This is a genomic window from Streptomyces sp. Ag109_O5-10, from assembly GCF_900105755.1.
Taxonomy (GTDB): domain Bacteria; phylum Actinomycetota; class Actinomycetes; order Streptomycetales; family Streptomycetaceae; genus Streptomyces.
This window is the reverse complement of sequence record NZ_FNTQ01000001.1, coordinates 5,764,050-5,819,417: the sequence shown is the minus strand read 5'-3', so window position 1 is coordinate 5,819,417 and position 55,368 is coordinate 5,764,050. Positions and strand designations below refer to the sequence as shown.

General features: G+C 70.6%; 55 protein-coding genes, 1 tRNA gene and 1 pseudogene (2 of these 57 running past the window's edge). 10 read left to right on the top strand and 47 right to left on the bottom strand.

The annotated features are described in order from the left end of the window. From BLW82_RS26630 to clpS, 3 genes are all read right to left on the bottom strand, one after another. A protein-coding gene (locus BLW82_RS26630; protein WP_093502446.1) for an amino acid permease crosses the window boundary here: on the bottom strand, positions 1-1,078 show its 5' portion. Its footprint begins 362 nt before the window's first position; the window shows 1,078 of its 1,440 coding nt (coding positions 1-1,078); the start codon lies at positions 1,076-1,078; its stop codon lies beyond the left edge, outside the window. A gap of 342 nt (positions 1,079-1,420) precedes the next feature. Further along, positions 1,421-2,026, bottom strand: coding sequence for a DUF2017 domain-containing protein (locus tag BLW82_RS26625; RefSeq protein ID WP_093502444.1), 606 nt, complete (start codon positions 2,024-2,026; stop codon positions 1,421-1,423). A 52-nt stretch (positions 2,027-2,078) separates the two neighbouring features. Next, positions 2,079-2,396 carry an ATP-dependent Clp protease adapter ClpS gene (gene clpS, locus BLW82_RS26620; protein WP_093502442.1) on the bottom strand — a complete coding sequence of 106 codons (318 nt, stop codon included), beginning with the start codon at positions 2,394-2,396 and terminating at the stop codon, positions 2,079-2,081. Positions 2,397-2,454: 58 nt separating this feature from the next. On the opposite strand from clpS, the gene BLW82_RS26615 reads away from it, so the two are divergent. Both BLW82_RS26615 and BLW82_RS26610 read left to right on the top strand, forming a co-directional pair. Next, positions 2,455-3,801, top strand: a complete 1,347-nt coding sequence (locus BLW82_RS26615; protein WP_093502440.1) for a nicotinate phosphoribosyltransferase — start codon at positions 2,455-2,457, stop codon at positions 3,799-3,801. A 148-nt stretch (positions 3,802-3,949) separates the two neighbouring features. After that, positions 3,950-4,534 (top strand): isochorismatase family protein, encoded by a 585-nt coding sequence (locus BLW82_RS26610; protein ID WP_093502438.1) that lies wholly within the window; start codon positions 3,950-3,952, stop codon positions 4,532-4,534. Positions 4,535-4,980: 446 nt separating this feature from the next. On the opposite strand, the gene BLW82_RS26605 is transcribed toward BLW82_RS26610, so the two are convergent. Together BLW82_RS26605 and BLW82_RS26600 are read right to left on the bottom strand one after the other, a co-directional pair. Further along, the gene (locus BLW82_RS26605; protein WP_093502436.1) at positions 4,981-5,310 is read right to left on the bottom strand and encodes a hypothetical protein; all 330 of its coding nucleotides are present in this window, start codon (positions 5,308-5,310) and stop codon (positions 4,981-4,983) included. A 121-nt stretch (positions 5,311-5,431) separates the two neighbouring features. Continuing rightward, positions 5,432-7,783: an immune inhibitor A domain-containing protein gene (locus BLW82_RS26600; protein ID WP_093502434.1), complete on the bottom strand. Its 2,352-nt coding sequence runs from the start codon at positions 7,781-7,783 to the stop codon at positions 5,432-5,434. A gap of 424 nt (positions 7,784-8,207) precedes the next feature. Between BLW82_RS26600 and BLW82_RS26595 the strand changes: the two genes are divergently transcribed. Next, positions 8,208-8,495 (top strand): hypothetical protein, encoded by a 288-nt coding sequence (locus BLW82_RS26595; RefSeq protein WP_093502433.1) that lies wholly within the window; start codon positions 8,208-8,210, stop codon positions 8,493-8,495. Between the two features lie 80 nt (positions 8,496-8,575). On the opposite strand, the gene BLW82_RS26590 is transcribed toward BLW82_RS26595, so the two are convergent. Then, on the bottom strand, positions 8,576-9,193 hold the full coding sequence (locus tag BLW82_RS26590) for an RDD family protein (protein WP_093502431.1): 618 nt from the start codon (positions 9,191-9,193) through the stop codon (positions 8,576-8,578). A gap of 294 nt (positions 9,194-9,487) precedes the next feature. Then, complete coding sequence (locus BLW82_RS26585; protein ID WP_093508283.1) at positions 9,488-10,924, bottom strand: RDD family protein; 1,437 nt, start codon at positions 10,922-10,924, stop codon at positions 9,488-9,490. Positions 10,925-11,166: 242 nt separating this feature from the next. On the opposite strand from BLW82_RS26585, the gene BLW82_RS26580 reads away from it, so the two are divergent. Next, positions 11,167-11,580: an SsgA family sporulation/cell division regulator gene (locus tag BLW82_RS26580; RefSeq protein ID WP_093502429.1), complete on the top strand. Its 414-nt coding sequence runs from the start codon at positions 11,167-11,169 to the stop codon at positions 11,578-11,580. Between the two features lie 33 nt (positions 11,581-11,613). Here the strand turns inward: BLW82_RS26580 and BLW82_RS43480 are convergent, their stop codons facing one another. Beyond that, entirely contained in the window at positions 11,614-11,712 is a 99-nt protein-coding gene (locus BLW82_RS43480; RefSeq protein ID WP_107408578.1) for an FAD-linked oxidase C-terminal domain-containing protein, read from the bottom strand. Further along, the gene (locus tag BLW82_RS26575; RefSeq protein WP_093502427.1) at positions 11,712-13,118 is read right to left on the bottom strand and encodes an FAD-binding oxidoreductase; all 1,407 of its coding nucleotides are present in this window, start codon (positions 13,116-13,118) and stop codon (positions 11,712-11,714) included. Before BLW82_RS26575 ends, BLW82_RS43480 begins: the two co-directional genes overlap by 1 nt. Before the next feature lie 92 nt (positions 13,119-13,210). Here BLW82_RS26575 and BLW82_RS26570 point away from each other — a divergent pair, with 92 nt between their 5' ends. Beyond that, positions 13,211-14,704 (top strand): tetratricopeptide repeat protein, encoded by a 1,494-nt coding sequence (locus BLW82_RS26570; RefSeq protein WP_093508282.1) that lies wholly within the window; start codon positions 13,211-13,213, stop codon positions 14,702-14,704. 232 nt (positions 14,705-14,936) lie between these two features. On the opposite strand, the gene hppD is transcribed toward BLW82_RS26570, so the two are convergent. Next, the gene (gene hppD, locus BLW82_RS26565) at positions 14,937-16,085 is read right to left on the bottom strand and encodes a 4-hydroxyphenylpyruvate dioxygenase (RefSeq protein ID WP_093502425.1); all 1,149 of its coding nucleotides are present in this window, start codon (positions 16,083-16,085) and stop codon (positions 14,937-14,939) included. A gap of 123 nt (positions 16,086-16,208) precedes the next feature. Here hppD and BLW82_RS26560 point away from each other — a divergent pair, with 123 nt between their 5' ends. After that, positions 16,209-16,685, top strand: a complete 477-nt coding sequence (locus tag BLW82_RS26560; protein WP_093502423.1) for an Lrp/AsnC family transcriptional regulator — start codon at positions 16,209-16,211, stop codon at positions 16,683-16,685. A 3-nt stretch (positions 16,686-16,688) separates the two neighbouring features. Here the strand turns inward: BLW82_RS26560 and BLW82_RS26555 are convergent, their stop codons facing one another. The 4 genes from BLW82_RS26555 to BLW82_RS26540 all read right to left on the bottom strand — a co-directional run bounded on the left by BLW82_RS26555 (position 16,689) and on the right by BLW82_RS26540 (position 21,933). After that, the gene (locus tag BLW82_RS26555) at positions 16,689-17,477 is read right to left on the bottom strand and encodes a S16 family serine protease (RefSeq protein WP_093502421.1); all 789 of its coding nucleotides are present in this window, start codon (positions 17,475-17,477) and stop codon (positions 16,689-16,691) included. A gap of 91 nt (positions 17,478-17,568) precedes the next feature. Beyond that, positions 17,569-18,210: an IclR family transcriptional regulator gene (locus tag BLW82_RS26550; protein WP_093502420.1), complete on the bottom strand. Its 642-nt coding sequence runs from the start codon at positions 18,208-18,210 to the stop codon at positions 17,569-17,571. 366 nt (positions 18,211-18,576) lie between these two features. Next, positions 18,577-20,382 (bottom strand): DEAD/DEAH box helicase, encoded by a 1,806-nt coding sequence (locus tag BLW82_RS26545; RefSeq protein WP_093502418.1) that lies wholly within the window; start codon positions 20,380-20,382, stop codon positions 18,577-18,579. Between the two features lie 117 nt (positions 20,383-20,499). Beyond that, on the bottom strand, positions 20,500-21,933 hold the full coding sequence (locus BLW82_RS26540) for an MFS transporter (protein ID WP_093502416.1): 1,434 nt from the start codon (positions 21,931-21,933) through the stop codon (positions 20,500-20,502). A gap of 180 nt (positions 21,934-22,113) precedes the next feature. On the opposite strand from BLW82_RS26540, the gene BLW82_RS26535 reads away from it, so the two are divergent. Beyond that, positions 22,114-22,185 (top strand) — tRNA-Cys (locus BLW82_RS26535). 82 nt (positions 22,186-22,267) lie between these two features. Here the strand turns inward: BLW82_RS26535 and BLW82_RS26530 are convergent. From BLW82_RS26530 to BLW82_RS26450, 17 genes are all read right to left on the bottom strand, one after another. Next, positions 22,268-23,551 carry a tyrosine-type recombinase/integrase gene (locus BLW82_RS26530; protein WP_093502414.1) on the bottom strand — a complete coding sequence of 428 codons (1,284 nt, stop codon included), beginning with the start codon at positions 23,549-23,551 and terminating at the stop codon, positions 22,268-22,270. A gap of 84 nt (positions 23,552-23,635) precedes the next feature. Then, complete coding sequence (locus BLW82_RS26525) at positions 23,636-23,857, bottom strand: MerR family transcriptional regulator (RefSeq protein ID WP_093502412.1); 222 nt, start codon at positions 23,855-23,857, stop codon at positions 23,636-23,638. A 340-nt stretch (positions 23,858-24,197) separates the two neighbouring features. Then, positions 24,198-25,760, bottom strand: coding sequence for a YfjI family protein (locus BLW82_RS26520; protein WP_371131410.1), 1,563 nt, complete (start codon positions 25,758-25,760; stop codon positions 24,198-24,200). Beyond that, positions 25,757-26,080: a hypothetical protein gene (locus tag BLW82_RS26515; protein WP_256215964.1), complete on the bottom strand. Its 324-nt coding sequence runs from the start codon at positions 26,078-26,080 to the stop codon at positions 25,757-25,759. The genes BLW82_RS26520 and BLW82_RS26515 overlap by 4 nt, the downstream gene beginning before the upstream one ends. Then, complete coding sequence (locus BLW82_RS26510) at positions 26,077-26,955, bottom strand: bifunctional DNA primase/polymerase (protein WP_093502408.1); 879 nt, start codon at positions 26,953-26,955, stop codon at positions 26,077-26,079. Before BLW82_RS26510 ends, BLW82_RS26515 begins: the two co-directional genes overlap by 4 nt. Continuing rightward, a complete protein-coding gene (locus BLW82_RS26505; protein ID WP_177233076.1) occupies positions 26,952-27,581 on the bottom strand; it encodes a DNA cytosine methyltransferase in 630 nt (209 codons plus the stop codon). Before BLW82_RS26505 ends, BLW82_RS26510 begins: the two co-directional genes overlap by 4 nt. Beyond that, entirely contained in the window at positions 27,578-28,300 is a 723-nt protein-coding gene (locus tag BLW82_RS26500; protein ID WP_256215962.1) for a class I SAM-dependent methyltransferase, read from the bottom strand. Before BLW82_RS26500 ends, BLW82_RS26505 begins: the two co-directional genes overlap by 4 nt. Positions 28,301-28,390: 90 nt before the next feature. After that, positions 28,391-28,681: a hypothetical protein gene (locus BLW82_RS26495; protein ID WP_093502404.1), complete on the bottom strand. Its 291-nt coding sequence runs from the start codon at positions 28,679-28,681 to the stop codon at positions 28,391-28,393. 16 nt (positions 28,682-28,697) lie between these two features. Beyond that, on the bottom strand, positions 28,698-29,174 hold the full coding sequence (locus tag BLW82_RS26490; RefSeq protein ID WP_093502402.1) for a hypothetical protein: 477 nt from the start codon (positions 29,172-29,174) through the stop codon (positions 28,698-28,700). Between the two features lie 14 nt (positions 29,175-29,188). Next, complete coding sequence (locus BLW82_RS26485; RefSeq protein WP_093502400.1) at positions 29,189-29,383, bottom strand: hypothetical protein; 195 nt, start codon at positions 29,381-29,383, stop codon at positions 29,189-29,191. A 14-nt stretch (positions 29,384-29,397) separates the two neighbouring features. Next, positions 29,398-29,655: a hypothetical protein gene (locus tag BLW82_RS26480; protein WP_093502398.1), complete on the bottom strand. Its 258-nt coding sequence runs from the start codon at positions 29,653-29,655 to the stop codon at positions 29,398-29,400. 141 nt (positions 29,656-29,796) lie between these two features. Further along, positions 29,797-31,983 (bottom strand): cell division protein FtsK, encoded by a 2,187-nt coding sequence (locus BLW82_RS26475; protein ID WP_177233075.1) that lies wholly within the window; start codon positions 31,981-31,983, stop codon positions 29,797-29,799. Positions 31,984-32,183: 200 nt separating this feature from the next. Further along, entirely contained in the window at positions 32,184-32,570 is a 387-nt protein-coding gene (locus tag BLW82_RS26470) for an RRQRL motif-containing zinc-binding protein (protein WP_093502397.1), read from the bottom strand. Then, entirely contained in the window at positions 32,567-33,709 is a 1,143-nt protein-coding gene (locus BLW82_RS26465; RefSeq protein ID WP_093502395.1) for a conjugal transfer protein, read from the bottom strand. Before BLW82_RS26465 ends, BLW82_RS26470 begins: the two co-directional genes overlap by 4 nt. After that, positions 33,706-34,374: a GGDEF domain-containing protein gene (locus tag BLW82_RS26460; RefSeq protein ID WP_256215961.1), complete on the bottom strand. Its 669-nt coding sequence runs from the start codon at positions 34,372-34,374 to the stop codon at positions 33,706-33,708. Before BLW82_RS26460 ends, BLW82_RS26465 begins: the two co-directional genes overlap by 4 nt. Further along, a complete protein-coding gene (locus BLW82_RS26455) occupies positions 34,371-34,661 on the bottom strand; it encodes a hypothetical protein (protein ID WP_093502393.1) in 291 nt (96 codons plus the stop codon). The genes BLW82_RS26460 and BLW82_RS26455 overlap by 4 nt, the downstream gene beginning before the upstream one ends. Positions 34,662-34,761: 100 nt before the next feature. Continuing rightward, positions 34,762-35,574, bottom strand: a complete 813-nt coding sequence (locus tag BLW82_RS26450; protein ID WP_093502391.1) for a DUF4097 family beta strand repeat-containing protein — start codon at positions 35,572-35,574, stop codon at positions 34,762-34,764. 553 nt (positions 35,575-36,127) lie between these two features. Here BLW82_RS26450 and BLW82_RS26445 point away from each other — a divergent pair. Together BLW82_RS26445 and BLW82_RS26440 are read left to right on the top strand one after the other, a co-directional pair. After that, the gene (locus tag BLW82_RS26445) at positions 36,128-36,895 is read left to right on the top strand and encodes a helix-turn-helix domain-containing protein (protein WP_093508277.1); all 768 of its coding nucleotides are present in this window, start codon (positions 36,128-36,130) and stop codon (positions 36,893-36,895) included. Next, a complete protein-coding gene (locus BLW82_RS26440; RefSeq protein WP_093502389.1) occupies positions 36,895-37,368 on the top strand; it encodes an NUDIX domain-containing protein in 474 nt (157 codons plus the stop codon). The genes BLW82_RS26445 and BLW82_RS26440 overlap by 1 nt, the downstream gene beginning before the upstream one ends. On the opposite strand, the gene BLW82_RS26435 is transcribed toward BLW82_RS26440, so the two are convergent. The 14 genes and pseudogenes from BLW82_RS26435 to BLW82_RS26365 all read right to left on the bottom strand — a co-directional run bounded on the left by BLW82_RS26435 (position 37,356) and on the right by BLW82_RS26365 (position 52,639). Beyond that, complete coding sequence (locus tag BLW82_RS26435; RefSeq protein ID WP_177233074.1) at positions 37,356-37,925, bottom strand: HD domain-containing protein; 570 nt, start codon at positions 37,923-37,925, stop codon at positions 37,356-37,358. The genes BLW82_RS26440 and BLW82_RS26435 overlap by 13 nt on opposite strands. Positions 37,926-37,936: 11 nt before the next feature. Further along, positions 37,937-38,383 (bottom strand): GntR family transcriptional regulator, encoded by a 447-nt coding sequence (locus tag BLW82_RS26430; protein WP_093508276.1) that lies wholly within the window; start codon positions 38,381-38,383, stop codon positions 37,937-37,939. A 150-nt stretch (positions 38,384-38,533) separates the two neighbouring features. Next, a complete protein-coding gene (locus BLW82_RS26425; protein WP_093502386.1) occupies positions 38,534-40,231 on the bottom strand; it encodes a DUF6119 family protein in 1,698 nt (565 codons plus the stop codon). A 490-nt stretch (positions 40,232-40,721) separates the two neighbouring features. Beyond that, positions 40,722-41,288 carry a DUF3566 domain-containing protein gene (locus tag BLW82_RS43475; RefSeq protein ID WP_107408577.1) on the bottom strand — a complete coding sequence of 189 codons (567 nt, stop codon included), beginning with the start codon at positions 41,286-41,288 and terminating at the stop codon, positions 40,722-40,724. Positions 41,289-41,535: 247 nt separating this feature from the next. Continuing rightward, positions 41,536-42,705 (bottom strand): SUKH-4 family immunity protein, encoded by a 1,170-nt coding sequence (locus tag BLW82_RS26410; protein ID WP_177233073.1) that lies wholly within the window; start codon positions 42,703-42,705, stop codon positions 41,536-41,538. 250 nt (positions 42,706-42,955) lie between these two features. Then, complete coding sequence (locus tag BLW82_RS46345) at positions 42,956-43,294, bottom strand: hypothetical protein (protein WP_371131409.1); 339 nt, start codon at positions 43,292-43,294, stop codon at positions 42,956-42,958. A gap of 118 nt (positions 43,295-43,412) precedes the next feature. Further along, positions 43,413-45,725, bottom strand: coding sequence for a xanthine dehydrogenase family protein molybdopterin-binding subunit (locus BLW82_RS26400; RefSeq protein ID WP_093502381.1), 2,313 nt, complete (start codon positions 45,723-45,725; stop codon positions 43,413-43,415). Then, positions 45,722-47,500: a 2Fe-2S iron-sulfur cluster-binding protein gene (locus tag BLW82_RS26395; protein ID WP_093502379.1), complete on the bottom strand. Its 1,779-nt coding sequence runs from the start codon at positions 47,498-47,500 to the stop codon at positions 45,722-45,724. The genes BLW82_RS26400 and BLW82_RS26395 overlap by 4 nt, the downstream gene beginning before the upstream one ends. After that, positions 47,497-48,390: an FAD binding domain-containing protein gene (locus tag BLW82_RS26390; RefSeq protein ID WP_093502377.1), complete on the bottom strand. Its 894-nt coding sequence runs from the start codon at positions 48,388-48,390 to the stop codon at positions 47,497-47,499. Before BLW82_RS26390 ends, BLW82_RS26395 begins: the two co-directional genes overlap by 4 nt. Before the next feature lie 369 nt (positions 48,391-48,759). Continuing rightward, positions 48,760-50,391, bottom strand: coding sequence for a beta-N-acetylhexosaminidase (locus BLW82_RS26385; RefSeq protein ID WP_093502375.1), 1,632 nt, complete (start codon positions 50,389-50,391; stop codon positions 48,760-48,762). Position 50,392: 1 nt separating this feature from the next. Beyond that, a complete protein-coding gene (locus BLW82_RS26380; protein ID WP_093508274.1) occupies positions 50,393-51,238 on the bottom strand; it encodes a carbohydrate ABC transporter permease in 846 nt (281 codons plus the stop codon). A 5-nt stretch (positions 51,239-51,243) separates the two neighbouring features. After that, a pseudogene (locus BLW82_RS26375) lies at positions 51,244-51,384 on the bottom strand (sugar ABC transporter permease); the annotation flags it as partial. A gap of 351 nt (positions 51,385-51,735) precedes the next feature. Then, positions 51,736-52,014, bottom strand: coding sequence for a DUF3039 domain-containing protein (locus BLW82_RS26370; RefSeq protein ID WP_093502368.1), 279 nt, complete (start codon positions 52,012-52,014; stop codon positions 51,736-51,738). A 52-nt stretch (positions 52,015-52,066) separates the two neighbouring features. Then, positions 52,067-52,639, bottom strand: coding sequence for a YqgE/AlgH family protein (locus BLW82_RS26365; protein WP_177233072.1), 573 nt, complete (start codon positions 52,637-52,639; stop codon positions 52,067-52,069). Positions 52,640-52,890: 251 nt separating this feature from the next. Between BLW82_RS26365 and murA the strand changes: the two genes are divergently transcribed. Beyond that, positions 52,891-54,231 (top strand): UDP-N-acetylglucosamine 1-carboxyvinyltransferase, encoded by a 1,341-nt coding sequence (gene murA / locus BLW82_RS26360; protein ID WP_093502364.1) that lies wholly within the window; start codon positions 52,891-52,893, stop codon positions 54,229-54,231. Between the two features lie 182 nt (positions 54,232-54,413). Here murA and BLW82_RS26355 read toward each other — a convergent pair whose 3' ends face one another. Next, positions 54,414-54,695 (bottom strand): HU family DNA-binding protein, encoded by a 282-nt coding sequence (locus tag BLW82_RS26355; RefSeq protein WP_046733427.1) that lies wholly within the window; start codon positions 54,693-54,695, stop codon positions 54,414-54,416. 275 nt (positions 54,696-54,970) lie between these two features. Then, positions 54,971-55,368, bottom strand: the 3' end of a protein-coding gene (locus BLW82_RS26350; RefSeq protein ID WP_093502362.1) for an NAD-dependent malic enzyme. 1,006 nt of this gene lie beyond the right edge of the window; only the last 398 of its 1,404 coding nucleotides appear in the window; the start codon falls outside the window, past its right edge — the gene reads right to left on this strand; the stop codon is at positions 54,971-54,973.

Below are 55,368 nucleotides of genomic sequence, written 5' to 3'. Positions count from 1 at the left end.
CCACGCCGATGCCCATGAAGAGGACCGAGACGGTGATGCCGAACGCCGGGGTCTTCGACGCGGACAGCTTGCGGAACGCGGCCGGGGCCTCGCCGCTGTCGGCCAGGTTCCGCAGCATGCGGCCCGTGGAGTACATGCCGGAGTTGCAGGAGGACAGCGCGGCGGTCAGCACGACGAAGTTGACGATGCCGGCGCCGGCCGGGATGCCGATCTTCGCGAAGGCGGCCACGAACGGGGAGACGCCCGGGGCGAACTCCGTCCACTTCACGACGCAGAGGATGACGGTGAGCGCGCCGACGTAGAAGAGGGCGATGCGCCAGGGGAGGGTGTTGATCGCCCTGGGGAGGGTCTTCTCCGGGTTCTCCGACTCGCCGGCGGTGACGCCGACCAGCTCGACCGCGAGGTAGGCGAACATGACGCCCTGAAGGGTCATCAGGGAGGAGCCGACGCCCTTGGGGAAGAAGCCGTCGAACTGGTAGAGGTTCGCGACCGACGCGGTGTCACCGGCGGCGCTGAAGCCGAAGGTGAGGACGCCGAGACCGATCACGATCATGCCGATCAGGGCGGTGACCTTGACCATGGAGAACCAGAACTCCAGCTCTCCGAAGACCTTCACGGAGATCAGGTTGACCCCGAAGAGGACCACCAGGAAGACCAGGGCCGTCACCCACTGCGGGACCTGCGGGAACCAGTAGTTCACGTAGATCGCGGCGGCCGTCAGCTCGGCCATGCCGGTGACGACCCACATCAGCCAGTACGTCCAGCCGGTGAAGTAGCCGAAGAACGGGCCGAGGAACTCGCGGGAGTACTCGGCGAAGGAGCCGGAGACCGGGCGGTAGAGCAGGAGTTCGCCGAGGGCCCGCATGATGAAGAAGATGATGCCGCCGGCGAGGGCGTACATCAGGATGAGGCTGGGGCCGGCCTTTGCGATGTTCGCCCCGGCGCCCAGGAAGAGCCCGACGCCGATGGCGCCGCCGATGGCGATCATCTGGACCTGGCGGCTGCCGAGCCCGCGCTCGTACCCCTCTTCGGAGGCTTCGGAGGACTGCTCCGACGTGTCGACCTGAGCGGAGGTCATGTGTGGTGTGCGCCTTTCTCCATGCCGACCCGGGCCTCTCGTCGGCCACGGATCGGGTTTCGATCCCCCCGGATTGCTGGAGCGGTGCCTGACCGGTGGTGGCCGGTTCGGTGGCGCACCCGGCGTGCACGTGGGTGGTGCTCGCCGGGCGGTCGTGAAGATTTATCACGGCCGCAACATTGATCACCGGGTTCCGTCGAGAGGGATTGTGGCGCACACCACTGGAAGAAGTGGACAGAACGCTGCCGAAACGGACATAACAGGCCGCAACGGTGACGGGATCGTTATCCGGATTTGAGCGTCCTCTGAGCGAACGCGACGCCGGGACGTAATCGGGACGGACTACGGCATAAGGGTCGTGACCAGGGTCTCCTGGAGGCCGCCGAGCCACAGGTACGCCATCACCATCGGCTTGCGCGGGTCCTCGTCCGGGAGCCCGTAGAGGAGGTCGGTGTCGTCCTCGTCGGTGATGTCGAGGCGGCAGCCGATCGCGAGGCGCAGGTCGGTGAGGGCGCCGAGCCACTGCCGGGACTCCCCCGGCGCCAGCTTGAGGACCGCGTCGCCCTTCTCCCCCGGGGCGAGGCCGTCGAGGGTGCGGATCACCGCGAGGGCGTTCTCCCGCTTGCCGGCCCTGAGGTCGTTCTCGGTGTAGCGGCGGAACTCGGCGGAGTGCGCCTGCCGCTCCTCGGCCTCCTCCGGGGACTGCGGGAGCCGCTCGGGGTCGCTGTAGGCGTCCGGGAAGAGCCGGCGCAGCACGGGGTCGGCGGGCGCCTCGCTCGGGCCCTCGGCGAACAGCTCGGCGAGCGGGTCGTCGGGGGCGTCCTCGGCGGGGCCGGGGCCGATGAGCTCCAGGAGCTGGACGGCCAGCGACCGGATGATGGAGATCTCGACGTCGTCGAGGGCGACGGCCGCGCCGCCGCCGGGGAGCGGTTCGAAGATTCCTGGCATGGAGGGGATTCGCTGCTTCCGGAGCTTGATCGGGGCCGGTCGGGTGGGGTGGCTACTTCCGGTCCTGCTGGAGGGTGGCCCACAGGCCGTAGCCGTGCATCGCCTGTACGTCGCGCTCCATCTCCTCGCGGGTGCCGCTGGAGACGACCGCCCGGCCCTTGTGGTGGACGTCCAGCATGAGCTTGGTGGCCTTGTCCTTGGGATAGCCGAAGTACGTCTGGAAGACATACGTCACGTAGCTCATGAGGTTGACGGGATCGTTGTGCACGAGCGTGATCCACGGGACGTCGGGCTCGGGGACGGCGAAGGCCTCCTCCGCCGACTCGGTGCGTTCGATCTCTACGGGAGCGGGTGACGTCACAAGCCCCATGCTGCCACGGGCCCCACAAATCGTCACACTGACGCGAAGGGGTGTAGCATCTGTCGCCATGAACACTGCGGACCTTGGGCTGCCGGTGGACGTCCCGTCGACGGCGCTCTTCACGGACCAGTACGAGCTGACGATGCTGCAGGCCGCCCTGAAGGCGGGTACGGCCGAGCGGCGCAGCGTCTTCGAGGTCTTCACCCGGCGGCTGCCGGAGGGGCGCCGCTACGGCGTCGTGGCGGGCACCGGGCGCGTCCTGGACGCGGTCGAGAACTTCCGTTTCGACACGGACGTCCTCGACTTCCTGGCGGAGCGGAACATCGTCGACGGGCCGACCCTGGAGTGGCTCGCCGGCTACCGCTTCAGCGGCGACATCTGGGGCTACCCGGAGGGCGAGGTCTACTTCCCGGGCTCGCCGATCATGCGGGTGGAGGGCTCCTTCGCCGAGTGCGTGCTCCTGGAGACGGTGATCCTCTCCATCCTCAACCACGACTCCGCGATCGCGGCCGCCGCCTCCCGGATGTCCTCGGCCGCCGGGGACCGCCCGCTGATCGAGATGGGCGCCCGCCGCACCCACGAGCTGGCCGCCGTCGCCGCCTCCCGCGCCGCCTACGTCGGCGGCTTCGCCACCACCTCCGACCTCGCCGCCGGCTTCCGCTACGGCATCCCGACGGTGGGGACGAGCGCCCACGCCTTCACCCTGCTCCACGACCACGAGCGGGACGCCTTCCGGGCCCAGGTCGACTCGCTGGGCCGGGGCACCACCCTGCTGGTCGACACCTACGACGTCGCCGAGGCGGTCCGTACGGCCGTGGAGGTGGCCGGGCCCGAGCTGGGCGCCGTCCGCATCGACTCCGGCGACCTGCTGCTGGTCGCCCACCAGGTGCGCCGGCAGCTGGACGAGCTGGGCGCGACGCGCACGAAGATCACCGTGACCTCCGACCTCGACGAGTACGCCATCGCCTCGCTGGCCGCCGCGCCCGTGGACGCGTACGGGGTCGGCACCCAGCTGGTCACCGGTTCCGGGCACCCCACCTGCTCCATGGTCTACAAGCTGGTCGCGCGCGCCGAGTCCGCCGACCCCGAGGCGCCGCTGGTGCCGGTCGCCAAGAAGTCGACCGGCGGCAAGACGTCCGTCGGGGGGCGCAAGTGGGCGGCGCGGCGGCTGGACGCCGACGGGGTGGCGGAGGCCGAGGTGGTCGGCACCGGCGAGGTCCCGGCCGAGCTGGTCGACCGGCAGCTCCTGGTCGAACTGGTGAAGTCCGGCCAGGTCGTCGCCCGCGAACCCCTGGACGCGGCCCGGGCCCGGCACGCGGCGGCCCGGGCGAACCTGCCGCTCTCCGCGACGCAGCTCTCGCGCGGGGAACCGGTCATTCCGACGGAGTACGTGCAGGGGCGCTCGGGTAGCTAGAGCGGGTGCCCGCGTACGCGCCCTGCCAGGCCCCCTCCCCTACGCCCCCGTAAGTCTCTACGCTCGGAGGTTCAGGCCGGGCCCGCACCCCTTCCATCCGCGTCTCCCCCGTCGACGGACCCGCTATCGAAAGCGAAGGACACCTACCATGCGCCGCGCCTTGATCGTCGTCGATGTGCAGAACGACTTCTGCGAGGGGGGAAGCCTCGCGGTGGCAGGGGGCGCCGATGTGGCCGCCGCGATCACCGAGCTGATCGGGCAGGCGCCGGCCGGCTACCGCCACGTGGTGGCGACCCGCGACCACCACATCGCGCCGGGCGGCCACTTCGCCGACAACCCCGACTACGTGCACAGCTGGCCGGCGCACTGTGTCGCCGGCACGGAGGGCGTGGGCTTCCATCCGAACTTCGCCCCCGCGGTCGCCTCGGGGGCGGTGGACGCCGTGTTCAGCAAGGGGGCGTACTCCGCGGCCTACAGCGGCTTCGAGGGCGTCGACGAGAACGGGGTCACGCTGGCGGAGTGGCTGCGGGCCCGCAAGATCGACGAGGTGGACGTGGTCGGCATCGCCACCGACCACTGCGTAAGGGCTACCGCCCTGGACGCCGCGAAAGAGGGCTTCCGCACCCAGGTCCTCCTCGACCTCACGGCAGGCGTGGCCGAGGCAACGACGGAACGAGCCCTGGAAGACCTCCGCAAAGCAGGCGTCGACCTCACAGGCAAGCCAGTGGTCTGAGCCACCGGAACCGCGTCCCCACGCCGGCCTTTCCCGCCACGGCGGCGAAATCCGGCGGCGCCGGACCGGCCGGTGGGCATCTGCGGGTCGACGGTGGCTGATCGCGCAGTTCCCCGCGCCCCTGGGCGGGCTGCCCTGCCCCACGCTGGAGAGACTCGCGCACCTGGGTGGGCTGCCCTGCCCGATGCTAATGAGACTCGCGCACCTGGGTGGGCTGCCCTCCCCGATGCTGGAGAGACTCGCGCACCTGGGTGGGGTTCCTGCCCGGCACCGGAAAGCCCCGCACCCCTGGGAACTGCTCCTCCCCACCCCGGCCGCCCCCCTTTCCCGCCGCGACGGCGCTCTGCCACGACGGCGGAATCCGGCGGTGCCGGACCGGCCGGTGGGCACCCGCGGGTCGACGGGGGCCGGTCGCGCCGTTGGGTCTGGCCGGTGTCGAGGGGGGGTCAGGCTGCTGTTGGTCTTCGGAGGAGGGAGCGGATGGGTCTCCAGAGTTCCAGGGGGGTGACACCGTTGTCAGGGGCCGTTCGCCATATGAGGCCGTCGGGGTGGTGGAGGACGGCGGTGATCTCGTCGGGGGTGGGCGGGGCGGCGTTGCCCCGCAGGTAGACCGCTCGCATGCCGAGGTTGCGCAGCCTCGTCAGGGCCCGGGCGCGGTTCTGTGCGTGGACCAGCACACGGACGGCCGACGAGCCGTCCGCGGTGGTCGGGCTGGGCAGGTTCAGCGCCACGATCACCCTGCCGTTCGGCAGCTTGCAGAACCCTCCTGCGGTCATACGGTCACACCCCCGTGTGCGTCGGTGTCAATAAGAAAGCCACAGGACGCACCTAAGCACGACCGGCGGCGACCCGCCAAGGGGTCACCGCCGATACGTGTCTGACCTGCAATGATGCGGATTACTTCACCGCGGGGCCGACCTGGAGGGTGATCGTCGAGCCGTCCCGGGCCTCCGTCACGATGTTGATCTTCGTGTTGGTGTCAGTGATCTTGACGCCGCCGGCCGGGTTCGAGGCGTCGTAGTAGTCGCTCTTGTGGTCGTTGAAGACCGACACCCCGGAGGACTGCCTGATCTTCGTCGCCACGTCCGCCTTGTGGAGGACGATGCCGTCCGTGGCGTAGAGGCTGAACGGCGAGTCGTAGGCCTGGATGCGGTTGCGCATCAGCGTGCCGTCGGACCACTTCAGCGCCGTCGGGTGCGAGTCGATCGGGAGGATCAGACCGGTGCCGGGGTGGACGCTGGTGTTGTTGTCCGCCTCGGAGGTGTCCCACTTCCAGATCAACAGACCGTTCTGGTACGGGTAGTGCTCCACCCAGTCCGGACGGGTCGTCGAGAAGCCGAAGTTGTACGGGCCGGTCTTGAGGGTCGTGTCGTACGACACGTACTGGCGGTTCTCCGCGATGTAGTACTGCGCGTAGTCCTTGGTGAAGGACGCGCCGATGCGGGAGAAGCCGGAGGCGGTCCACGCCGCGTCCGCGGACTCCGCGTTGTCGGCGAAGACCGTCGAACCGTCCGCGGTCAGGGTGATCTCGTCGGCCGCGAAGCCCTTGAGGGCGACCCCGCCGTCGGTCTGGTAGCGGAAGCGGAGCTGGATCTTCTGGCCCGCGTACGCGTTCAGCGGGTACGACAGCTTGGTGTAGGCGTCGACCGAACCGGTGAGCGCCGGCTTGTCGCTGCCGTCGCGCGGGATGGCCGCGCCGTTCACCGTGCCGTCGAGGGCGGTCCAGTTGGCGCCGCCGTCGGTGGACACCTCGGCGTAGAGGTAGTCGTAGCCCGACTCGATGTCGTACCAGCCGTCGAGGCTCAGCGTGGCCGACGACTTGCCGGTGAGGTCGACGTCACGGGTCAGCGTGTTCTTGAGGTTGTCGCCGCTGCCGCTCCACCACTGGGTCGAGCCCTGGGCGGGAGACACGACGGTGGTGGTGACCGCCTTGTCGGGCAGGGTGGCCACCGTGGCCTGCTTGTTCTCCGTGTTGTACTCGGCGACGCCCAGCTTGTGGCTCGACTTCGCGCCGGCCTTGGCCACGTCGTAGTTGAGCCAGCCGAGCTGCAGCTTGTCCCAGGCATTCATGTCACCGGGCAGGTCGCCGATGGCCTCCTTGCCGGTGCCCAGCCAGGAGCCGGAGGACATCAGGGTCCAGAAACCGGTGGAGTTCTCGCCGCCGTTGGTGTCGTACTCGTCCGGGAGGCCGAGGTCGTGGCCGTACTCGTGGGCGTAGACGCCGAGTCCGCCGTTCTCCGGCTGCATGGTGTAGTCGCCGACCCAGATGCCGGTGTCGCCGACCTGGGTGCCGCCCAACTTGTTGCCGGCCGGGCCGGTGGCGCCGGCGTCGGTGCCGAAGGCGTACCAGCGGTGCGCCCAGATCGCGTCGGTGCCCTGGGCGCCGCCGCCCGCGGACTCGTCCTCGCCGGCGTGCACGATCTGGAAGTGGTCGATGTAGCCGTCGGGCTCGTTGAAGTTGCCGTCGCCGTCGTAGTCGTAGCGGTCCCACTGGTCGTACTGCGCGAGGTCCGCCTTGATGGCGGCGGCGGACACGCCGGCCGCCTCCTGGTCGGCGACCCAGGCGTTCACGCCGTCCTTGACCAGGTTCCAGACGCTGGAGCAGGTCGTGGAGCCGCACGCGTTGTTGCCGTAACGGGCCTCGTTGTAGGGGACCTTGACCCAGTCGGTGACCTCGCCGTCGACCGAGTAGCGGCCCGAGGACTGCTTCTCGTAGTACTTCTTCAGCGACTCGGTCTTCTTGCCGGTGCCGAAGTAGAGGTCCTGGAAGTGCTGCTGGTTGTAGTCCGCCTGCCAGGCCGTGGAGTTGTCCTTGGTCCGGTCGGGCGCGGCTATCCGGTTGTGCAGCGGGCCGGCCGTGCCGCCGTACCGCGGGTCCGACTGGTCGCCGAACTCGACCAAGATCGTGAAGATCTTGTCCGTCTTCTCGCGGCCGAGTTCGACGTACTTGCTGTCGCCCTTCTTGCCCTTGAGCTGGACGACCTTCGAGCCGTCGCGCTCCTTGACCTGGGCCTTGCCGGATATGACCTGGTCGAGGGCTTCCTGGCGCTGGGCCTCCTGGGTCTTGCTCAGGGGGCCGTCGAGGTCGTGCTCCTCCTGCTTCGTCGACGGGTCGTGCCGGTCGACGGTGCCGGCGGTCGCCGCCGGGGCCGCGGTCTGCGCGACCGCGAAGGTGGTGAAGCCTACGGAGGCGGTCGCGAGCGTCACGCCGACGGCGAGCGCTCTGAACGTCCAGGGTCTGCTGGTCACTTGAGTTCCTCCCCCGCGCCGCGCGCACGGCAAGGGGGACCGGGTGATGGTTGGGGGTCCGTGCGCGCACGTTCAACGCGTCGATTCAAGTGACGACATTTGACTACCGGTTTACGAGAAAAGACAGATCTTGACTCGGACCGTCCAACTGCACTATGCGGAGCAGAAGTTCGCTTTACGGACGCCGGAGCCCGCGGTACCCCCGAAGGGCCCCGCCCAACCGGCGCGCATATGCCTCTGGTTGCCGTATGCCATGCGACCGTGCGCCCCCTGTGCACCGGTACCGTGGGTTAGGTCACGCTTACCGGACGTTCCTCTCGGGCATGCACGCGAATAGAGTCGAACGGTGGAACGCCCGGAAGCCGGTGGAAACCAAGGCCGGTTCCCCCGTCTCACCCCCAATTCTCCCGAGGACACGATTGCCATGCCTCGTCCGACCCCGGCACAGCTCGTCTACGGTTCGGCCACCGTGATCTGCTCGACGCTCGCCATGCTGCTGCTGTCACAGACGAGTTCGGGCATCGGGATCGCGGTCATCGCGCTCGCCGCGCTCGGTCTGGGACTGCTGGTGGCCATGACGGCCCCGCTCCCCCGGCCGCGCACGGTCGCACAGTCCGCCCCGATCGCACCGCCCGAGGTGCGGGTCCCTCTGCACCGGGAGACCGTGGCCGCCGCCACGGCCGAGCCCGTCCGGGAGCCCACCGCACCCTGACGCACGCACACCAGTGAAGTCGGCGGGTCCGTGAGACTGACGGGCTCGCCGACTGCTTGTGCGCCCCCTGTACCGGCCCGCTAGGAGCCCGTACTGACCACGACCGTCTTCGCCGCCTTGTCGTGCAGCCCCTGTTTGTACGGCTTGTCGAAGAAACTCCAGCCGCCGCAGATCACCGTCCAGACGCAGGCGCAGCAGAAGGCGAACGGCACCCACAGCACGAGGGCCCGCAGCAGCGAGGTCTGGGTGGAGGGCGTGGCGCCGTCGGACAGGTTGGCGACCCGCATGCGGAGCCACTTCATGCCGAGGGTCTGCCCCGACCTGGCGATCAGCAGGGTGTCGTAGGCGACGAAGAGGACGGCGGCGACGAGCGACTGGGCGAAGGACCGGCCGGCCGAGATCCGGTCGCCGTTCATCTGGTACTCGCTCACCCCGAACGCCAGGGTGACCAGCACGACCACGATGCCCACCAGGATCATGTCGATGATCCGGGCGAGGGTGCGCTTGCCGCTGTCGGCGAGGGGCGGCATCCCGGCGAGGGGGTCTGCGGGGTAGCCACCGGAACCGCCGCCTCCGTAGGGACCGCCGCCGCCCGTGTCATAGGGGCCGCCCCCGTAGGAGGGCGGCGGGGGCTTCCTGAACGGATCGTTCTCCGGTGGCTCTCCTGAGCCCGGGGGCGGGGGCGGTTCGGTGCTCATGGCCCGAGTGCACCCCGAAGCAACCGAACCCGCACCCGGCGAGCAGCCGTCCGGGGGACGGACACCCCGAAGGAACCGCGGGCAGCGCCCCAAAGGAGCACGGGGCAGCGCCCCAAAGGAGCGCGGGGCAGCGCCCCAAAGGAGCGCGGGGCAGCGCCCCAAAGGGTCCCGGGGCAGCGCCCCGAAGGGGCGCGGGGAACTGCGCGACCAGCCACGACGGCGCCGCGGACGAACGACGGCCCACCCCGGCGCCATCAGCACGGCGCCATCAGCACGGCGCCCTCTGCACGGCGCTCAGCCGGCGACGAAGGTGTGCGCCGCCTTGTCGTGCCAGCACTGGTGCCACGGCCGGTCGAACAGGCACCAGGCGACGCCGACGATCCCGATGCCGAGCAGTCCGGGCACGGTGTACACCAGCCAGCGGCGCAGGGCGGCGCCGAAGGCGGGGGGCTCGTGGCCCTCGATGTCCCGCACGTCCAGGCCGAACAGCTTCTTGCCGAGCGTGCGGCCCCACCGGGCGGTGGGCAGCACCTCGTAGAGGACGCCGACCACGAGCAGGACCGCGAGCACGATGCCGAGGTACAGCCCGGTCGTGCCGTCCAGCAGCCAGACCGTCTCGGTGCGGCCGGACAGCTTGGCCGCGTCGATCTTGCCCTGCACGTGGTCGGCGGCCTTGGTCCCGAACGGTACGGCGGCGGCCGCGGTCACCGCGCCGACGACCAGCGTGTCGACGAGCCGGGCCGCGAACCGCTTGCCGAGACCGGCCGGCCGGGCCGCCGCCTGCCGCCGGGCGGCCGCCTGGAAGGGGTCCTCCACCGGCGGCTTCCAGGGGGCGACCGGCTGGTCACCGGCGAGCTGGTGCACCTGCTGGGCCCAGGAGGACTGCCCGCCGCCCGCACCGGAGGCCATGGGGGCGGCGGACTGCTGCGGGGGGACGACGGGAGCGACGGCCTGCGGCGCGGCGGGCCGGGGCTGGGGCTGGGGGGCCGCGGCGGCGGCCGGAGGCTGGGCGGCGGGCGGCTGGGCCGCGGCGGCACGGGCCGCGGCCGCCTTTCCGGCGCCGAAGCCGGGGCGTGCGGGATCGGCGGCGCCGGGAGCGCCGGAGCCGGGAGCGGCGGGAGCGCCGGAGCCAGGGGCCCCGACCGGCCCCTGGGCGCCGAACCCGGCCGCACCGGCCCCCGGGTTCGGCGTGCCCTCGCCCCGGACCGGCCGGAAGGTCAGCGTGCCGTCGTCCATGGGCGGCCGGGCCGCCGGCGGGGTGCCCGCCGGCCCGACCGTCGGCCTGCGGAAGATGAACGTGCCACCGGAGTCGAGGTCCCCCTGGTCCCCCTGGTCCCCCTGGCCCGTCCGGTCCCCCCGGTCCGCGGGCGGGATCGACGCCGTGCCGTCGGTGCGGGACGACCGGCCGTCCGGCTGGGCCGGGTTGCCCGCCACCCGGGGGTCGCTGCCCCAGGCGCTGCCCTCCGCCGTCCAGCCGGAGGCGCCGCCCGGCTGCGGGTCCTCGTCGAAGAAGTGCGGGCCGGTCTCCTCGACCGCCGCCGGGGCCGCCGGACCCGCGGGGTGCGAACCCTGCGGAGGGACGAGCGGTTCGCCGTCGGACGGGGCCGGGCGACTGGTGCCCGGCACCCACGCGGCGCCGTTCCAGTAACGGACGTAGCCGGGAATGGACGGGTCCGGGTAATAGCCCTCGCGGGGCCGTTCGTCACCGGGTGCCGGGGTTGGGGCGGTCATGTCCGTCATCCCGTATCTGCTCGGGGGTGATGTGGGAGCCTCCACATCTATCAGACCCGGGTGCCCGCCACCGCCAGTCCCGCAGGACCCGCCCCTTTCCGGGCAGCCCTGTGCACCCCCTTCACCGCGCCGGAGAAAAATCTCCCGGAACCCGCGTAATGCTCGCGGCCCCAGCCGCTCTCCACCCGTACGGGCCCACCCGAAGGCGCCCGTACGACCGCCCGAGAGAGGAACCCGACGCCATGCAGCACACCGTGGTGGAGCGCGAACTGGAGCTGCGGCTCGTCCTGTCCCCGGAGCGGAGCATCCCGGTCCCGGCCCGGCTGAGCTACCGCTCCGACGACCCGTACGCCGTCCACGTCAGCTTCCACATCAACTCCGAGCAGCCCGTCAACTGGACCTTCGCCCGCGACCTGCTCGTGGAGGGGGTGTTCCGGCCGTGCGGGCACGGGGACGTGCGGGTGTGGCCGACGAAGGTGGAGGGCCGCACCGTCGTACTGATGGCGCTGAGTTCACCCCACGGTGACGCGCTGCTGGAGGCACCGGCCCCCCAGGTGTCCGCCTGGCTGGAGCGGACGCTGCGGGTGGTGCCCCCGGGAAGCGAGGGCGGGCAGCTGGGGATCGACAAGGCGCTCGACCAGTTGCTCGCCCGGTGAGGGGCCCGCCGGATGGAATCGGAACGGCCGGGATCAGAACAGCTTGCCGGGGTTGAGGATGCCCAGCGGGTCGAAGACCTGCTTCACGGCCCGTTGCATCTCCACCCCCAATGGAATCGGAACGGCCGGCATCAGAACAGCTTGCCGGGGTTGAGGATGCCCAGCGGGTCGAAGACCTGCTTCACGGCCCGCTGCATCTCCACCCCCACCGGCCCGAGCTCCCGGGCCAGCCACTCCTTCTTCAGGACGCCGACGCCGTGTTCGCCGGTGATGGTGCCGCCGAGCTCCAGACCGAGGCCCATGATCTCGTCGAAGGACTCGCGGGCGCGGCGGCACTCGTCGTCGTCCTGGGCGTCGAAGCAGACCGTGGGGTGGGTGTTGCCGTCGCCGGCGTGCGCGACGACCCCGATGGTCAGCCGGTGCTTCGCCGCGATGCGCTCGACGCCCTCGATCATGTCGCCGAGCCGGGAGCGGGGCACGCACACGTCGTCGATCATCGTCGTGCCCTTCACGGCCTCCAGGGCGACGAGCGAGGAACGGCGGGCCTGGAGGAGGAGTTCGGACTCGACGGCGTCGTCGGCCGGGACCACCTGGGTGGCGCCGGCGGCCTCGCACAGCTTGCCGACGGCGGCGAGGTCGGCGGCCGGGTCCGGAGTGTCGAAGGCGGCCAGCAGCAGCGCCTCGGTGGACTCCGGCAGACCCATGTGGGTGAGTTCGTTGACCGCCTTGACGGTCGTACGGTCCATCAGTTCGAGCAGGGACGGCACGTGGCCGCCCTCCATGATCCGGCACACCGCCTCGCAGGCGGCGGCCGCGGAGCCGAACTCGGCGGCCAGCACCAGCTGCTGCGGCGGCTTGGGCTTCAGCGCCAGCACGGCCCGTACGACGATGCCGAGCGAGCCCTCGGAGCCGACGAAGAGGCGGGTGAGGTCGTACCCCGCGACGCCCTTCGCCGTGCGGCGGCCGGTGGACATCAGGCGGCCGTCGGCGAGGACGACGTCCAGGCCGAGCACGTACTCGGCGGTGACCCCGTACTTCACGCAGCACAGGCCGCCCGACGCCGTGCCGATGTTGCCGCCGATCGTGCACATCTCCCAGCTGGAGGGGTCCGGCGGGTAGTAGAGGCCGTGTTCCTCGACCGCGCGGGAGAAGGTGGCGTTGACGACGCCGGGCTCGACGACCGCGACGCGGTCCACCGGCGAGATCTCCAGGACGCGGTCCATCTTGGTCAGGGACAGCGCGATGCAGCCGTCGGTGGCGTTGGCGCCGCCGGACAGGCCGGTCCGGGCGCCCTGCGGGACGACCGGGACGCGCAGGTCGGTGGCGACGCGCATGACGTGCTGGACCTGCTCGACCGTGCGCGGCAGCACGACGACGGCCGGGGTGCCGGCCGGGCAGAAGCTCGCCATGTCGTTGGCGTAGGAGGCGGTCACGTCGGGATCGACGAGGACCGCGTCGGCCGGCAGCCCCGCGAGGAGCCGGTCGGTGAGGTTGCTGGTGGCCTCGTCCCGAGGCGCTTCGATACGGCTCATGATCACAGCGTCGCACCCGGGGCCATCGGTGTGAACCCCACAGGTGCCCTCCTTGGGCCGCCCGGATGCAGTGGTCGTACTGACGCACAGTGTCCGTCATGTGCGCGCTGGATAACCGACCGTCCCCACCGGCCACCTCGCTGCTCCCGGAACCGGCGCCACCGCGCCGCCGCGGCCGGGTGCTGCGCCGGCTGCTGGTCGTCGCGCTGGTGGGCGGCGTGGCGGCCGGCGGCACGGTGATGTTGTGGCCGCGCGAGCCGCACCGCGCCGCGTCGGCCCCGGCCGCCGGGCCGCGCGCCCAGGCCGCCGCCCGCGCGGCCGCGGCCACGGCGGCGCAGACAGCCGTCCTGAACGGCCTGCCCGCCGCGCTGCCGGACCTCACGACGCTCATCGGCGCCCGCGAGGCGCGGGTGCGGGCGCAGCCGAAGGACGCGGCGGCCTGGGCGGTGCTCGGGACCGCGTACGTCGAACGGGCGCGCAGGACCGCCGACACCCGCGACTACCCGCGGGCCGAGCGCGCGCTGGGGACCTCCCTGAAGGTGGCCGCCGAGAACAACACGGCGGCGCTGGGCGGACTGGCGGAGCTGGCCGTGGCGCGCCGGGACTTCGCGGAGGCCAGGCGGTACGGCGAGGAGGCGCTGAAGGCGGCGCCGAAACGGTGGCCGGCGTACCCGGTGCTGATCGACGCGTACAACGGGCTCGGCGACTACAAGGCGGCCCGGTCCGCGCTGGACAAACTGATGGCGCTGAAGGTCCGGGCCGACGTGAGGCCGGCGGTGATGGCGCGGGCCTCCGCGGTGTACCGGGACCGGGGCTGGCGGGAGGACGCGGTGGCCCAGGTGACCGACGCGGCGGCGGCCGCCCGGACGCCCGCCGAGCAGGCCGCGTACCTGTGCCAGGCCGGGCAGCTGGCCTGGGAGCGGGGCGACCGGGAGGACGCGCTGCGGCACTTCACGGCGGCCGTGCGCCTGGACCCCGACCAGTCGGCGGCGCGGGCCGGGCAGGGACGGGCGCTGGCCGCGCTGGGCCGTACGCAGGAGGCGGTGACCGCCTACCAGGGGGCGCTCGCGCACCGGCCGGCTCCGCAGGTCGCCCTGGAGTTCGGCGAGTTGTACGAGTCGCTGGGGATGGGGCAGCAGGCGGAGGCGCAGTACGAGCTGATGCGGACCCAGGTACGGCGGGAGCTGGCGGCCGGGGTCGACGACGACCTGGTGATCGGTCAGTACGAGGCGGACCACGGGGACGTCCAGGAGGCGCTGGAGCGGCTGACGGCGGAGTGGGAGCGCCAGCCCGGCATCGAGGTCGCGGACGCGCTGGGCTGGGCCCTGCACCGGGCCGGCGACGACAAGGAGGCGCTGCGCTACGCCTCGATCGCGACCGACTCGACCAAGGGCGGCGGGGTGCGCAGCGCGCCGTACGCCTTCCACCGGGGCATGATCGAACGCGACCTGGACCTGGAGGCCCCCGCCCGCCGCCACCTCCAGGACGCCCTCCGCATCAACCCCTACTTCTCGCCCCTCCAGAGCCCGGCCGCCCGCACCGCCCTCACGGCCCTCGGCAACCAGCCCCCGAACGAGGAACTACCGCAGTAGGCCGGAGGCAACCGCGCGGGCGGCCCCGCCGGGACCCACCGTCACGGCCCGAAAGGAAGGCGCCGCCTCACCCGCCCACCACGACGGTCACCGGGCACCGCCGAAAGGCGCCGTCCGGCCCGAGCGCCGTCGCGGCGGCACGAGGGGAACCGGCACGCCTCGGAACTCACGCGTCCTCTTTCCGCCGCGACGGCGCCCGGCCATCGCGGCGCGACCCGGGTGAGGGGGTGGGTCACAGGTTGCCGCGGCGGTCCTGTTCGCGTTCGATCGCTTCGAAGAGGGCCTTGAAGTTGCCCTTGCCGAAGCCCATGGAGCCGTGGCGTTCGATGATCTCGAAGAAGACGGTCGGGCGGTCCTGGACCGGCTTGGTGAAGATCTGCAGCAGGTAGCCGTCCTCGTCACGGTCGGCGAGGATCTTCAGCTCGCGCAGGGTGTCGATCGGGACGCGGGTGTCGCCGACCCACTCGCCGAGGGTGTCGTAGTACGAGCCGGGGGTGTCCAGGAACTCGACGCCGGCCGCGCGCATGGTCCGTACCGTCTCGACGATGTCGTTGGTGTTGAGCGCGATGTGCTGGACGCCCGCCCCGCCGTAGAACTCCAGGTACTCGTCGATCTGCGACTTCTTCTTCGCGATCGCCGGTTCGTTGATCGGGAACTTGACCTTGAGGGTGCCGTCGGCGACCACCTTCGACATCAGCGCGCTGTACTCGGTGGCGATGTCGTCGCCCACGAACTCCTTCATGTTCGTGAAGCCCATGACCTTGTTGTAGAAGCCGACCCACTCGTTCATGCGGCCGAGTTCGACGTTGCCGACGCAGTGGTCGACGGCCTGGAAGGTACGGCGGGCGGGGGGTTCGACGATCGGGGACGCGGCGGTGAAGCCCGGCAGGTACGGGCCGTCGTAGCCGGTGCGCTCGACGAGGGTGTGGCGGGTCTCGCCGTACGTGGCGATCGCGGCGAGGACGACGGTGCCGTGCTCGTCCTTGAGTTCGTACGGTTCGGCCACCGACCGCGCGCCGTGCTCCACCGCGTAGGCGTACGCGGCGCGGGCGTCCGGCACCTCGATGGCGAGGTCGACGACCCCGTCGCCGTGCTCGGCCACGTGCCGGGAGAGGAAGTGGCCCCACTCGGTGTCCGGCTTGATCACGGAGGTGAGGACGAACCGGGCCGAGCCGTTCTCCAGCACGTAGCTGGCGGTCTCGCGGCTGCCGGTCTCCGGACCGGAGTACGCGACCAGCCGCATGCCGAAGGCGGTGGAGTAGTAGTGGGCGGCCTGCTTGGCGTTGCCCACGGCGAAGACGACGGCGTCCATTCCCTTGACCGGGAAGGGGTCATTCCGCCGGGCGGCCGCGGCGGGAGTGTGCTGTGTGGTCTGCGTCATGGCCGAAGCGTGAACCCGCCCCGCAAGGTGCGCAACAGATGGCCTTTCTCCTGGGCAATATGCTCAGCAGTACGGCCGTACGGGCGGACTTTCTGTACAGGGTGACCAATCCGGAGGCGGGCCATGGCGATCGATCATCTGGACGGGCGGATCCTGGTGCTGCTGGCCCGGGAGCCGCGCATCGGGGTCCTGGAGATGTCCCGGAGGCTGGGTGTGGCCCGTGGGACCGTGCAGGCCCGCCTGGACCGGCTCCAGTCGAACGGCGTGATCCAGGGGTTCGGCCCCCAGGTGGACCCCGCGGCCCTCGGCTACCCGGTCACCGCGTTCGCCACCCTGCAGATCCGGCAGGGCCAGGGCCCGGACGTACGAGCGCACCTGGCGACCGTGCCGGAGGTGCTGGAACTCCACACCACCACCGGCACCGGCGACATGCAGTGCCGCCTGGTGGCCCGCTCCAACGCCGACCTCCAACGGGTGATCGACCGGGTCGTCGGTTTCGAGGGCATCGTCCGTGCCTCCACGGCGATCGTCATGGAGAACCCCGTACCGCTGCGGATCATCCCGCTGGTGGAACAGGCCGCCGCGGACAGCGAAGGGTGAGGCTCAGCAGGCGGGGACCTTCGCCCCCTTCTCCAGCGCCACCAGATCGGACACGGCCCCCTTCAGCGTCGTCACCGGCACCAACCGCAACCCCTTCGGCAACTCCGCCTTCGCATCGGCACACTCGTCCTCGGGCACGAGAAACACCGTCGCCCCGTCCCGCCGCGCGGCCTGCGTCTTCAGCGCGACCCCGCCCACGGCCCCCACCGCGCCGTCCGCGCTGATGGTCCCGGTGCCGGCGATGTTCTTCCCCCCGGTGAGGTCGCCCCCGCTGCCGTTCCCGTCCAGCTTGTCGATGATCCCGAGCGAGAACAGCAACCCCGCGCTCGGCCCGCCCACATCGGCCAGCTTCAGGGTCACCTTGACCTTGCCCGCGCTCAGGTCGAGGTACTTCAGCGCGGCCTGGGTCGCCGCGTCCTGCGACTGCTGCATCTGCTCGGTGTTGTGCTGCTCGATCTCCTGGACGTTGTTGCCGCTCGGGTAGACCGAGTCGCGCGGCATCACGGCCCGGTCCGTCCGGAACCAGTTGCCGAGCACGTCGCCGAGCGAGACCCGCGCGTCCGGCCCGGTCGCCTCGATCGTCGTCATCCGCAGCTGCCCGGTGGTGGTGCGGGTGGGCGCCCCGGAGACGGTGATCACCGGGGTGCCCTTGTTGGCGCCGAGCACGTTCGCCGTCATCCCGGGCTGGGCCACCGAGAACGGCAACGGCGCGAAGACGGCCGTACCGATCAGAGCCACGACGGGAACCGCACAGACGGCGACGGCCTGGAGACGCGTGAGACGTGAGAGCACGGAGTCAATCTAACGTGGCGACCTGTTCAGGCCACCGCCCCGACCCCGCCCACGGCACCGCCTCGGCCGCCGTCCGCGCGGCTGCCGTCCCTCAGCGCAGCGCCTCCGCGACCTCCCGGGCCGCGTCCATGACCCGCGCGCCGACCCGTTCCGGTACGGCGTCGGCCAGCATCACGACCCCCACACTGCCCTCGACGCCGGTGACCCCGATCAGCGGCGCAGCGGCCCCGCTCGCCCCGGCCTCCAGTTCGCCGTGGGTCAGCGTGTACCCGGGGTCGTCCCGCGCCGAGTGCCGGGCGGCCAGGATCGCCCTGCCGGCGGCGCCGCGGTCCAGCGGGTGCCGGAACCCGGCCCGGTAGGCCACGTGATAGTCGGTCCAGGTCGGCTCGACGACCGCGACGGCGAGCGCCTCGGTCCCGTCGACCAGGGTCAGGTGGGCGGTCGCCCCGATGTCCTCGGCGAGCGATCGCAGCGCCGGCAGCGCCGCTTCCCGTACCAGCGGATGCACCTGCCGGCCAAGACGCAGCACTCCCAGCCCGACCCGGGCTCGCCCGCCCAGGTCGCGCCGTACCAGCGCATGCTGTTCAAGCGTGGCGAGCAACCGGTACACCACGGTCCGGTTCACGCCCAGTTTGTTGGAAAGCTCGGTGACGGTCAGCCCGTGGTCCGTGTCGGCCAGCAGTTTGAGGACCCTGAGGCCCCGGTCGAGCGTCTGAGAGGTCTCCGCGGTCACGACGCCCACTCCTTAGTGGTGAGGTCGGCAACCTCCGACGCGGCGGTGCGTCACCGAGTCCCGTCAGCGACGCGCTTCAGAGGCCGCCGATCGGCATGGCGGCCCGGCGGCTCCGGGCCCAGTCGCTTCACGGCTGCGCTCCGCGGCGGCGCTGCCACGGGGCGTGTGCGTAGCGGGACAGTAGCGGTGCGGGTTCGCTGAGCGGAAGCCTCCGTCCAGAATCCGGTCACGCAGCGGTACGGACTACTGCGCTTTGTGTCGGTATGCGTTCACCATCGCGCCCCACAGGGGCGCTGGGGGTCCCCCCGGCCGAAGGCTGGGGGAGGAACTGCGTGACCAAGCCCCCGTCCACCCGCGGCCGACCGACTACCGCATCCGCGTGGCCCACTCCTGCACCTTCGCGATCCGCTGCCGCAACTGCCCCGCCGTCGCCTCCGCACTCGGCGGCCCCCCGCACACCCTGCGCAGCTCGGTGTGGATCACCCCGTGCGGCTTCCCGCTCTGATGCACATACGCGCTGACCATCGTGTTCAGCTGCTTGCGCAGCTCCATCATCTCCTTGTGGGAGACGACCGGCCGCCGCTCCGCGGGCAGTTCCAGCAGGTCGGCCTCCTCGTCCGGCTTCTTGCGGCTGTGCGCGATCTGCCGGGCCTGCCGCTTCTGCAACAGCAGCTGCACCTGGTCGGGTTCGAGGAGCCCCGGGATGCCGAGGTAGTCCTGCTCCTCCTCGCTCCCCGGGTGGGCCTGCATGCCGAACTCGGCGCCGTCGTACAGCACCCGGTCGAAGACGGCCTCGGACTCCAGCGCCTCGAAGGCGAACTGCTCCTGCTCGCCGGTGTCCTCGTCCTGCTCCTTGTTCGCCTCCTCCATCTCCTTCTCGGACTCGGCGTACGGGTCCTCCTCGCCGTCCTTCTTCGGCTTGTCGAGGGCGTGGTCGCGCTCGACCTCCATCTCGTTGGCGAAGGTGAGGAGATCGGGGACGGTCGGCAGGAAGACGGACGCGGTCTCGCCGCGCCGCCGGGACCGCACGAAACGGCCGACGGCCTGGGCGAAGAAGAGCGGAGTGGAGATGGTCGTCGCGTAGACCCCCACCGCCAGCCGGGGCACGTCGACGCCCTCGGACACCATCCGCACCGCGACCATCCACCGGTCGTCACTCGCGCTGAAGTCGTCGATCCGCTTGGACGCGCCCGTGTCGTCGGAGAGGACCAGGGTCGCCTTCGTCCCCGTGATCTCACGGATCAGCTTGGCGTAGGCACGGGCCGAGTCCTGGTCCGAGGCGATGACGAGCGCCCCGGCGTCCGGGATCCCCTTCCGCACCTCCGTCAGCCGCTGGTCGGCGGCGCGCAGCACGGCCGGCATCCACTCGCCGCGCGGATCCAGCGCCGTACGCCAGGCCTGGCTGACCGCGTCCTTGGTCATCGGCTCGCCGAGCCGGGCGGCGATCTCGTCACCGGCCTTCGTCCGCCAGCGCATGTTGCCGCTGTAGGAGAGGAAGATGACGGGGCGGACCACGTGGTCGGCGAGCGCGTCGCCGTACCCGTAGGTGTAGTCGGCCGCGGACCGCCGGATCCCGTCCTGCCCCTCCTCGTACGTCACGAAGGGGATGGGGTTGGTGTCCGACCGGAACGGCGTACCGGTCAGGGCCAGTCGCCGGGTCGCGGGCTCGAACGCCTCCAGGCAGGCCTCGCCCCAGGACTTGGAGTCACCGGCGTGGTGGATCTCGTCGAGGATCACCAGGGTCTTGCGCTGCTCGGACCGGTTGCGGTGCAGCATCGGCCGCACCCCGACGCCGGCGTACGTCACGGCGACCCCGTCGTACTCCCGGCTGAGCGGTCCGGCGCTGTACTCGGGGTCGAGCTTGATCCCTATCCTCGCCGCGGCCTCAGCCCACTGCTTCTTCAGGTGCTCGGTGGGGGCGACGACGGTGACCTGCTGCACGACGTGGTGGTGCAGCAGCCACCAGGCGAGCGTCAGCGCGAACGTCGTCTTCCCGGCGCCCGGCGTGGCCACGGCCAGGAAGTCGCGCGGCTGCTCCTGGACGTACTTCTCCATCGCCCCCTGCTGCCAGGCGCGCAGCTTGCTGGCGGTACCCCAGGGCGCCCGGCCCGGGAAGGCCGGCGAAAGGTGATGGGAGTTGGAGGAGGACGGGAAAGCGGCGGTGGTAGTCACGGTCTCCGTAGTAAGGGGGTCGGGCGGCTGCTGCGTATGACAACCGGGCCACCCTACCGGCGCCCCACGGCTGTCAACGCGCGGACAAGGCCGCCTCCCCCTCGGGTGGGACCCACGTCACAGATCACGAAGCCGGGTCGTCACCCAGGCCCCGGCGAGGGCCACCGCCGCCATCGGCAGGAACACCGCGGCGAAGGCCGCCGGATGGGAACCGGAGCCCGCCGCCCCCGTCATGCTGCCGCCGCCGAGCGCGGCGAAGGCCGCACCGGCCACCGCGAGCAGCACGACATTGGAGAGGGCGTCGGAGATCTGCAGGGCGGCGGAGTTGGCGCCGGCCTCGGCCGGGGCCGAGAGCCGGAGCATCAGCACGCTGGCCGAGGCGATCACCAGGCCCATCCCGAAGCAGCCGAAGGCCCAGGCGACGGCCACGGTCCACACCGGCACGCCGGGCACGAGCACCGCGGGCGCCGCGGCGACCGCCGCCGCCACCAGCACCATCCCGAGCGTCATCAGCCGCTCCCGGTACGGCTCCATCCGCGGCCGCGCCTGCACCCACGAGCCCGCCGCCCAGGTCACCCCGCCGGCCGCCAGCGAGAACCCGGCGAGGGTGGGCGACAGGCCCCGCTGGGTGACGAGCATCAACGGCACGAAGGACTCGGCGGAGACGAACGCGCCGGCCGCGACCCCGCGCAGCAGGACGACGGAGGGCAGGCCCCGCACCGCCCGGTACGTGCCGCGGGGCAGCAGCGCGAGCACGGCGGGCACCAACAGCGCACCACCGAGCAGTCCGGGTACCACCGACACCCATCGCAGGTCCTGCGCCGCGTACTGCAGCAGCCCCGCACCGAGCGAGATGCCGAAGGCGAGCCGGATCCGCCGCCGGTCGAACGCCCGCCGCACCCCTTCCGCCGCCACCGGCCCGCCCGCCCGGCGCCGTATCTGCGGCAGGGCCAGCGCCACCGGGAAGACCACGAGCACCGGAATCCCCAGGAACACCCACCGCCACCCGAGCTGCTCGGTCACCGCGCCCGCGGCCAGCGGCCCGACGATGGACGGCACCACCCAGCCCGCGGCGAACGCGGCCATGATCGCGGGCCGCAACCGCTCCGGGTAGGCCCGCCCCACCACGACGTACAGCGCGACGATGACCAGCCCGCCGCCGAACCCCTGCACGGCCCGCCCGGTGATGAACACCCACATGCTCTGCGCGGTCCCGGCCACCACCAGCCCGGCGGCGAAGCCTCCGATCCCCGCCGTCAGCGCCCCGAGCGGCCCCTTCCGGTCCGACCACTGCCCGGCCAGCACCATCCCGAACAGGCTGGTCGTGAAGTACCCGGAGAAGGCGAACGCGTACCGCGACACCCCGTCCAGCTCCCGGGCCGCGACCGGCATCGCCGTACCCACCGCGGTCGCCTCGAAGGCGATCAGCAGCACGACGGAGACGATCCCGACGCTCAGCGCCCGGTACGACCGCCCCAGCACACCCCCCGCGCCGGCTCTGTCGGGGGTCTCGTCCGCGACAACGGCGTCGCTCGGCTCAAGGGCGGTCATGCTCACCACGGTAAGGCCCAATCCCCACTCTGACCCCTGTCGCAAGCCCCACCCCGCCTCCGACCTTGGTCGTACACCCCGGGCCCCCGGTTCATGAACGCCGTATGGCAGTCCCGTTGCAGCCCCACGGATCCCCTTGAGCCCGTCCCCCGCACCCCCATACCTTCAACTCACGCACACGGCCGTGTGCCCGAGTGGTTCAGGGACTCGCCTGCAAAGCGAGTTACGTGGGTTCGATTCCCGCCACGGCCTCTGACTGCCTGACCAGGCAAAAGGAAAGGGCGGCACCTCCGGAGGGGTGCCGCCCTTTTAGTCGCCCGTCTCAGTTCCCGTCTCAGTTGGCCGGTACGAGGGCGCCGGCCGCACCGTCGTCGTCATCGTCCGGCCGGTCCGTCTCGGGCTTCCAGATCAAGCCGTCCACCTGCCTCGCGATGTCCGTCCGCACGGCGTCGACCATGTGCTGATAGCGAGCGGCCATAGCCGTGGTCGACCACCCCATGAGGCCCATGACGGCACGCTCGGGAACACCGAGGATGAGCAGAACCGTGGCGGCCGTGTGACGCGCGTCGTGCAGACGCCCGTCCCGCACCTTCGCCTCTGTGAGAAGAGCCTTCCACTCTGCCCAGTCCCGACGGTGGGACGGACTACGGCCGTGTTCGTCCGGGAAGACCAGCCTGTTCTCTTCCCAGCGCTTCCCGGCCGCCGCTCGCTCCTCTTCCTGCGCCTTGAGGTGATCACGGAGTAGGTCAACTAGCTGTTCGGGGAGACCGACCGCGCGGCGGCCTGCCCGCGACTTGGTCGTCGACAACTCCGGGTTGGTGCGCCGCTTCTGCGGGCAGTACCCGGCGGCCTTGCGTCCGCACGGCTCCACACACCCATGGGCGTACTGCGGCCGGTGGCGGCTACGCCGGACCACAAGGAACCCACGGTCAAGGTCCACGTCCTCCCACACCAGGCCAAGCACTTCCCCTTGGCGGAGCCCGAGGGCGAGGGCGACGGCCCAGCGTGCGGAGTTCCGGTGCCGGTCAGCGGCCTTGAGCAACCGCTGTACCTCTTGGACGCTATAGGGCTCCACTTCGTACTCCCCCGTCTTTGGCGCCTTGGCCAACTGAACGGGGTTCTTGCCGAGATGACCGCGCCGTACCGCCTCATTGAGGGCGGTGCGCAGAGTGCGGTGCGCCTGGTGCGCGGTCGCGGGCTTGCTGCCGTTGGCCTGCATCTTCGCGTAGAACGCCTCGATGTGCTCGGGCTTCAGCCTGTCGAGACGGTGAGCCCCCAACCCGGGGATGAGGTGCTTCCGGACGGCCACGCCGTACCCGACCATCGTGTTGTCGTTCACGGCGAGGGGCGCGACGTTCTCAATCCAGTGAGTAAGCCACGCCTTGACCGTCCACGCCTTGCCAGGCTTCCGCACGGTCTTGGCGTCACGTTCCTTCTCCAACTCGCGTACGGCTAGCGTCACTTCGGCGCGAGTCTTCCGCTCGACATGGCGGCGGTCCGGGGTGCCGTCGTCGCGGATGCCGACGGTGACGCGGCCGTGCCACTTGCCGTCTTTGCCGAAGTAGATCGAGCTTCGGCCGTTCGGCTGTCGGGTGCGCTTCTTCTTGTCCTCTGCCACAGGCAGACTCCTGTTTCTTGGTGTCGGGATAGGGACCGGGGCGGCGGGCTGTCCTGTCCGGGAGTGCCGCCGCCCCGGACGTCGTCAAGCGGCGCGTTGGGCGGTGCGGAGGCGGGTCACATACGCGGCCGGGGCGTCGGCCGGGACCCTGCGGAGTCCGTCGACCATGACGGACTCCAGCGCGCCGGTGCGGATGAGGGCGAAGCATTTGGTCCGGCCGATGCGGAGGCGCCGGGCGGCCTCTTCGACCTTGAGGAGAACCAGGGTCGGGTCTTCGGCGAGGGGGAGGGTGGTGGGTTCGTCCACGGCTCACTCCTGTGAGGCTGAGTTCAGGGGCAAGTGCCGCCGCACAAACCGCAATATCCGCAGAAACCCGGGGGAGGGTCGTTGACCTGCGGCGTTGTGGTGTGCGGGTGGTGGTGGGTGGTGCTCCGCAGAAACCCGCGATATTCCGCAAAAATCAGGGGCGACCGACGGGCGGCCTCCGGGGTGGGGGTGGTGCTCGGTTTTTTGCGGAATAACGCGAGATTGTGCGACGGGCCCCCTCGCCGGTGCGGGCGAGGGTCCCGCCGCAGGTCAGCCGTGTGTCCGGGCTTTTCTGCGGATATTGCGGTTTGTGCGAGGGGGGTTGTGTGCGCGGGCGGGGTCACCGGCCGCCGTGGCGCAGGGACGGGTGGGCCTGTAGGCGGGGTGCCGGGGGGCGTCCGCGCTTGCCGGTGCGCTCGGGTTGGTAGGACCGCAGGTATCCGTGCTCTTCCAGCAGCGCGAGGGCGGGTTCGAGGTCGGCGACGGTGGGGACCTCGCTGCGGGACAGGACGGTGAACACGTCCCGCCGGCTGACGTCCTCCCATCCGTTGTCCCTCAGCGCTTCCAGCACGCTGCGGGCGCGGGACAGGACCGGGTCGGCGCCCATGACGTCGAACACGGCGAGGGCGTGGGCGGTGTAGTACTCCCCCAGCTCGATCGCCGCGCGCATGGTGTCGACGGTGACGGGGTGGGCGTAGCCGTTGCCGCCGTGGTCGGCGAGGTGCAGGAGCGCGGCCATGCGGGCGGTCGCCCCGGCAAGCTTTCCGGCCCAATTGGAGATGTGGCCCAGCTTGCCGCCCCGTGCCTTGAGCTGCGGTTCGATGCGCTTCTGATAGGCGATCAGGGCCGCGTCCGCTTCCGGGGTGAGCTGGATGACGGCCGGGTCTGTCCACTCCGCCAGGGACAGGGCGAGGTCGATGACCCGGGCGGTGTAGGCGGCGGCCGTCTCTTCCGGTACCGGGTCGGTGATGATCTCGCGGTCACCGACCGTGGACACCGGCAGGGAGTACAGGAAGCGGGCCAGCAGTCCGCGTCCCTCGAACCCCTTCACCTTCCCGATGTCCCGCAGCACGTCCGGCTGTACGGCGAGGCCGATGGTCAGCGCGGGGGCGTCGATGTACTCGCGGCGGGTCTGCCGGTTGACCCTCAGCCGGTCCCCGGCATGCCCCTTCAGGAAGACTTCCATGTTGGGGGCGCCGGAGTAGCGGCCGGCGATGATGTCGAAGATGCCGCCCTCAGCGCTCATCACCGACAGCCGCCCGCCCTGCTCTGCCATGAGCGAGGTGACCGTCTCGGGTGTCGAATCGTCCGCCAACAGCACCGGTTCGGCCGGGACGGTGAGCGTGTCGGCCGTCTGCGCGAGGCCCACGGCGGTCGCCACCATCTCATCGCGCTTGTCGCCGTCGGCGGACGCGGCCTTGGCAGCGGCCTTGTCCGCCGCTTCCTTGGCCAACCGCGCCGTCAGCTCCGCTTCCACGATCACGGGCTTCATCGCGGACTTGAGCTGCTTCTCCGCCTCATAGAGGGGGTTGGTCAGCAGCGCGAAGACGGCCGACTTGCGGTTGGCGGGCGGGAGCGCCACCACGGTGTAGAGGTTGGTGGGCTCACGCCAGTTGCCGCGTACGTGGACCACGGACCGGCCGCCGGCCGCCGTGGCGAGCACGGCGAGGGCGATCGATCCGGCGAGGTCCACGGGGGTCTGCGTCTCCTCAGCGACGGCCGTTACGAACTCCCCCAACCAGGTGGGGAGGACGTGGGCGGGGAACGGCGGACGCTCGCGGCGGCCGGTGAGGGGAATGGGGTCCTCCCACACGTCCGGTGCGGTGTCGTCCTCGCCGGGCGGTGCTTCCAGGGTGGGCAGTCCGGCCCACAGGTCGGGGCTGTCCACAGGCTGTGGAGTCATGAGGCGGCCCTCCCTTCGGCGGTGGTGGTGTGGGGGCAGACGCCGACGCGGACGCGGGCGGTGAGCCTGATGACGGCCGCGCGGCCCCGGGCGCGTTCGTGGTGTCCGCAGGCACAGAGCCAGTCCGCGACGGGTACGCCCTCGCACTGGATCTGAAGCCCCGGCGTGATGCCGGTGACGGTGACCGTGTGCGGGTCAGAACCAACGGCTGAAAGGACGCCCTTGCGGGCGGCGACCTTCGGTTCGCCCACGGTCGGCCGTGGCGGGCGCTGTACGGCGTCCTGAGGGCCGTTCATGGGGGTTCGGGATGCTTTGTTCATGCCGCGCGCTCCACGGCCGCCTCAAGGCCGTTGGCGACCGCGCGGCGGGCGTATGCCTCCGGGACGCCCACGGAGACGGCGGCCGTCACGATTTCCTCGCCGATCGCGGCGAGTCCGCACGGTCCGGGGCACGCGGTGTGCTGTGCGGCGAGGAACCGGGCGACGCCGAACGCCTGTGATCCGGCGCCGGCTTCGGTGCGGGCCCGTACGAGGGCGAGGCCGCGTTCCAGGCCGGTGCGGACGTAGCGCTCGGTGTGGCGGCACCCGGTGGCCACCGACCGGTTCCACGGGGCGCGGGCGGGGAGAGAAGAAGCCACCCCGCCCCGGGCGGTGGTGGTGTCTTCCTTCACGACCAGGGCGCGCACGGCGGCCGGGAGAGGCACCATGCGGCCCGTGCCGGGTCCGAGCCAACGGGCGTACTGCGTCAGCGATTTGACGTCTACGCCCGGCCGGACGGCATTCGCGGACGGCATGGCGCCCTGGTAGAGCCAGTGCTCGCCGCGCGTGGTCGGCACGACCCGGGTCGCGGGCAGGGTCGCGCGGGCCCAGTCGACGGCCGCCGCGTTGTCCAGGTCGACGACCGTCAGCCTGGCTCCGCCGGGGTGATAGGCGACCGCCACCGCCTCACGCCACACCGGCACCCACAAGGGCGAGGTGAGGACGTGCGGGTCAGTGGTCGCGGCGGCCCACGCGTGGCACGGCGCGGGGCACCGGCAAGGGCCCGCATTCTTCATGTTGGGCCGTCCGCCGCAGGTGCCGTCCTTGCAGGAACGGCAGTTGCCGAACGGGACCTTCCCCGCCCGCAGGGGCAGGACCGGGACGCCGGCCGCCGCGAGGGCGAGCGCGGCGTCCAGAGGAGTAGGCGTGGTGGTCATGCGGCAGCCCTCCCTTGCAGGGCGAGGTACTGGGTAGCGATCCACTCTGTGTAGGCGGGCGGTACGGCCTGCCGGGCCTCGATGTTGGACATCCAGGTGCAACCCATCGCGTCGGCATAGGCACGCTCGCCCTTGTGCTCGAACGCCAAGAGGCCCTTGTGGTGCCAGCACGGCGGGACCAGGTCCCCGCCGCCGCCCCACGATGTCTCGAACGCGCGGTGACGGCGGACGCTGAGGCCGAACTGTGTGCCGCACAGCAGGTAGTCCGGCCTCAAGGGCGCTTCGGGGACGTTCTCGATAACCCACGGCAGCCCGGAGGCTTCCAGCCGCGCACGGCCGGGAGTGAGGAGGTTGGGGTGGTCCGCCCGGCTTCCGCGCCACGCGGTGACCTTGGCGAAGTGCTGGCACGGCCACGACGCGTGGAGCAGGTCGAACCCGTCCAACGGGAACGTGAGCGCGTCGGCCTGGTGGAAGGTGAAGGGGTAGTTCGGCTGCGGGCGGTTGTCGACGCCCACGACGTCGAACCCGGCGAGGTAGTAGCCCATGGACAGGCCCCCCGCGCCGCAGCACAGATCCAGCACCCGCAGCCCGTTCGGCCGCCGCAGCGGCAGCACACGCGCGTTCACGCAGCCACCCCCAGCGCGGGGACCTGGTCGGCGAAGACGGCCCAGCCGATGAACTCGGTGTAGGCAGGCGGGACGCACTCACGGATGCCGTCGCGGTTCATCCACGGAACCCCCAGCACCTTCCGGGCGAGGGCGACGCCGGAGAAGTTGCCGACGAACTGGCCGTAGTGGCCGGGCGGGACGGGGCGGCCCATCTTGGCCTGCGGCACCAGGTGCGCGGGATGCTGCGGCTGGGTGAGAGTGAAGCCGCCGCCAGTCTCGAAGTACCGGTGCCGGTAGTTAGCCAGGCCGAACATCTGCCCGCACAGCATCACCGGACGGCGCAGCTTTGGCACGGCCCCCCGTACGTTCTCGATGACCCACGGGCGGCCGGTCAACTCCAGCGCGGCACGAGTGGGGCCGATCAGATCAGGGTGCGCGTTGCCCTGAATGCGCTGGCACTCGCTGTCGTGCTGGCACGGCGGCGAGGCGTGGATGAAGTCGAACTCTGCGCCGTGTTCCAGGACGAACGCAATCGCGTCCTCCCGTACGAAACGGAACGGATAGCGGGGCTGCGGGGCGATGTCGACGCCAGTCACGTCGAACCCGGCATCCGCGTACCCCTTCGCGGCACCGCCTTGGCACGAGAACAGATCCAGCAAACGCGGCCTGGGCAGAATTCGCCCCGATCGGGTGGCGAGAGCCGAGGGGCCCTCGCTGAAAGCACGCGGTTGGGTCATGCTGTAGGTCTCCTGTTCTGCTACGTCGGGATCGGAGACCGTGGGCGGCGGGCTGTCCTTGTCCGGGAGTGCCGCCGCCCACGGGCGAAGCTAGAAGGGCGGTTCGTCGCTGTAGCCGTCCGGCCCCCACGGGTCACGGACGGTGTGGCGCCGACGCAGCCACCGGGGCCGACGCGGCAGGGGCAGCAGCGGCCAGCGACGGTTCTCGTTCCAGCAACCGCAGGGGCCCCAGTCGGTGTCGGCGTACTCGCCGTTGTGGTCGCCGTAGTCGTACTCGAAGCCGCCGATGCCCTCGCAGTCGCGGCAGTCGGGGCGGGGCGTGTCGGTCAGGACCAAGGCCCGGCGGGGCCAGTGGGCGACCTGAATGCGCAGTCGGGTCACGGGTGTTGGCCTCCTGTCAGCCGTTGAAGGTGCTGCGCTTGATCACGGCCTTGCGGATGTTGACCGTGCTCCCGTTGCGCCCGCTGCTGATGGCGCGGACGGGCATGCGCCAGGCGAGGACGGCGAGGGCGATCCACATCGCGGCGCCGGAGGTGAACCCGGCGGCGGCGTTGATGACCTCGCCCACACCCCAGCCGACGCCGGCCGCGAGGGCGCCGCCGCCGATCCCGGCGCCGACGAAGCGCTGAGCGATCGGGTCGAGCAGGGGAAGCGGGGTCAGGTCGCGCGGTTCCGGCATGACCATGGGCGGTGGGGCGAGGTGCTTGGGCATGGGGACCATGCGCCCGTAGGCGTCGGGCACCCAGACGACCGGGCCGCGTTCGGCGGCGAGTTCGACGGCGGCCGGGGCGGGCGCATGCAGCTCCAGCGATGCCGGGTCGTACGCCGGGGCGGTGGGCGTGTCCGGCCGCGGGGTCGGGAGGTGTTCGTTCACGGGTCGGTCTCCTCTCACTTGCCGAGTGCGGAGAGGGCGTCGGCGGACGCCTGTACGAGGTTGTGGATGGGCTCGTACGCGCCGGTCCCGGCGACGAAGAACCCGAACAGGAACAGGACGATGGCGGAGGCGCCCCCGGCGGACTTGGTCTTGACGGCGAGGGCGGACGCGGCGCCGAACAGCAGCACGGCGGAGATGTTCAGGACCATGAGGAGCCTTCCGGTCAGGGGGTGTCGGTGCCCGCGCGGTAGATGCGGGCCCAGCGGTTGTAGAGCCAGCGGCCGACGCGTATGCGCTTGCCGGTCGCCTTGCAGCGGCGGCAGTCCTTGCCGCGCTTCAACCGGCCTTTGCGGTCGGTCTTGAGCTTGTGGCCCATGCCACGGCACTTGCGGCAGTCGCCGAACGGCGAGGCCGCGCACAGCCCGATGTAACCGAAAGTGACGAAGAGCAGGCAGGCGATAGCAAGGAGGATGGGGGTCATCAGGGGCCCTCCGGGGCGGTTTTCGAGGGTTTCCGCAGGTGGGCCGCTATCTGCTAGCGGCCTGATCAGATCGGGTTTGGGGCGCTAGCGGGGCCGCTAACGTTAGCGGGGTGTGCCGCTAGCGCTAGCGGCCCCGGAGCGTCAGCCCGCGTCCCGGTTTCCGTCACGCTCCGCAATCGCGGTGACGATGTGGGAGCGGTCGATGCCGCGCCGGTTGACGACCTTGCCGCCTGTGCGGCGGCCCACCTGGATGGTGGCGATGCCGTGCGGCTTCAGGGCGGCGGCGAGTCCTTCGGGGTCCCATCCGTCGTAGACCTCCGGCCGCAGTTCGGCGAGGCGGGCGACGACGGTTTCGGACCACACCTTGGGCTCGTCGGCCGGGACGACGGCGAGGATGTCACGCAGCAGGTCGTACGCCGCGCTCTCGTCTGCCTCCGGCTCTTCCCCGAGCGCGTAGCCGGACAGCGTGCCGGCCAGTTCGCGGGCCTTGCGGGCGCGGGCGCCGATGGCTTCGGCGGCCGGGGCGTCCACGTACACGGAACCGACGATCCGGGCGTCTGAGCCCTCGCCGACGAAGTAGTGAATGCCCTTGTCGGCCCAACTGAACATGGTGGCGCGCACACCCCGCTTGTAGGCGGACGTGCCGAGCACCATGTCGTTCTCCAACTGGCCCATGACCTTCAGGCAGAACCGGGCCGAGGCGTTCGCGCTGATGCCCGTGGGCAGCGCCTTCGCGTCCGGGCGCTGCGTCGCGAGAAGCAGCACGATCCCGGTCGCCGGACCGCGCTTGACCAGGTCAGTGCAGATCTCTTCGAGTTCCTTGCCGTACTTGTCGTGCTCGAACCAGACCTGGCACTCATCCACCCCGACCACGATCGGGTGCAGTCCCAGCGACTTCTTGTTCGCCAGTTCCGACGTCACCTTGGACTCAGGGCACATGTCCCGGGGAAGCGAGCGGATCATCTTCGCGCGGCGCCGCAGTTCCTCGCGCAGCGCGCGCAGGTCCCGCACCGCGTACTCGATGTCCTCCTCTTCGTCCCCGGCTCGGTGCCGGTGGGAGACGGCGTTCCCGACCGGGTCAAGGTCGCCGGTGCCCTTAAGGTCGTAGGTGTGCAGCTCAGCGCGCGGGTCCAACGCCGCGATGAGCAGCAGCAGACGCAGAAGGAAGGTCTTGCCCATGCGCGGGATCGCGCCGATGACGGCCGCGATGTACATGAGCGTGATCTCAACCCAGCGCCCGCGCTGGTCAGTGCCGAACGCGACCGGCTTGAACAGGTCCACCGAACCGGACTTCAGCAGCGGCCACGCGGGCTTCTTGGCCTTGGACATGTCCTGATCACCGACCCACAACACCAGATGCCCGGTGTGCTCGTTCGGTACGGCCTCCGGCCACACGCAGCCCAGCGGGCGGCGCAGACCGGACGCGAGGCGTTCGCGCCGCTCGATGATGTCCGTGACCGTGACGCCGAAGGGGAGGTTGCCCTCAGCGCGCCAACCGGGGCCGTCCCGGGTGATCGGGGCGGTGAACTCGAACCCGTCCCGGCCCTTGCCCTGCGCCTGGTTGATCGCGGGGATGCCGAGCGAGCCGAGCGCCCGCAGCACGATGTCCGACGTGAGCTTGGACGCCGTGGGCAGTTCCACCGCCCGGTGGATGACCGGGTCATCCGCCTTGCGGCCGGCGTACCCAAGCGCGAGCACGACCGCGCCGACCGACAGGGCCTGAAGCCAGTCGGGGGCGAGGACGTAGATGGCGAGTGCGGCACCCAGCCCGATGAACATCGCGAGCACGGTGACCAGGACCCGCAGCCGGACCCGGCCGTCACGCTGCCGCGACAGCTTCAGGTACTCCGCCGCGTCCTCGCGCCGCACGGCGGCGAGGCGGACCGGTTCGCCCTCGCGGTCGGCCGCCCACCGCATCGTGCCGCCCACGAACTTCGCGACCCCCGCGGGGGCTTGCAGGGTCAGGCGGGCGGCGTAGACCGGGGAGCGCAGCGCGTGATAGCCCACCGAGTGGGCGTAGTGGCGGGCCACCCATGCGGCGGCGGTGCGCAGTTCGGCGGTCGACCGCAGCCAGACCGGGATCACGTCCCGGCGCTTCGCGGCGGCCAGTCGACCCAGGTAGCCCGGACCGGTCGCGGTCGGGCTGGGCCGGTCGATCATGACGCGCGTGGTCGGGTCATCCGATGCCGGGTCGGTTGGGGTCGACTCACGCGCGGCGCGGGCCTTGTCGAGGTCGACCACATCGGCCCCGGAGTCGGGTCGAGGGTCTGCCGTCATCTCGGCTTCCAGCCGGTTGAAGAGTTCGTTGTCGTCGTCGGGGTGCTTCACTGAGGGGCCTTCCTGGCATGGGAGGAGAGTCGGGGTTCGGTCATCGCTTTGGCCGGCTGAGGCCGAACCCCGACGGGAGAGTGAACGTAGAGCCGGTACTGGCCAGTAACCCGGAGTGGGATTCCGGCCTGACTGGGGCTCCGGGTCGTAATGTCGGTTTCAGGGATGTGCAAGCCGCGTTCGAGTGATGCGCTTGCGGGTCACGCGGCGGCGCGCTGTTCCTCGGGGTAGGCGCAGGTCACGCAGGTTCCGAGCGTGGGCGGGATGACGTATCCGGCATCCGCGCCGCACTCGGGGCAGCGGCGGCGGGCGCGCATCATCGCTTCGTGCGCCCGCCAGCGGCCCGGCGTCATCGGACGCACCGGCCGGGCGAGGTCGACCCGGTACAGGTACGCGGTCAGTGGTTCCCGACGGCGACGCGGGCGCAGGATCTGCGCCGCGATGCCCTGACCGCCCGGCCGCAGTCCCCGACTGCGCAGTTGGCGGCGGGTGGCCAAGTCGCCCGGGGCGCACCGCCACGGGAAGGTGGGGATGCCGAAGCGCTCCCCGGTCGGGTCGAAGCAGTCGGCGAGGGTCAGCCGCTTCACGCGGCCTTACCGCCGCCCTCGCCGCGTTCGGCAAGGATCGTGTCCCGCAGCATCCGCGCGTTCGCCGGCGAGGTGTGAACCTCGCGGCGGATGCCCTCAGCCGTAATCCGGGCATCGGGCCAATCGGCGGTCGCGGTGCGGGCCTCAGCGAGCAACTGATCCGTCGTGCGCTTCGGCCGGGGCGACCGTGCCACCTCCGGAACCCGGCCGGTCGCCCGACGGGATCGGGGCGAGTCGGCCGCCACCGACCGACGTCCGGTCGGCGCAGGATCGGCCTTGACCGGGTCGACCGCCGGGGCGATCGCGGCCACCGGCTTGAGCGGGAGAGTCGGCTTCACGAAGTCGACCGCCACCGGATCGGGCACCGAAAGCCGCGTCAGCACCACCGACGGCGCCGGGGTCGATTCCCGCAGGTCAGCCGTAGACCGATTCCTCATGGTCTCGGTAGGTTCCTCCGTATTCGCGCCCGTGTCAGGGATCGGGGCGACGGCGGGGGCGGTGACGCCGAACATCGACGCGAGCGCGGCATCCGCACCGTCCGTGACCCGGTCGCGCTGGACATCCAACAGCCTCGATCCGAGCGCCGCGTCCCCGACCCCGACCTTGCGGGCCAGACGCCACGACGCCCGATCGGACCGCTTCCGCACCCGGCTCACCGGGTGATGCGCGGCACGGGCGCGGTGGTAGGCGAGGGCCTGCACGATGTCGGCGGTGCGCCGCTCGTTCTCCGCGTCCCGGCCGTCGGTGTGGACGACGATCCGGCGGGCGAGGAACGCCATGCCCTCCGCCGACACGGACATGCCCATGGGGGTCAGGGCATAGATCACGGTGCGCCCCGGGTCCGGCGCGGCCATGGCGCCCATGACGGCGGCGGCGGCCGGCAGCGCCCACAGCCCGATCCGCACGACGCGCGGCGAGGACTGCCCCAACATGGTCAGCCCTAACAGGACCAGGGCGAGCACGGCCGTGGCGCCCTCACCAGCACCGAGCGCACCGAGCGCGGTCCCCGTGCCGTAGGCGTGCCCGATGTTGCTGTACGTACCGATCCCGCCGACCACGCCCGTGGCGAGCATCGGCACGAACGCGGCAGTCAGGACACCGATCTGAACCTTCGTCAGGGGCTTGCGGGTCTCGTTCATGCCGCTTCCCTCCGCTGTGTCGTGTGGGTGCCGGGGCGTCCCGTGCGGCGTCCGACGGTCGTACCGGCGGCCGGCGCCATGGCGCCGGGGTAGAGCCAGCCGCCCCCGCCGCGCTTGGCCGTGTACATCGCTTCGTCGGCCAGTCGCAGCAGCGCCGACAGCTCCCGTCCGGTCCCAGAGGGGACGTCACTGGAGAGCGCGGCGCCGATGGACGCGCCGACCGTGAGGTCACGTCCGGCGTGGCGGAACGGCGCGGTGATCTCGTCGTGCAGACCTCGCAGCAACCACGGCAGCGCGATCGGGTCGGACAGGGCGACGGCGGCGGCGAACTCGTCACCTCCGAGGCGTCCCGCGACCGCCCGCCGCTGCCCGGCAAGCGCGTCGTTCAGGCTCGCGCCGGTGGCGCGGATCGCTGCGTCCCCGGCGGCGTGGCCGTGGGTGTCGTTGACGGCCTTGAAGCCGTCCAGGTCGACCAGCACCACCGCGACGTGCGGGTGCCGGGCCAGCAGCCGGGCGGCACGCTGCTCGAACGCGTCCCGCGTCCAAAGCCCGGTCAGCGGGTCGCGGCGGGCCGTCTCGATCCGGCGCGTCAGCCGCAGCGCGTGAACCGACCACCCGGCCGCCAACGGCAGTCCGGCAGCGGCGGCGAACATCAGCTCGCTCACGCCGCTTCCCCCGTCCCCGACCGGTGGCCGCGAACGGAGCGCAGGAACGGCACCGTACGGGTCAGCGCGTCGGCGTACAGGGCGTCCCAACCGGCGATCTCATCACCGGCCTCCGCCTCCGCCCGCAGGTCGGCGAGGACGTCACGGGCCGCGTCCTCACGGGCGGCACGCTCGCCGTCCGTCTCGAACTCCAGCGGGCCCCGGAACAAGTCGATATCGATACCGAGCGCCAGTTCCGCGAACTCAATGTCGCCGTGCGCTTCCTGGCCGGCGACGAAGGTGCGCATACGCATGGTGGATCTCTCCTTGGATACGTCGGGAAGGGCGCGGGGCGGTCGGCTGTCCTGTCCGGGAGTGCGACCGCCCCGCGAGGGGCGAGGTAGAGGGTTAGCTGATCTGCACGTGGCCGCTGGTCACCCGGCGGCGGACGTTCAGGTGACCGGCGCCGGTGACGCGGACGCTGCCGGAGGTGGCGTTCACGGACAGACGGCCGCTGGCCTGCGAGGTCGCGGCCATGCGGACGCTGCCGGAGGTGACGTTCAGGCGGGCGTGATGGCCGCTGTAGGCGCCGACGTTGACGCTGCCGGACGTGAGGCTGATGTCCAGCGGGCCGTTCACCTCGCCGACGATGACGCTGCCGCTGGTCACCGTGGCTTCCAGGTCGCCGACGCGGTCAGCGGTCAGCATCCCGGAGGTGCCGTCGTACTCCAGTCGGGCCAGCACGCCCGTGACCACGGCGTTCGCGGTGTGCGTGCTGATCGCGACCACCGACTTGGCGGGCAGATGGACAACGGCGCTGATCGGCGTCACCGCGTCCCCGGCCGGGTCAGTCGCGGTGACCTCGCGGCCATTGACGAACACCTTGCCGCCGCCGTGGCCGGTGATGTGGACGTTGCCGTTGATGATCTGCACACCGTTGCCGCCGGAGAAGGTCATGGTGTAGCCGCCCCTGCTGACGGTGGTGATGCCGCTCATGCCGCCGGCGAGGTCGGGGACGCGGACCCTGAGGTTCTGGCCGTTCAGGCTGACGGTGGTGTCACGGATCGCGTCGGCCGACGGGCCGGAGGTGGCCTCCGTCGTCAACACCATGCGCGCCTGCTTCAGCGTGGGGTCGACGACGACGCGGATACTGCCGGTGTTCATCGTCAGATCCAGGGCGATCGGGCCGATGACGTCCACGGGGATGATGCGCTCGGTCATGGAAGAACTCCTGACTGCGTCGGGATAGGGAGACCAGGCGCGGCGGGCTGCCCTTGTCCGGGAGTGCCGCCGTACCGGAAGTCATTGATGAGGTGCGCGCCCGCGCATCGGGCGGGCGATCAGGCGCGAGGGTCTGCCCTCGTCAAGGTTCTGCGGGCTTTGGATCAAGAAGTGCCGACTGTCGCCCTGAGAGACGAAGTCGGGCAGGTCACCCGGCCCAACATGGGCGGTCGGGATGGTGACCCGCACCCATCGACCACCCGTGTTCAGGTGGCTGGGTCGGCACTCTGTTGAGTTCTTCGCAGGGCGGAATCCGGGCCTTGCTCTCCGGGCCCTGCATGAGGAACATGTATTACGTGTTCCTCATCTTGCAGAGGAAGGTTCGCCCCGTCAAGCCCTTCGGCTTTGTGGAGTTCGGCGAGACCCTCGCGCTCGATGTACCTACAGAGTGGCGTCGGCGGCGACGACGATCGACTTCGCACCTGTACGACTCAGGTCGTTCTTAGCTAGCGTGAAGTCGCACCAAGTCGTCCCGAGCGAGCGGAGGTTGAACGTGGCGAACGAGCGACTGCGCGGCGCGATAGTCGACTTGGGCTTGACCCTTGATGAGGTCGCCGAACGCCTCGGTGTCTCGGCCAAGACGGTAGAGCGCTGGATCAACGACCCAGAGCGCAAGCCGTATCGCCGCTTCCAGTACGCGACTGCCTCACTTCTGAAGTGCGAAGTCTCGTACCTCTGGCCGGACGAACGGACGTCGGCCGAAGTGACCGCCACCGGCAACGCCGAGTTGGTCAGGCTGTATCCGCACCGGTCCGTAGTGATGCAGACCCTTTGGACGAACTTGTACTCCAAGGCGACCCGGCAGTTTGACCTACTGGTGTACTCGGGGTTCTGGCTCACTGAGGACGCGACGTTTCACCGCATCGTGAAGGAAAAAGCGGCCGACGGAGTGCCCATCCGCTTCATGCTGGGAGAACCCGAGTCGCCGGCCGTGGCCGTGCGGGGCGAGGACGAAGGGATCGGCGCCGCGATGGCGGGCAAGATTCGCAACGCCCTCATCAACTACGCCCCGCTCTTCGGTCTCCCGGGTGTCGAGTTCCGCTTGCACGGCACCACGCTCTACAACTCGATCTACCGAGCCGATGACGAGATGCTGGCGAACGGCCACCTCTACGGGGTCGGCGCGTACATGGCTCCCGTGCTCCATCTGCGACGCGTCCCCGGCGGTGAGCTCTTCGACGCCTACGCTGAAAGCGTTGAGAAGGTGTGGCAGTCGGCGCGTCCGATCTCGTCGCCCGCCGATTGGGAAGGCACACGCTGATGAGCCGGATTGACTACTTCCGCGACCCGCACGCCCCTAAGGCCAACTCGGTCGTCCCGTCGGTGACGGCGGTTGTCCGGGACACTGCGGGGCGACTGTTGCTCATCCACAAGACCGACAACGACCTTTGGGCCCTGCCCGGTGGTGGTCACGACATCGGCGAGCGCATCGCGGACACGGTCGTTCGCGAGGTTCGAGAAGAGACCGGTATCGACGTTGAGGTCGACAACATCGTCGGGCTCTACACCGACCCCGAGCACGTTTTGGCGTACGACGACGGCGAGGTCCGGCAACAGTTCTCCATCTGCTTCCGGGCCCACCCGGTCGGCGGTTCCCTGCGCACAAGTAGCGAATCGAAAGAGGTCCGCTGGATTGATCCGGCGGACCTTGACGGGCTGGACATCCACCCTTCGATGATGTTGCGCATCCGGCACGGTCTCGATGACGCGCGGCAAGAGCCTTACATCGGCTGACGACCAACAGAGGCGTCCGCCATCCGATCCCCGACACGCTTCGACGCGGCATGGATCTCGGGGGCCGCGCGCTGGATGAACCGCCCGACGATCGTGTCGGGGCCGTATCGCTGCACGATCTCATCCAGCCGCTCAGCCGGCGTCGTCTGCGTCCCGTCCGGCGTCGTCGTCATGTCGCAGTACAGCAAGGCGTCGACCAGGTCGGGACGCTCTAGCTCGAACTCGCCCTCAAGTTCTTGACGGAGTCCGCGTTCCTCCGCTTCCAACAAGGCACAGGAGTGATGCGCCACGAGACGAACGACCCGTTCGTCCGCACCTTCCTGATCCCTGAGGAACCGCGCACCGTCCAAGGGATGGAAGCCCGTGGCAGCAATGGCCGGCGAGTAGCCGATGTCATGCAACACGGCCGCCGCTTCCAAGAGTTCCGTGTCCTCCCCCAGGATTGCGCTCAGGGAGCGAGCGCGCTTGGCGACCCCGAGTGAGTGCGCCCACCTGCGCGGGAGCGGATCGGAAAGCAGCGATTCAGAGAGCGTGTACGCCCACTCAGTCAGTCCCATGGCGGCCAAGACTACGGCCGGGCGGCGGATGCCGGGAGAGCGCGCACGGTCCGCCCTTTGCCGTGCACGGTGGCGAGCAAGCCGTTTCCCTCCATCTGAGCAAGGACACGGCGCACGGCGGTCCGGGACGCTCCGAAGCGCTCACACAGCTTCGCTTCGGACGGGTATGCGTCTCCTACTGAGAGGGAGTCGTCTTTGATCACGTCCGTCATGCGCTCCGCGAGCGACCGCCGGTCACCTCCCCGGACCACGCGCCACCCGATCCCGGGGGCGGACTCGACAACTCCGTCAGCTTCGAGAACCTTGAGCGCGCGGCGGATCGTGTTCCGGGAGACGCTGTGCAAGTCCATCAGGTCGGCCTCTGACGGCAAGGTGCTGCCACCCTGCTCCGCCTGAATCTCGCTTCGCAGCGTCTCCGCAATGATCAGGTAGGTTCCGCGCGGACTGGCCTCCGGCACTTCGGCTCCTCTCGCATCGCTCCGTTGCTCGCTGCCAAGGGTCGCATGGCCGCGCCCCACGCGGACCAGAGGCGTAACCAGCTGCTCAACGACAGCCACCAGGATCAGGGGCATACCCAGAGAGAAGTCACCCAGGCAGCCGGAAGGAGCCTACTTCTTTTTCTCTCGCTTGAATGTCATTTGTATACGGGCAAGGGTCGGCACTGAACCGAGCATCTTTACGCGCTTACTGAAGCTCCGCAGATTCACTTTACTGAAGGTTGGCAAATCCTGCGGTATGCGCTGACTCCCGTCGAAGGCAACGGCGTATGTGACGAACTTGGGCGGCACTTGAGATGCGGCCTCAATAAGGTCAGGATTGATTGATCTTACGGCTTCAATGAAGTCGCTTCGGTATTTGGCGTCTACGATTATAGTTTGCGCCGACACGAACCCCTGGGAGAAAAGATGACTTAGCGTCTGACTCCCCGAGTACGGCTTGACATGCACAAAATACCCATCGACGTGGAGCAAGTCGCAAGCCTCGATCTCGTCACCGTCTTCGCTGTACAACTTCTCCCTGTCGAGGCAGATTAGATCTTTACGACCTTTTACCGCATTGCGGTTGTAGTGCTTCTCCCAGTTGTTTTGCGCACCCCAGTCGTCCCAAGGTATCAGCTGTAGAGCGTCCGTGACATCCTCAAGGAGGGACAAGTCCTGATCGAGCTTCTCCGTGTACTTCTCTGCAAGCGCATACCATTTACCCAGCGTCAGCAGATAGCGCCTGTCCTGGTCGCCCGCCTCGAAAACAAGCCAATGCTTCAGCGGCTTAGCCGGACTCGCCGAATCGCCATTCGCGTCACGAGCCAATATCTTGATGTCACTCAAGCAAGAGACACCAAACTTACCCGGGAATAAGAACAGAGAAGCCCTTAGCGCGTCGAGGCTCATCGCCTCGAACGTTTCTTCCAGGTCGCCCCTGTAGATGAGGAAGTCGTGCACGTTTTCTACGGAAACATCGTCCGGGGGAGCGAATGAGAGTACGTGAACACTCAGCGCACTAACGGCAAGCTGTGCCAGTGGCTGCCCTTGCGGTTTCCGGGCACGGTCACCAAAAAGCTCATCCACTAGGAGCTTCTCCAGGTCCTTCACTATCTCACTCTTGACCCGCAGTGGTTCAAGTGAGTCGATGAAGGCCAGATCTTTATGAGCTGTACCACTTTCTGCAGTTTCCAGCATTTTGCCCAAAATTTCCCGGACCTTATTCAAGTCTGTGTCAACTTTGAACGACACGGAGTCTGTCGCTACTACAGCCCCTAGGTCAGGGAAGTCCAAGCCCGCATCAAGCTTGCCAACAAGTTTCTTGGTGAACTCGCCGTCAAGCTCGATTTCGAAGTCGCTGATCCGCGTGTTGGCCGGTATCTGCACCCATTGCGAACGGGAGGAAGCATCGATTCTGCGGCTACCGACCGCATTCATCGCCTGACTATCGAACCGGCGAGCTGCGAACTTCAAACCGAAGTTTGCTTCTACCCATGACCATTCGAGTGTGCTACTTCCATAACCGAAACAGACAGCGAACACTCGGTCGGCCACCGGGAGAAAGATAACTAACCGATTCGAATAGTTTAGAACCGCCTCAAGTTCATGGAAAACGGGAGCGAGCAGCTTGGCCCACGCCGGCTGCTTCTCCGACATATCCCTTAGGTAAGCCACGCATCCTTTTGGAGCCAAAGCTGCGTCAGCAAGCTTCCTCATACCATTCGGCTTCCCCGGCCGGTACTGCGGCCGAAAAGCCTCCTCGTATGAATCGAGCCCCTCCCGCAAGAGAAAACAATTGAAACGGAGCGTCGAAGCGTTACCAGCCATGACTCACACCACCCCCCAGCGACATAAGGGGATTTTTGTATCACACAGTGTCCAGCAAGGGAATAGTTTCCGTCACCATGCGCTCGCATGCGAACAAAAGTTCGCATGCGCTGCTCGGAGCGGAGTCCGGGCTCGCCTCGCGATTACTGGGTGCCGTGGGCCTGAGCACTCGTCGCTGCGCCTACTCGTCAGCTGGTACCTGCATCGCTGGCCAGGCAAGCAGTTGACTCCAGTGAGCCGTCTCAGTTTCCGTCTCGTTCATGGCCGTTCATTGCCGTCCGAGGCCGTTCACTGTGCCCTCTCGAACGGAGCGCGCGTACGGGATTGAACGCTCGCGAACGCGTCCGCATCGTGCCCTGACCAGCCCGGACAAACCTGCAAAGCGAGTTACGTGGGTTCGATTCCCGCCACGGCCTCTGGATGCCCGACCGGGCAGGACGACAGGGCGGCACCTCAGCAGGGGGTGCCGCCCTTCCGGTTGTGCGGGTGGCTACGGCTGCCGGGGGCCGGGGTCGGCTTCGGCCCGGCGGGCGCGTGTGTGCGGCCGTGTCAGGAGCCGGAGGGCCCGGGCGGCCGGGGGCGGGTCGGTGAGGTCGCCGGTGAGGGCCACTTCGACGCCGCCGCTGAAGCGGGCGGTGTAGTTGTACATGAAGCCGCACAGGCAGGCCAGAACGGTGCCGAGGAGGATCTCCAGCGCGACGACCCCGGTCGCGATGATCAGCGTCTGCCACGGGCTCGGCCACTCGCCGGGGGCCACGAGGCCGAGCAGCACAGACGTGGCCAGGGCGACGCCCAGGACGCACACCCCCAGGCCGGTCAGGAAGAAGAAGCTCATCACCGTGACCGACCAGGGGTTGGTCCCGGCTATCCGCATGCGGGTGGGCCGGCGCGGTGGGCCGTGCGGGAAGGCGTGGTCGCGGGGTGGTGCCGGGTGCGGCGACCCGCGTTCGGGGGCTGTCGGAGTGGGCGCCGTCGGTGACGTCACCCTGCGGGACGAGATCCTCGGCCCCGGCTTGCGGGCCGTGCTGCGGGTCCTGCTGCGCTTGGTTCGGCTCATGTCCGCTCCCTCGCTGGTCCTCACCTGCGACGTTAGGGGCAGGCGCGAGCCCGCGCATGTCCGGCGATGACGGTGAGTGAGCAGGGATGGGCGCTCGGGCTGTCCCCCGTACGAGCTACCGGCAGGTGTCCACGCGGCGGTGACGGTCGCGGGGCCGCCGGTCCATGGCGTTCGGGCCGGTCGCGGCGCCCGGTCTCGGATCCTGTGCGGGAGCCGTCATGAGGCGGCCTGACCCCGCGCCGTCCCGCTACAGCACCCCGCCGGCCTCGTCCTGGAACAGCTCGGTCCAGTAGTGCCAGTCGGCGTCGGTCGTGACCGGGGTGGGGTCGATGGTCGCGAGGGTGTGGAGCATGGCCGCGGCGAGCTGGTCGTAGGCCTCGGTGGTGAGTTCGTGGTTCAGGTGCTCGTCGATGGTGCGCTCGTGGTGCAGGAGCCACAGGGTGTAGGCGAGCGTGGAGATGTCGGTGTTGAGGGGGTAGAGGGTCGCTTCGGGCTCGGAGAAGTTGAGGATCGCGCCGGTGGAGCCGTCCACGACGAGGCTGTTGTCCTCGATCAGGTAGCCGAGGCGTATGAGCCGGTCGGCGTGGGCCGGGAGGTCGTCCGGGGGGAAACCGCCGGTGTGGATGTCGGTGAAGTACTCCCAGAGGGTGGGGAGCGGGGCGTCCGGGTCGAGGTGGAAGACGACCGCGTCCTCCGGGAGGCCGGTCTCGCGCAGGAAGCGGCGGGTCGGCTCGTGGGTGAGCGTGGGCGGGAAGTCGACCTCCTCGAAGCGCGCCACCCGGCCCTGTCCGAACTCCTGGTCCAGGAGCCGGGCCGGCAGGTCGACGGCGAGCCCGGAGTCCGTGCCGGGGCCGGCGATCAGGCTGAGGGGGCGGATCAGGGCCGTCGCCTTCCAGTACGGCGGGACGCGGCCGGCCGTGCCCTCCTCGAAGAGCTCCAGGAGCCTGCGGGAGGCCTCGGTCGCCGCCTTCGTGCCGTGCGTACCGGCGAGGGAGGCGAAGCGGCCGCGCAGGCCGGTCAGTTCCTCGGTGACCGCGGCGAAGCGCAGCAGGGTCTCCAGCGAAGGGGCCAGCGGGCGGGGGTCGGTGGGGTCGACGAGGTAGGCCGTGCTGATCTCGCCGGTGCCGCCGTCGAGGAGGATCGACTCGGTGTCCAGGCCGGCCGGGGCCAGCAGCTCCCCGATCACCAGGCGGTCCCGGAGCTCCTCCGCGAGCCGGGCCGGGCCGTCCGTGACGTCCGCCAGGGTGCGCAGGCCGACCGTGCGCAGCGGCTCGAACGTCAGCAGGCCGCCGTTCTCGGGCAGTCCGGGGCCGGTGAGCCAGCTGCGGGTGGGTTCGTGCGTGATGTACCGGTCCAGTTCGGCCTCGGTCAGCGTGATCGCCGTGGCACCGCTGCCGGTCGTGCTGATCGTGCTCATCGCTGCCCCCGCGATCAAAGAGTTCAAGACGTGCAAGTCGGTCCGAGTGGTGCGCCGTGCGTAGAAGCCGGAAGTCAGCAGGGCATGGCGGGCCGTCCGGGCTTCCCCTCCGGAACGGCCGTCCCCACTGCCAGAACACTACGCCGCGGCACTGACAACGCCCCGCAGATGAGACGTCAGGCGACCCTCGACCGTTCCGCCCCGGTGAGAATCGCCTGCACCCTCTGCTCCACGGTGCGCGCCGACGTGTTCAGCCACAGTCCCAACGACCGGGTGCACAGGCGGAGTTCCGGTCCAGATCGGCGATCGTCCACGCGGGCCTGTACCCGCCCTTCGACCGCCCGGCCGCCCGCTCCGCCACGGCTTCGGGGCTGGGGGCGAGGACGACGGCGTGCAGGGGGCGGGGGCGGATCCGCTCGACGTACGACGTCACCTCCGGGCCCAGCTGCACGTCCTGCACGATCGCCGTGAACCCGGCCTCGGCGCAGGTGTCCGCCGTGGCCGCGGACAGGCGGTGGCGGAGGTGGAGTTGGGCGGTCGCCTCCGCGGAGGCCCCGGGCGGGTACTCCTCCCGTCCCGGCACGATCATGCGGCGGAAGAGGTCGCCGCGTACGTGCGCGGCCCGGGCGGTTGCTCGGCCGGCGCCTAGGCGAGGGCCGGCTTGCCCGAGGCCGTCGCCCCCGCGACGACCACGACGCCGGGCAGGCTCACTGCCCCGTGACCACCGCGGCCTGGGGGCGGATCGGGAGGCGGTTGACGGGGCGGCCGGTTGCGGCGCGGACGGCGGAGGCGATGGCCGCCGGGGAGGTCACCACCGGCACCGCGCTGACCGACTTGGCGCCGAAGGGGGCGACCACGTCGCGTTCCTCGACGAGTTTGACGATCCGGATGTCGGGGGCGTCGAGGGCGGTCGGCAGGGCGTAGCCGGTGAGGTCGGGGTGGCGGATCAGGCCGCGCGGGGTGCGCAGGTTCTCCGTGAGGGCGATGCCGACGCCCTGCGTGACGCCGGCCTCGATCCGGGCGTTGAGCTGGGCCGGGTTGAGGATCCGGCCGACGTCCTGGGCGACGGCCAGCTCCACGACCCGTACCGAGCCGAGTTCGATGTCGACGTCGACGACGGCGCGGATCGCGCAGAAGGCGAGGCCGACGAAGGCGTCGCCCTGGCCGTCGCCGTCCAGCGGCTCGGTGGGGTGCGGGCGGCACTGCGCGGTGGCCCACAGCTCCTTGCCGTCCAGCGCCTCGGTGACGGTGGTCGACAGGACGCCGTCGTACGACGTGATCTTGCCGTCGGTGATCTGGAGCAGCTCGGTGGACATGCCGAACTTGTGGGCGAGGGGCTGGAGGAGCTGGGTGCGGACCATCTTGGCCGCGCGTTCCACGGCGCCGCCGGAGACCCAGGTGTGGCGGCCGCGGCAGCCGGGGCCGGCGGGGGGCTGGTCGGTGTCGACGGGGGCCACGTGGACCTCGTCGACACCGAGGGTCTCCTGGACGATCTGGCGGGCCAGCGTGGTGAAGCCCTGGCCGGTCTCCACGGCCGCGCAGAGCACGGTCGCGACGCCGTCGTGGACCTTGACCGTGGCCGTCGAGACCTCGTCGGCGCCCTCCGCGCCGAGCATGTGCACCATGCCGAGGCCGTAGCCGACGCCCCGGCGCACCGCGCCCGGTTCGCCCGCGCCCTCGGGGCCGCCGGGCAGCAGCCACTCGTCCTCGGGGGTGTCCTTGGGGAGCTGCGGGAGCGGGAAGTCCCGTACCGCCTGGAGGAGTTCGGCCACCGGGGCCGGGCAGGTCACAGTCTGGCCGATGGGCAGCAGGTCGCCGGTGGCGAGCGCGTTGCGCAGCCGGATCTCGGCCGGGTCGAGGCCGAGCTTCTTCGCCAGCTTGTCCATCTGCGCCTCGTAGGCGGCGCAGACCTGCATGGCGCCCTCGCCGCGGACATGGCCGGAGGGGGGGTTGTTGGTGCGGACGGCCCAGCCCTCGATGAAGGCGTTCGGGACGACGTACGGGCCGCAGGCGAAGGAGACGGCGGCGGCCAGGGACTCCGCGGAGGTGTCGGCGTAGGCGCCGGCGTCGAGCAGGATCTGCGCCTCGACCTTGACCAGCTTGCCCTCGGCGTCGGCGTGGTGCCGGTAGCGGAGCAGGGTGGGGTGGCGGTGCGCGTGGCCGAGGAACGACTCCTCGCGGGTCGCCGTGAGCTTGACCGGGCAGCCGGTCTTCAGGGCGAGCAGGCCGAGCGGCAGCTGGAAGCCCTGGTCCTCGCGGTCGGCCGTCGCGCCCGGCACGCCGGTGACGACGATCTTCACCTGTTCGAGCGACAGGCCGTAGCAGGCGGCGGCCGTGTTGCGGTCGGTGTGCGGGTCGGTCGAGGCCAGGTACAGCTCGACGCCGCCGTCGGGGCGGGGCACGGCGAGTCCGGCCTCGGCGCCGATGGGGGCGGGGTCGGCGCGGCCGATGCGGTACTGGCCCTCGACCACGATCTCGCCGGTCGCGTCCGGGTCGCCGTGCTGGAGCGGGATGTGCCGGATCAGGTTGCCGTCGGGGTGCAGCGGCTCGGCCTCGAACGCCTGCTCGGGGTCGATGACCGGGTCGAGCACCTCGTACTCGACGATGACCGCGGCGGCGGCCATGCGGGCGGTGTCCGGGTGGTCGGCGGCGACGGCCGCGATGGGCTCGCCGTGGTGCCGTACGACCTCGGAGGCGAAGACCGGGCGGTCCGGCGTGCCCCGGCCGTGGCGCGGGGTGCCGGGCACGTCCTCGTGGGTGACGACGGCCCGTACGCCGGGCATCTCGCGCGCGTGGCTGGTGTCGATCGACAGGATGCGCGCGTGCGGGTGCGGGGAGCGCAGCACTGCCGCCCAGAGCAGGCCCTCGGCCCACAGGTCGGCCGCGTACGGGAAGGTGCCCTCGGTCTTCGCGCCCGCGTCGGCGGCCGGCAGCGACACGCCGAGGCCGTGCGGCAGCGGTTCGGCGGCGGGGACGGGGGTCTCCGCGGCGGTGGACGTGGCGACGGTCTCGTTGGTCACGCCTGGCCTCCGTCCGGGCCGTAGGGCTGGTCGTCGTAGCTCTGGTTCTGGCTCTGCTCGTCGAACGACTGGTTGCCGCCGAACGACTGGTCGCCGCCGAAGGTCTGGTTGCCACCGAACGACTGGTCGCCGCCGAAGGTCTGGTTGCCACCGAAGGTCCGGTCGCCGCCGAACGACTGGTTGCCACCGTACGACTGGTCGTACGCCTGCTCGTGCGGGATCTGGATTCCGGCCCCGAAGGTGCGCGGGGACTCGAACGCCGAGGCGTTGACGCCGCCGGCGCCCGGTCCCGCCTGATGCGGAATACGGGCCTCGTCGCCGTCCGTCTCAGCGTCGGCGGCGGCGTGTGCCTCGCGTTCGGCGACGACCTCGTCGACGGCGTCCAGAACGCCCCGGTAGCCGGAGCAGCGGCAGAGGTTGCCGCACAGGGCCTGGCGGGTCTCCAGCTCGGTGGGGGCCGGGTTGCCCTCCAGCAGGTCGTGGACGGTCATCGCCATGCCGGGGACGCAGAAGCCGCACTGGACGGCTCCGCAGCGGGCCAGGGCGCGTTGCACGTCCGAGGGGCGGCCGTCCTGGGCCAGTCCCTCGACCGTGCGGACCTCACTGCCGGCGGCGGTGACCGCGGGGACCAGGCAGGAGGCGACCAGGCGGCCGTCGACCTGGACGTTGCAGGCGCCGCACTCGCCCTGCGAGCAGCCGTCCTTGGCGCCGGCGAGGCCGAGGCGCTCGCGCAGGACGTACAGGAGGGACTCGCCGATCCAGGCGTCGGTGACGGGGCGGTCGGCGCCGTTGACGCGCAGGACGTAGGAGGCGAGGGGGTGGTCGTCGACCGCCTCGGCCGCGCCTTCGGCGTGCCGGTTCCCGGCGGCACCGCCCGTGCCGCCCGCGTCGTCGGGGGTGGACGGCCCCCGCGGGGCGGACTCGCCGTCGGCGGCGTGCGGGTCGTGGGCGGGGTGGGAGCCGGTCGCGTCGTGGGCCGTGTCGGCTTCGGCGGCGTCGGCCGGGGTCCCGAACGCGGCCGGTTCGCCGGTACCGGGTGCCGCGCCGACGCCGCGTAGCTCACCCGTGTCGGACGGCCGGCCGACCGTGTACGGCTCGCCGATCTCCCCCGCTTCGCCTCGTTCGCCCCCTTCGTCCCCGCTCGGCATGTCGGCCACAGGCGGCGCGCCGGCGGCCTGGGAGGCGAATCGGGAGGCCGGAGTGTCGCCGTGGCCCGCGGGGGGCTCAGCGGGCGATCCAGGGGCCTCCGCGGGGTGTTCCCAGGACTGGGACTCCGTCACCCACGGCGCGGAGGCGCCACCCGGCAGGGTCGTCGGCGGCGTGCCGCCCCACTGCTCCATGAGCGAGGATGTGGTGAACTCGCCCGATTCGTCCGGAGAGTCGCCGCTCGCGACCGGGATCGACCACTGGCCGGTCACGTCGTGGCCGGGCGCCGGCGGCGGCTCCTCGTACGTCCACTGCTGCGTCGAGGCCGGGTTGTACGTGAACCGGTCGTCGGCGGGCTGCTGCTGCGGGACCGCGTTCGGGTCGGGCCACCGGGCGCCGTCGGCGGGCGCGCCCCAGGTGTCGGTGCCGGGGGCGGCCGCTATCTGCGGCGGCACGTACCCGTGTCCGGGTGCGGCCAGCGGGCTGTCGGCGGACAGCAGGGCCTCGATGCCGCCCTCGGGAAGCTTCACGAAGGCGGTCGCGCCGTCGTCGTAGTCGCCCTGGGGCAGGGGGTCCCAGCGGCGGCCGCCACCCGAGGGCGCGCCCTCTCCGTGCTGGTCGTCGGTCATGACAGCGCCCTCCCCAGTGCTCGTCGGGCCAGCGCGGCGACGGTGCGCCGCAGGTGCAGTACGGCGGGCGGAAGCGCCGGCACCGAGCCGTCGGGTTCGGGGGCCGGGTCCGGGATGCAGGCGGCCGCGACGTACTCGCCGAAGGCGGCCAGCGCCTCCGGGACGAGCGCGCGGTCGTTGTCCCAGTCGATCAGCCGGGCCACCCACTGCTCGGCGTCCAGGGGCCTGAGCGGCATCGGCGCTATGGCACCGACGGCGCACCTGACCCCGCGCCGCGCGGGGTCGAGGACGAGCGCCACGGAGGCCACCGAGCGGCCCGGTCCGGTGCGGCCGGTCGCCTTCAGGAAGACCTGCGGGGCGTGCAGCAGCGGCACCCGCACGAAGCCGATCAGCTCTCCCGCGCGGAGCATCTCCACGCCGGCCAGCAGGTGCGACACCGGGATCTCCCGGCGGGATCCGCCCGGCCCCGCGATGATCAGCGTCGCCTCCAGGGCGGCGAGCACCGGCAGCGCGTCGCCGGTCGGCGCGGCCGTGGCGATGTTGCCGCCCAGGGTGCCGGCGTTGCGGATGTGCGGCGGACCGGCCGCCCGCGCGGCGGCGGCCAGCGCCGGGATCAGGGCCGCGAAGTCGGGGCGGCCCATGCGCGCGTGCGTGAGCCCGGCGCCGAGCAGGGCGTTGCCGTCCTGGTACTGCCAGCCGCGGATCTCGCTGATCCGGCCGAGGCCGACCAGGGCGGCGGGCCTGAGCTGTCCGGAGTTGACGGCGGCCATCAGGTCGGTGCCACCCGCGACGGGGACGGCGGCGGGCATGTCGGTGAGGGCCGCCACGGCCTCGTTCAGCGTCGTGGGCAGCGTGACGGACTGCCCCGCCTGCGGTGCGTGCGTGGTCAAAACCGGCTGCCCCTTCCCGCTGCCCCACCTGGTCCCACCTGTGTGGCCGTACGGTACGTGCTCACAGGGCGGACGTGGCAACTCTGGCACATCTTCGCAAGCCTCGAACGCACGGGTCCGCTAGGAGGCATTCGCCCACCTCATCGGCGACTTGGTCCGTTTTCTTCCACCATCGCCGGTGCATGCCGATTGACACTCTTCGGTGACTCTTGGGGTCTTTTTCCATTACGCGTTCGGGACGAGAGCGCCCCGTGAGGGGCGCTCGGGGCACCCGCACCCCCGGCCGAAGGCCGGGGGAGGAACCGCGCGAGGGGCCACGACGGCGCCGCGGCCGGGAGACGGCGCTCCGCGGCCCCTCCAGCGGGGCGCTCAGCGGGCCGGGGGCGGCCCGTCGAGGGGGCGGCCGGGGACGCCGGGGCGCTGCTGCCACGGCAGGGGGCCGGCCGGCGGGCGGTAGGCGACCCCCAGGGCGTCGAGCCGCCGGTAGTGCGCGGCCATGCGGCGCTCGAAGCCGGCGAAGTCCCGTTCCCCGGAGGCCGGGAGGGCGCTCCAGGCGACCTCGGCGAAGGCGGCGAGCCGGGGGAAGGCCTGGTAGTCCACGCGCGCGTGGTCCTCCATCACCTCGGTCCAGACGTTGGCCTGGGTGCCGAGGATCCGCCGCGCCTGGGATTCGTCCAGCTCCGCCGGAACGGGTTCGAACCGGTACACGTCCTCCAGGGTGCGGACGTATCCGATCGGCACCGGTTCGTCGGCGCCGCCGGCCTGCCGGTGGTCCAGGTACACGTACTGCTCGGGGCACATGACGACGTCGTGACCGGCCCGCGCGGCCGCGATCCCGCCGCCGTAGCCGCGCCACGACGAGACGGCCGCGCCCTCGGCGATCCCGCCCTCCAGGATCTCGTCCCAGCCGATGAGCCGACGCCCGCGCGCGGAGAGCCACTTCGCGAAGTGCCCGATGAACCACGACTGCAGTCCGTCCTCGTCGGCGAGCCCGAGTTCCTTGATGCGGGCCTGCGCGGCCGGCGAGGCCCGCCACTGGTCCTTCGGGCATTCGTCGCCGCCGACGTGAACGAACTCCGAGGGAAACAGTTCCAACACTTCCTCGAACACCCCCTCGTAGAAGCGCAGGGTGTTGTCGGTGGGGGCGAGTACGTTCGGAGAGATCCCCCAGGAGTCCCAGACGGAGAGGGCGGTGGTGTCGATGACGTCGGTGTTGCCGAGTTCCGGATACGCGGCGACGGCGGCCTGCGAGTGTCCCGGTACGTCGATTTCGGGGACGACGGTGATATGCCGCTCGGCGGCGTAGGCGACGATCTCCCGGATGTCGTCCTGGGTGTAGTGGCCGCCGTGCGGCTTCTCCTCCCACAGGGGTGACGCCCGATGACCGAATTTCGTCCGGGTGCGCCAGGAGCCGACCTCGGTGAGCCGGGGGTACCGCTCGATCCGCAGGCGCCAGCCCTGGTCGTCCGTCAGGTGGAAGTGGAAGACGTTGAGTTTGTGCGCCGCCATGAGATCGAGGTAGCGCAGCACGCCTTCCTTGGGCGTGAAGTGCCGGGCCACGTCGAGCATGAGGCCGCGCCAGCGGAATCGGGGGGAGTCCTCGATCACCTGGTGCGGGATGCCGTACCGGATCCCGGGGCGTACGGGAGCCCGGCGGAAGGCCTCGGGGCCGAGCAGCTGACGCAGGGTCTGGGCACCCCAGAAAACGCCCGCCGGGCCGCCGCCGCGGATCTCGACCCCTCCATCGGCGATCACGCTCAGCCGGTAGGCCTCGGGCTCCAGGGAGTCGTCCAGGTGCAGCCGTACGGCGTCGCGGGCGTCCTCGGGGCCAGGTCGCAGCGGCACCCCGACGGCGCCACCGACCGTGGAGCGCAGCCAGCGCTCCGTCGTCTCGGTGCCCGGGGCGGCCCACAGCGTGGTGCCCTGGCCGATCAGGACACCGCATCGCATCGGCCCCTCGACACTGCGCGGCGCCGGAATCAGATCCGTCTCTGAAGTCATGTCAGTCCTTAACCGCTCCGCCCAGTCCGGAGACCAGGCGACGCTGCACGAGTACGAAGAACACCAGCACCGGAATCGTCATCACCGTGGAGGCCGCCATCACGCCGCCCCAGTCGGGGTCGTCCGGCTTGAAGAACACCAGGAGCGCCATCGGCAGCGTGGACTGCGAGGTGTCGCTGATGATGAAGGACTTGGCGAACAGGAAGTCGTTCCAGGCCGAGATGAAGGAAAACACGCTCGTGGCCACCAGGCCCGGCAGGACGAGCGGGAAAGGGATCTGCCAGAGAAAGCGCGACCGGCTCGCCCCGTCGATGTACGCGGCCTCCTCCAGCGCCTGCGGCACCCCTTTCACGAACCCCCGCAGCATCCAGATCGCGAAGGGCAGCGAGAAGGCGATGTGGGGCAGCATCAGCGAGCCCAGCGTGTTCAGCAGACCGAAGTCCCGCAACTGGAAGAAGAGGGGGATGGCGAGGGCCTCCACAGGCACCATCTGGGCCACCAGAAACATGATCAACAAGGTGGTCCGGAAGCGGAACCGGAATCGGGTCACGGCGGTCGCCGCGAGAAAGGCGATCAGCGCCGAGACGATGACCACACTGCCCGCCACGACCAGACTGTTGGCGAAGTAGCGGCCGAATTCCTGCTGCCCGAAGACCCGCCGGAAGGAGTCCAGCGAGGGCGAGAGGGTCCACGGCCTGGGCCGGTCCGACCGGACCTCCCCGGCCGGTTCGAAGGCGCCCAGCACCATCCAGTACAGCGGGAGGGCGACGAGTACGGCGATCGCCGGCGCCGCCCCCTCGGCGGCCAGCCGCCCCGGCCGCCGGGCGAACCCGCGCACAAGATTCACGACGGTCACAGCTCCTCCCCCTGCCGGCGCAGCAGCCGCAGGTAGACCAGGGTCACGGCGAGCAGCACCAGCAGCGTGACGACACCGATGGCCGCGCCCAGCCCGTACCGCGAGGAGGCGAAGGCCTGTTGGTAGGCGTACACGTGCCGCTCGTGTCGTCCTTGTCGGAGGCGGAGTTGGCGGAGGTCTGCGGGGCGCACGCGGCGGCGAGGAACAGGGCGCCGACGAGGAGTGCGGGGGCGGGGAGCTTCATCGAGTGACCCTCCGGAGCGCGCTCAAGCACGGGAGCGTTGCAGAATGCGCAACGCCTATTTCGCTCTGCACAACACCACGGAGGCTAGGGACAACACGAACATGCCGACAAGAGGTCTCAACCACTCTGTGACCGCGCGACGCACTCCGTGCAACGTACGGGGACGACAAAGGCCCCGGAGCACGCCAAAGCGTGCCCGGGGCCTCCAAGAGCCGAGCTGTCGGACCAGCGGGTCAGCCGGTCACTACTTGTCCTTGCCCTCGCCGTCGCCGCCGCTGCCCATGGATTCGTAGATCTCCTTGCACATGGGGCACACGGGGTACTTCTTCGGGTCGCGGCCGGGCACCCACACCTTGCCGCACAGCGCCACGACGGGGGTGCCGTCGAGCGCGCTCGCCATGATCTTGTCCTTCTGGACGTAGTGGGCGAAGCGCTCGTGGTCGCCGTCGCCGTGGGACACCTGCGGCGTCGGCTCTACGAGGGTCCCCGTACCAGTCCCGCGCTCGGGCTCAAGAGTGCTCATAAGTGCCAAGGGTACTGAAGCGCCCGGACAACGGTTGCGAGAAGGCTCGCCGTCAGTTGAGCGAGGGGTCGTCCGGGTAGGTGGCCACCATCGCGAGCTCGTTGCGCTGGCGGCGCAGGACCTCGCGCCAGAGTCTTTCCGGGGACGGGGAGGAGACGTCGCCGGGTTCGGACTCGACGACGTACCAGGCACCCTCGACCAGTTCGTCCTCCAGCTGGCCGGGGCCCCAGCCGGCGTAACCGGCGAAGATCCGCAGCGAGCCGAGGGCCGAGGCGAGCAGCTCCGGCGGGGCCTCCAGGTCGACCAGGCCGATCGCGCCGTGCACCCGGCGCCAGCCGAGCGGGGCCCGGTCGCCGTTGGCCCCGCCGGGGATGACCGCGACGCCGAGCGCGGAGTCCAGGGAGACCGGGCCGCCCTGGAACACGACCCCCGGATCGCCCGCGAGCGAGGCCCAGCCCTCCAGGATGTCGCCGACGTCCACCGGGGTGGGCCGGTTGAGGACGACACCGAGCGAGCCCTCCTCGTCGTGGTCGAGAAGGAGCACCACCGCACGGTCGAAGTTCGGGTCCGCCAGGGCGGGCGTGGCCACGAGCAGCCGCCCTGTGAGCGAGGACACCTCGGTCATGCCTGACATGATCCCGCATCTTCCCGCCGCGTGGGGAGCCAATCCGGGCCCACGGGTGAATGCAGCTCAGGGCGGAAGGGAGCGTCCCCGGCGCACGGCCACCTGCGGTGACCCCATGTGTCCGATTAGGCACCGTTCGTGTTGTGACACAGCTATGACGCAGCTGGGTGGTCCGTGGGCTTACGGGAGGGGGCCGATGGGCGATTACTCTGTCTTTCCAGCCCTGCCCAACTCCATGGAACGCGAGATTCATGACCGTCAACGACGATGTCCTGCTTGTCCACGGCGGCACCCCGCTGGAGGGCGAGATCCGTGTCCGCGGTGCGAAGAACCTCGTGCCGAAGGCCATGGTCGCCGCCCTGCTGGGCAGTGCACCCAGTCGGCTGCGCAACGTTCCGGACATCCGTGACGTGCGGGTCGTACGCGGCCTGCTGCAGCTGCACGGGGTGACGGTACGTCCGGGCGAGGAGCCCGGTGAGCTGGTGCTCGATCCGACGTACGTGGAAAGCGCGAACGTCGCTGACATCGATGCCCACGCGGGTTCCAGCCGGATCCCCATCCTCTTCTGCGGCCCGCTGCTGCACCGCCTCGGCCACGCCTTCATCCCGGGCCTCGGCGGCTGCGACATCGGCGGCCGGCCGATCGACTTCCACTTCGACGTGCTGCGGCAGTTCGGCGCGACCATCGAGAAGCGCGCGGACGGCCAGTACCTGGAGGCGCCGAAGGGGCTGCGCGGCACGAAGATCCGGCTGCCGTACCCGTCGGTCGGCGCGACCGAGCAGGTGCTGCTGACGGCCGTACTCGCCGAGGGCGTCACGGAGTTGTCCAACGCCGCGGTCGAACCGGAGATCGAGGACCTCATCTGCGTGCTGCAGAAGATGGGCGCGATCATCGCGATGGACACCGACCGGACCATCCGCATCACCGGTGTGGACGAACTCGGCGGCTACACCCACCGGGCCCTGTCGGACCGGCTGGAGGCCGCGTCCTGGGCGTCGGCGGCGCTGGCGACCGAGGGCAACATCTACGTCCGGGGCGCCCAGCAGCGCTCGATGATGACGTTCCTGAACACCTACCGGAAGGTGGGCGGCGCCTTCGAGATCGACGACGAGGGCATCCGCTTCTGGCATCCCGGCGGCCAGCTGAAGTCCATCGCGCTGGAGACGGACGTGCACCCGGGCTTCCAGACCGACTGGCAGCAGCCGCTCGTCGTGGCCCTGACCCAGGCCACCGGCCTCTCCATCGTCCACGAGACGGTCTACGAGTCCCGCCTCGGCTTCACCTCCGCGCTGAACCAGATGGGCGCTCACATCCAGCTGTACCGCGAGTGCCTGGGCGGCTCGGCGTGCCGCTTCGGCCAGCGCAACTTCCTGCACTCCGCGGTCGTCTCAGGGCCGACCAAGCTCCAGGGCGCCGACCTGGTCATCCCCGACCTCCGCGGCGGCTTCTCCTACCTGATCGCCGCCCTCGCGGCCCAGGGCACCTCCCGGGTCCACGGCATCGACCTCATCAACCGCGGCTACGAGAACTTCATGGAGAAGCTCGTGGAGCTCGGCGCGAAGGTGGAACTGCCGGGCAAGGCGCTCGGCTGACGGAACCGCCGGCCAAGGCGCTCGGCTGACGGCGGCAAGCGCGGTACGACGATGGGGCGGCCCCTGGTGGAGGGGCCGCCCCATCGTCATTGTCCTGAGCGCCCCGTAGGGGCGAGGGCAACTGCGCGGCCAGCCACGACGGGCCCGTAGTCACCCACGGCACTCAAGCGGAGCGCCGCGGCTCACTTGCCCTTGGCGGCTTCCTTGAGCTTCGAGCCCGCGGAGACCTTCACGCTGTAGCCGGCGGGGATGTTGATCGGCTCGCCGGTCTGCGGGTTGCGCGCGGTACGAGCGGCACGGTGGGTGCGCTCGAAGGTCAGGAAGCCGGGGATGGTGACCTTCTCGTCGCCCTTGGAGACGATGTCGCCGACGACATCGGCGAACGCGGCCAGCACGGCGTCGGCGTCCTTGCGAGTCACCTCGGCACGGTCGGCCAGCGCGGCCACCAGCTCACTGCGGTTCATGTTGTTACTCCCGTGTTCTTCTTGCCATTGAGGCGTGCCACGCGGCGATGCCGCATGTTGGGCCGGGACGCATCCTGCCCCCACCTGCGGCGGGAACGCCAATCCGGGTGCCGCCAATACCCTACGGCTGGGCCGAAGGGGGGGTTTCACGACGCGCCGGATCTATGGCGTGGCAAGTTTCACAAACGTTTGCCTGGGTTCTGTTTCGGGTGCGGCCCGGTGGGGGCTGCTCGCGCAGTTGCCCGCGCCCCTTGCGGGGCGCCCCCGAAGGGTGCTTACGCGCCCTTCGCCGCTTCCCTGACCGCGCCCGCCACCGCTCCCGCCACCTTCTCGTTGAAGACGCTCGGGACGATGTAGTTCGGGTTCAGCTCGTCCTCCGTGACCACGTCGGCGAGGGCCTTCGCGGCCGCGAGCATCATGTCCGTGTTCACCGTACGGGACTGGGCGTCCAGGAGGCCGCGGAAAACACCCGGGAAGACCAGCACGTTGTTGATCTGGTTCGGGAAGTCGGAGCGGCCGGTGGCCACCACGGCGGCCGTCTGGCGGGCGATCGCCGGGTCGACCTCGGGGTCCGGGTTCGCGAGTGCGAACACGATCGCGCCGTCGGCCATGGCGGCCACGTCGTCGCCGTCGAGGACGTTCGGGGCGGAGACGCCGATGAAGACGTCGGCGC

Excerpts from the sequence above, each read along its gene's own strand:
- BLW82_RS26625 (WP_093502444.1), bottom strand. The coding sequence starts at position 2,026 with ATGCCAGGAATCTTCGAACCGCTCCCCGGCGGCGGCGCGGCCGTCGCC.
- clpS (WP_093502442.1), bottom strand. The coding sequence starts at position 2,396 with ATGGGGCTTGTGACGTCACCCGCTCCCGTAGAGATCGAACGCACCGAG.
- BLW82_RS26615 (WP_093502440.1), top strand. The coding sequence starts at position 2,455 with ATGAACACTGCGGACCTTGGGCTGCCGGTGGACGTCCCGTCGACGGCG.
- BLW82_RS26610 (WP_093502438.1), top strand. The coding sequence starts at position 3,950 with ATGCGCCGCGCCTTGATCGTCGTCGATGTGCAGAACGACTTCTGCGAG.
- BLW82_RS26605 (WP_093502436.1), bottom strand. The coding sequence starts at position 5,310 with ATGACCGCAGGAGGGTTCTGCAAGCTGCCGAACGGCAGGGTGATCGTG.
- BLW82_RS26595 (WP_093502433.1), top strand. The coding sequence starts at position 8,208 with ATGCCTCGTCCGACCCCGGCACAGCTCGTCTACGGTTCGGCCACCGTG.
- BLW82_RS26590 (WP_093502431.1), bottom strand. The coding sequence starts at position 9,193 with ATGAGCACCGAACCGCCCCCGCCCCCGGGCTCAGGAGAGCCACCGGAG.
- BLW82_RS26585 (WP_093508283.1), bottom strand. The coding sequence starts at position 10,924 with ATGACCGCCCCAACCCCGGCACCCGGTGACGAACGGCCCCGCGAGGGC.
- BLW82_RS26580 (WP_093502429.1), top strand. The coding sequence starts at position 11,167 with ATGCAGCACACCGTGGTGGAGCGCGAACTGGAGCTGCGGCTCGTCCTG.
- BLW82_RS43480 (WP_107408578.1), bottom strand. The coding sequence starts at position 11,712 with ATGCCGGCCGTTCCGATTCCATTGGGGGTGGAGATGCAACGGGCCGTG.
- BLW82_RS26570 (WP_093508282.1), top strand. The coding sequence starts at position 13,211 with ATGTGCGCGCTGGATAACCGACCGTCCCCACCGGCCACCTCGCTGCTC.
- hppD (WP_093502425.1), bottom strand. The coding sequence starts at position 16,085 with ATGACGCAGACCACACAGCACACTCCCGCCGCGGCCGCCCGGCGGAAT.
- BLW82_RS26560 (WP_093502423.1), top strand. The coding sequence starts at position 16,209 with ATGGCGATCGATCATCTGGACGGGCGGATCCTGGTGCTGCTGGCCCGG.
- BLW82_RS26540 (WP_093502416.1), bottom strand. The coding sequence starts at position 21,933 with ATGACCGCCCTTGAGCCGAGCGACGCCGTTGTCGCGGACGAGACCCCC.
- BLW82_RS26520 (WP_371131410.1), bottom strand. The coding sequence starts at position 25,760 with ATGACTCCACAGCCTGTGGACAGCCCCGACCTGTGGGCCGGACTGCCC.
- BLW82_RS26515 (WP_256215964.1), bottom strand. The coding sequence starts at position 26,080 with ATGAACAAAGCATCCCGAACCCCCATGAACGGCCCTCAGGACGCCGTA.
- BLW82_RS26510 (WP_093502408.1), bottom strand. The coding sequence starts at position 26,955 with ATGACCACCACGCCTACTCCTCTGGACGCCGCGCTCGCCCTCGCGGCG.
- BLW82_RS26500 (WP_256215962.1), bottom strand. The coding sequence starts at position 28,300 with ATGACCCAACCGCGTGCTTTCAGCGAGGGCCCCTCGGCTCTCGCCACC.
- BLW82_RS26485 (WP_093502400.1), bottom strand. The coding sequence starts at position 29,383 with ATGGTCCTGAACATCTCCGCCGTGCTGCTGTTCGGCGCCGCGTCCGCC.
- BLW82_RS26480 (WP_093502398.1), bottom strand. The coding sequence starts at position 29,655 with ATGACCCCCATCCTCCTTGCTATCGCCTGCCTGCTCTTCGTCACTTTC.
- BLW82_RS26465 (WP_093502395.1), bottom strand. The coding sequence starts at position 33,709 with ATGAACGAGACCCGCAAGCCCCTGACGAAGGTTCAGATCGGTGTCCTG.
- BLW82_RS26455 (WP_093502393.1), bottom strand. The coding sequence starts at position 34,661 with ATGCGCACCTTCGTCGCCGGCCAGGAAGCGCACGGCGACATTGAGTTC.
- BLW82_RS26450 (WP_093502391.1), bottom strand. The coding sequence starts at position 35,574 with ATGACCGAGCGCATCATCCCCGTGGACGTCATCGGCCCGATCGCCCTG.
- BLW82_RS26440 (WP_093502389.1), top strand. The coding sequence starts at position 36,895 with ATGAGCCGGATTGACTACTTCCGCGACCCGCACGCCCCTAAGGCCAAC.
- BLW82_RS26435 (WP_177233074.1), bottom strand. The coding sequence starts at position 37,925 with ATGGGACTGACTGAGTGGGCGTACACGCTCTCTGAATCGCTGCTTTCC.
- BLW82_RS26425 (WP_093502386.1), bottom strand. The coding sequence starts at position 40,231 with ATGGCTGGTAACGCTTCGACGCTCCGTTTCAATTGTTTTCTCTTGCGG.
- BLW82_RS43475 (WP_107408577.1), bottom strand. The coding sequence starts at position 41,288 with ATGAGCCGAACCAAGCGCAGCAGGACCCGCAGCACGGCCCGCAAGCCG.
- BLW82_RS26410 (WP_177233073.1), bottom strand. The coding sequence starts at position 42,705 with ATGAGCACGATCAGCACGACCGGCAGCGGTGCCACGGCGATCACGCTG.
- BLW82_RS46345 (WP_371131409.1), bottom strand. The coding sequence starts at position 43,294 with ATGATCGTGCCGGGACGGGAGGAGTACCCGCCCGGGGCCTCCGCGGAG.
- BLW82_RS26395 (WP_093502379.1), bottom strand. The coding sequence starts at position 47,500 with ATGACCGACGACCAGCACGGAGAGGGCGCGCCCTCGGGTGGCGGCCGC.
- BLW82_RS26385 (WP_093502375.1), bottom strand. The coding sequence starts at position 50,391 with ATGACTTCAGAGACGGATCTGATTCCGGCGCCGCGCAGTGTCGAGGGG.
- BLW82_RS26370 (WP_093502368.1), bottom strand. The coding sequence starts at position 52,014 with ATGAGCACTCTTGAGCCCGAGCGCGGGACTGGTACGGGGACCCTCGTA.
- BLW82_RS26365 (WP_177233072.1), bottom strand. The coding sequence starts at position 52,639 with ATGACCGAGGTGTCCTCGCTCACAGGGCGGCTGCTCGTGGCCACGCCC.
- murA (WP_093502364.1), top strand. The coding sequence starts at position 52,891 with ATGACCGTCAACGACGATGTCCTGCTTGTCCACGGCGGCACCCCGCTG.
- BLW82_RS26355 (WP_046733427.1), bottom strand. The coding sequence starts at position 54,695 with ATGAACCGCAGTGAGCTGGTGGCCGCGCTGGCCGACCGTGCCGAGGTG.